Raw genomic sequence first — 54,536 nt, 5'->3', positions numbered from 1 at the left:
AGGCAAGCTCAGCCGCAGCGGCCACGAAAAAGAAGGAGACAAACCATACCTTGACCCCTCTATGACCCTATATCCATAATCAGAGGTGGCTCACTTCTCGATGGAAAACCCGGCTCAGTTCTGGGTGGAAATCAACAACGATTCGACCAAGCCCCACCCAGCCATGGGCGGCGGCGCACATCGGACAGTGTTCGCCAGACGTGTAGACCGTGGCCTTGGCGCGATCCTGAACGTCCATGTTGTTTGCCGCCCATCGGGCGATGGCGAACTCCGGGTGCTGGGTGTGGTCACCCCCGCCGATGCGGTTGTAATCCTCGAACAGCACCTCACCCTCAGACGACACAAGCACCGATCCGAAGGGCTCGTTGCCGCGGTCCAGCGCTTCGGATGCCAAGTCGACACAGCGCTGCAGGTACTTTCGATCCGTGTCATCGATCATGATACGCCTTTCCTTTCAACGGACCTGGTCTGGCTTTCGAATGATCGGGCGCAGCTCTCCTGTAACGGCCTGAGGACAAAAGACGGCCGCGGGACCATCACTCCAAGGCCTCGGAGATGGCGTCGAACACGACCAGCGGATCGACCGGTTCGCGTCCGACGGGCTTAGGTTGCGCCATATGCGTCGCGATGACGACGTTCCGCGTCGGGTTGATGTAGATGTTCTGCCCCTGGATGCCGATGGCGGCAAAGGCACCGTCGGCGATGGATGGCTCGGTCCAGCCCGGCCACCACATATACCCGTAATCGATCGTCTCGCCGCTTTTCAGCTTCTGCGGTTGGCCGGCGGTCTCTGTCCATCCGTCGGGCAGGATGGTGCTGCCGTCGATCACGCCGCCCTCCAGGAAGAACTGCCCGAAGCGGGCGAAATCGCGCAGGGTGGCGGACAGGCCGCTGCCACCGATCTCGACCCCGTTAGGGCTGTCCAGCCACCAGTTCGCGTCGGCCTCCATCCCGTAGGGCTGCCAGATCTTTTCCGCCAGATAGTCCGACAAAGGTATGCCGACCGCGCCATGGACAACCTCGCCCAGAACCTGCGTCTCGCCGGTGGAGTAGGTGTGGTGGGTGCCGGGTTCGTGCGCGCGGGGCAGGGCGGCCATCACCTCCATCGCGGCACCGGGGCGCTGTTCGATCTGCGCACGCAGCAGGTCGCGGCGGTCGGACTGGGGGTCGGTATAGGTCTCGTTCCAGTCGACGCCCGACGCCATCAGCAGGATGTCGCGGATGCTGACCCCGTCATAGGCGCTGCCAGCCAGTGCGGGGACGTAATCGACCACCATGTCGTCCACGCCGCCGATATGGCCATCGACGATCGCCGCGCCGACCAGGGTCGAGGTGATCGATTTGGCCACCGACATCGACATCCAGCGCGTGTCAGGCGTGTTGCCGCGCTGATAGGTCTCGTAGACGACCTTGCCGTCCTTCAGCACGATCATCCCGGTGACATTGTCCAGCGACAGAAAGTCGTAGAGGTCATAGGGTGCGTCATCGACCTGATAGGTCACCATTTCCGGCAGATCGACCAAGGCCTCCGGCAGGTCGCGGGGCGTGTCGCCGGCCGGGATGGTCCGGGTGGGGAACAGCCGGTCGATGTTGCGGAAGGTACCGACCGCCAGGTCCGGCGTCAGGTGGCCGTCATAGACGTCCTCGACCGTGCCGATGGGTTCGTCCGCGTGCGGATAGTCCTGCGCCTGCACCGTGCCGGGCAGGGCCAGGCACAGGCCCCCCAGGGTCAGCAGGAACCGCGTCCGGTAAAGCGGCCTCAGGGTCATGACATCCTCCCATCCGTTTCGATCCATGAAAGGGCAGTTTTGCAGCATGTGCAAGGCTGGTCACGTCCGAACGAGGGGCCGTCAGGTTGGCCGATCGGCGCTGGAACGGTTGCGGCGCGTGCTGGCGCGGGGGATCAGCCGAAACCCCAGGTCGACCGCATGGCCGCGGGGCGCATCTTGTCCGGCAAGGCGCGCGCGGATCAGGCGGATCGCCTGAGCGCCCATCGCCCGCCGATCGGTGGCGACCGAGGTGATGGGCGGTTCGGCCGCGGACATCATCTCGTGGTCGTTGAACCCGCAGATGCCAAGACGGGTGGGCACCGTGATGTTGCGTCGACGCGCCTCGAACAGGACGCCAAGCGCCAGATCGTCGTTGTTGCACAGGACCGCATCCGTCTGCGGCAGGCGCGCCATCAGGTCCGCGAACAGCCGGCACCCCAGGCTGACCGAGGACGGCTCGGGTGTGGTGACGACGGGATCGTCGCCCCCCAGCCCGGCGGCCTCTAGGCAGGCGCGGAACCCTGCCAGGCGGCGCTGGCTGCGCGGGTCCATCTGAGCACCCAGAAAGGCCGGCGCGCGGTATCCCTGCGCCAGCAGATGCTCGGCGGCGGCCCGCGCCCCGTCGAAATGCGACAGGCCGACGGCCAGGTCGATGGGATCGGGGCCGACCTCCATGATCTGCACGACCGGGCATTCCGCCCCGGCCAGCAGGGCGCGGGCGGCGGGGGATTGATCATGGCCCGCGACGATCAATCCGGCCGGGCGCTGTGACAGGAACACGCGGATCAGCTGCTCCTCGGTCAGGGGGGAATAGCGCGTGGTGCCCAGTTGCACGATCAGCGGGCTGCCCTGCAGACCTTCGTCGATGCCGCGCATCACGTCGGCGAACACGTTGTTGCTGACCGACGGGATGATGACCCCCACGATATCGGTGCGCCCCGATGCCAGCGCGCGCGCCGCAGGGTTCGGCACATAGCCCAGTTCGCGGATCGCCCGGTCTATCCGGTCGCGGGCCAGTGGCGACACCTTGGACGGGTCCCGCAGCGCGCGCGACACGGTGATAGGGCTGACATCGGCGGCCAGCGCCACATCAGACAGGGTGATCCGCGAGGTTTTGTTCATGACGCGCGCAGATTACGCCATCGCCGCGCAAAGAAAAGGGGCTTGACCGATGACAGCGCTGTCATCCATGATTGCGCTGTCATCGGGAGGAGACATCATGGACGCGCGGCCGATTCTGGTAATGGGCATCTGCGGCACGGGCAAGTCGACCGTGGCCCGTGGCATCGCCGACCGCATCGGCGGCAGCTTCATCGAGGCGGACCTGTATCACGACGAATCCAGCGTGGCGCGCATGCGGGCCGGGCTGCCTTTGACCGACGACATGCGGTGGGGCTGGCTGGACCGCCTGGCGGCGGCGACGCGTGCGACGCCCCATCGCGCCGTTCTGGCCTGCTCGGGGCTCAGCCAGGCGCATCGTGACCGGCTGCGGGCCGGGGCAGGGGCGATGGACATCGTGTTCCTGCACGGCGACCGCGACCTGATCGCGGCGCGCATGGCGGCACGGCGCGACCACTACATGCCCGCCAGCCTGATCGACAGCCAGCTGGCCGCGCTGCAGCCCCCCGATCCCGCCGCCGAAGGCGCGCTGTGGATCGACGTGGCGCTGCCGCCCGACCAGATCATCGACCGCGCGGTCGCGGCCCTGTCCGACCCGCGCCCAGTTTCAACCGGAGGAGAGACACCATGACCAAGATGACCCGTTTCCTGATGTCGGCCAGCGCCGCGATGGCCTTGGCCGCGCCCGCCATGGCCCAGGATCACAGCTTCCGTTTCCAGTCGTCCGACCCGTCGGGCAATCCGAACTTCGTCCTCCAGCAGGGCTGGGCCGCGGATGTCGCGGAAAAGTCCGGGGGCCGCATCGCCATCGACCTGCTGCCAGTCGAATCCATCGTCGCCCATAACGAAACCCAGGATGCGATCGCCACGGGCATCCTGGACGGTCACGTGACTGACCTGTCGTATTTCTCGGGACGCGATCCAGCCTTCGGCCTGATGGGCAACCCGGTCGGCGCCTGGTCCGACCCCGAGCAGATGCTGGATTTTGTCGAGAACGGCGGCGGAGCGGAGCTGCTGAACCAGATCATGAACCCCTATGGCCTGCAGTTCATCGGCGCCACCACGCCGGGCCTGGAGGCGCTGGTCAGCGCCGTGCCGCTGGACGGGGTCGATGATCTGGCCGGTGTCAAGATCCGCGCGCCCGAAGGGCTGGTCCAGTCGGTCTTTGCCGCCGCCGGCGCCGCACCGGTGAACCTGCCCGGCTCCGAGGTGTTCACCTCGCTGGACAAGAAGGTCATCGACGCAGCCGATTACAGCGTCTTTTCGACCAACCAGGCCCAGGGCCTGAACGAGGTCGCGCCCCATCCGGTCTATCCCGGCTTCCACTCCATGCCCCTGGTCGAGATCTCGATGAACAAGGAGAAATGGGATGCCCTGCCCGAGGACCTGCAGCAGGTCATGACGCAGTCGGTGCGCGATTTCGCCCGCGTCCAGGTCGCAGCCCTGGCCGAGGCCGACGCGGCCGCCGTGGCGGAGGCCGAGGCCGGCGGGACGATCACCGTCCACGACTGGTCCGACGAAGAGCGCACCAAGTTCCGCGGCATCGCGATGGGCGAATGGGAAAAGGTCGCCGGACAGTCGCCCGCGGCGCAGCAGGTCTATGACGCGCTGACCGCGTACCTGACCGAAAAGGGCCTGGTGCAGTAAGCGCCGCAGGATCGGGCGTTCGCGCCCGGTCCCTTCCAGGGAGGAGGACATGATGGACGCATCCGAAGCCATTCCGCGCGAGGAACACGAGGCCGTGCCCCAGTCGGGGCGCCTGGGTCGCGTGATCGACCGTCTGGCGATCATCCCGGCCCTGGGCCTGGTGGTCGCCATGCTGATCCTGATCCAGGAGGTCGTGCTGCGTTACGTGTTCGGCCGCCCGACGAACTGGGCGCACGAGACGACGGTGTTCCTGTGCGCGATCTCGTTCGTCTACGGGGGCTTGCTGTGCACCGCGCGCGACCGGCACATCCGGGTCGTCCTGGTCTATGACCTGCTGCCGCCAGCCGCGCGGCGCGTGGCCGACATCCTCATCTCGGCAATCTGCGGCCTGTCCTCGGGCGCCTTCGCCTGGGCGGCCTGGCAGATGGTCAAGCGGTCCGCCTGGCGCCCCGACGGCAGCTTTCACCTGGAGACCTCGGGTTCGGCCTGGAACCCGGCCTATCCGGGCGTGCTCAAGGTTCTGCTGATGGTGGCGCTGGCGATCATGGCCCTGCAATTCGCCATCCTGACCGTCAACTATGCCCGCGGGCACAAGGGAGCCCGCTGATGGAGATCTTCGGTTCGCTGCAATCCCTGGGGATCGAGGCCGGGACGGGCCTTCTCTTCGCGCTGCTGCTGCTTTTGCTGCTGACGGGCATCCCGCTGGCCTTCGTGACGCTGCTCGTCACGCTGATCTTTGCCCTGGGGTGGTTCGGCCCGAACGTCGTGCCGCTGATCACCAGCCGCGTCTATACCTTCGTGTCCAGCTTCGTCTTCGTTTCGGTGCCGATGTTCGTGCTGATGGCCGCGATCCTGGACCGCAGCGGCATCGCCCGCGACCTGTTCGAGGCGATGCGCCTGGTCGGCGGCCGCATCCGCGGCGGCGTGGCGGTCCAGACGATCTTCGTGGCCGTCATCCTGGCCGCCATGTCCGGCATCATCGGCGGAGAGGTCGTGCTGCTGGGCCTGATCGCGCTGCCCCAGATGCTGGCCCAGGGCTATGACCGCAAGCTGGCCATCGGCGTCGTCTGCGCGGGCGGCAGCCTGGGGACCATGGTGCCGCCCTCGATCGTGCTGATCATCTATGGCCTGACCGCCAATGTCTCGATCGGCGACCTGTTCACGGCCGCCTTCGTGCCGGGCTTCATGCTGGCGCTGCTCTATGTGGCCTATGTGCTGATCCGTGCCTGGCTGACGCCGGGCGACGTCCCCCCGGCCGTCACCGCCCGCGTCCCGCGGGACGAAAAGCTGCGCCTGCTCAAGGGCCTGTTCCTGCCGATCCTGGTCGTGATCATGGTGCTGGGCTCCATCTATGGCGGCATCGCATCCGTGACCGAGGCCAGCGCCGTGGGCGTGGCGGGCGTGCTGATCTCGACCGTGATCCGCGGCGAATTCACCTGGGGCCTTCTGCGCGGCGCGGCAATGCAGACGCTGCAGACGGTCGGCATGATCGTCTGGATCGGCATCGGCGCATCCGCCCTGGTGGGCGTCTTCAACCTGATGGGCGGCATCAACTTCGTGTCGGAACTGATCACCGGAATCAGCGACAACCCGACGATCATCATCCTGTTCATGATGGCGATCCTGTTCGTGCTGGGCATGTTCCTGGACTGGGTCGGCATCGCGCTGCTGACCATGCCGATCTTCGTGCCGATCATCGTCAGCCTGGGATACGACCCCGTCTGGTTCGGCGTGCTGTTCGCGATGAACATGCAGGTCAGCTTCCTGTCGCCGCCCTTCGGGCCCGCCGCCTTCTACCTGAAGTCGGTGACCCCGCCGGACATCTCGCTGGGAGAAATCTTCCGCGCCCTGCTGCCCTTCATAGGGTTGCAGATCCTGGCGGTGGGCCTGCTGATCCTGTTCCCGGCCCTCGCGATCTACTGATCGCCTGCCGTGGATCGGGGGGCATGCCGGATGCGGCGTGCCCCCTGTTCGTTCGGGGACAGGAATGTTGCACCGGCAGGCGGATTGACGGACAATCGGGATCCGTCACCCAAGGCTGACCCACCATGCACGACCCCGAACCCGTCCCCCGCCCGGACCTGTTCACGAACAAGGACCATGACGCCTGGCTGGAGCAGTTCCTGTTCCTGCGTTACACCCTGCACATGCCGGCCGAACGCATCGCCCAGATCGACTATGGCCTTGATCCCGACCATCCCGACGCCCCGATCGCAGGCCTGTTCTGGGGCAGTCAGATCGAGCGGGACTATCCCCGGCTGGACCTTCGCCACCTGTGGCAAAAGAAGCCCGGCCAGGTTTGAAGCCCTGCGGTGTCAGGCGCCGGATTGCCCGGCGGCCTGAGGCCCTGCCATGCTGGGCAGGAAGGACTGCGACCAACTACTTCCTTCGCAGGGCGCCCGCGCGTTCGGCCAGCGGCGCACCGGTCGCCGGGGTCAGGCTGGCATAAGCCGTGGGTGTCGCAGTGCGTCGGCCGTGGTGGCCGGGTCGGCTGCGGGCTGCTTGCCGCGGCGGTTGACTTTGTCCCCACCCGGCGGCATTTCCGTCCGTGATGGTTCCCGTGCCGGCCAAGGCCCCGGCAGGGTGAAAAGGGAACGTGGTGAGGTGTAGCCATCAGGCGCCGAATCCGCGACTGCCCCCGCAACTGTAAGCGGTAGCCGACCCCATGATGCCACTGGCGCCCCATGCGCCGGGAAGGCGGGGAAGGCCGCGATCCGCAAGTCAGGAGACCTGCCATCATGACCTGAACCAACCCGGGCGGGGTGCCCCGGAGAAAGACCGCATGCGCCGATCCACGGCCTTCGTCCGACGCGACCGCGAAGGTGGGTGGGACCCCGGTGACGCCGCTGCGCCTTTTTCAGCCCCGTCCTTCGTTTCATGAAGGACGACCATGACGACCAGAATCTTCCTGACGACCGCGGTGGCGCTGGGCCTGGGCCAGGCGGCCTTTGCCGCGCCGACCGACTATCCGCTGGTGATCGACAATTGCGGGTACCAAGTGACCATCCCCGTGCGTCCCGACAACGTCGTGTCGATCGGCCAGTCCACGACCGAGATCCTGTATGCGCTGGGCCAGGCGGACCGGATGGCCGGGACCGCGCTGTGGTTCACCCCGGTGCTGCCCGCCTTTGCGGAGGATGACGCCACGGTGGACCGCATCACCGACGACACGCCCAGCTTTGAATCGGTGGTGAACCGGCGCCCCGGCTTTGTGCCGACGATGTTCGCCTGGATGATCGGGGACCAAGGGGCGGTCGGCACGCGCCGACAGTTCGCCGATCTGGGCATTCCGGCCTATGTCATGCCCACGGACTGCCAAGGCAAGGACAACAGCGTGGGCGCCGACGGCACCCGCCTTGCGCCCTTCGACATAGCGACCCTGTGGGACGGCATCGACCAGATCGCGCGGGTCATGGACGCGCAGGACGCGGGCCGGGCGCTGATCGCCGACCTGCAGGCCCGAGAGGCGGCGGTCGTGGAGCGCGCGCGGGCGATGGACCTGCCGGATGCGTCCGCGGCGGTCTGGTTCTCCTCGGCCGATCTGGCGCTGGACCCCTACATGGCGGGCGGGATGGGCGTCCCGGCCTGGATGATGGACCGCCTTGGCCTGCGCAACGTCGTGACCTCGGACGAGGAATGGCCCGCCGTGGGGTGGGAGACGATCGCCCGTGCCGACCCCTCGGTGCTGGTGATCGCGCGCATGGACCGCCGCCGCTTTCCCGCCGACGATGTCGAGGCAAAGCTGCGCTTTCTGAAAACGGACCCGGTCACGCGCCGGATGACCGCCGTACGCCGGGATCGCATCGTCATCCTGGACGCCGAGGCGCTGCATCCCGGCATCCGCATGATCGACGGGCTGGAGGCCTTGGCGGCGGGCATGGACGGGCTGTCCGAATGACCGCCGATGTCGGGGTGCCGACCGTCCGCCGCCCCTTGTCCCCGGTCTGGCTGTGGGTGTCGCTGCTGATCGTGGCGGCCCCCCTGGCCGGCACCGCCCTGGGGGAAACGCCGATCCCCCTCTCGACGGTCTGGCAGGCGCTGGCCAACCAGATGCTGGGTGCGGGCTATCCGCTGGACCCGATCGATCAGGGTATCGTCTGGGCTTATCGCCTGCCGCGCGCGCTGGTGGCGGGGGCCTGCGGAGCGGGGCTGGCGATCTCGGGGCTGGTCCTGCAGACGCTGTTGCGCAACGCACTGGCCGACCCCTATCTGCTGGGCATCTCGGCGGGGGCGTCTACGGGGGCCGTGACGGTCGCGGTGGCGGGGATCGGCGCGGGGTTCGTGCCGATGTCGGCGGGCGCTTTGCTGGGCGCGATCGCGGCCTTTGCGCTGGTGGTGGGGTTGGCGCGCCTGTCGGGTGGCGGTCCGGGGGTGCGGGGGGCCGCGCAGATCGTGCTGGCAGGCATCGCCGGGTCGCAGCTGTTCAACGCCCTGACCAGCTTCATCATCGCGCGGTCGGCCAGCGCGGAACAGGCGCGCGGCATCATGTTCTGGCTGCTGGGCAACCTGTCGGGCGTCCGGTGGAACGATGTCGGCCTGTCGCTGGCCGCCGCAGTGACCGTCCTTGGCGCGGCCGCATGGCACATCCGCGCGCTGGACGCCTTTGCCTTCGGCACGGAATCGGCGGCGTCCCTGGGTGTGCCGGTCCGGCGCGTCCAGGCCGTGCTGATCCTGGCGACCGCCATGGCCACGGCGGTCATGGTGTCGGTCACCGGTGCGATCGGCTTTGTCGGGCTGGTCATCCCGCATGCCGCACGGTTCCTGGTGGGCACGCGCCACGCACGGCTGGTGCCGGTGTCGGCGCTGATCGGCATGGTCTTCCTGATCGCCGCGGACGTGATCGCGCGGATGCTGGTACCCGGCCAGACCCTGCCCATCGGCGTCGTGACCGCGCTGGTCGGCGCGCCGGCCTTTGCGGCGATCCTGATCCGCGGGCGGTCCGCGTCATGATGCTGACCGCGCGTGATCTGACCCGCCGCCTGCGCGGGCGCCCCCTGGTGGCCGGCGTCACCCTGGACATCCGCCCCGCAGAGATGCTGGGCCTGATCGGCCCGAACGGGTCGGGCAAGTCCACGCTGCTGCGGATGCTGGCCGGGCTGGTCCGCCCCGACGGCGGCCAGGTCACGCTGGACGGCAAGCCGCTGCGCGACATGCCCGCGCGCCAGGTCGCCCGCCACATCGCCCTGGTCGCCCAAAGCGCCGAGACGTCGGACCGCATCACGGTCCGCGACGCCGTGGCCTTGGGGCGCACCCCCTGGCTGGACGCCCTGCGGCCCTGGTCCCCGGCGGACGAGGCGCATGTGACGCAGGCGCTGGCGCGGGTCGACCTGGCACATCTGGCGGGGCGCGACTGGTCGACCCTGTCGGGGGGCGAACGCCAGCGCGCCCATATCGCCCGCGCACTGGCGCAGGCGCCACGGATCCTGCTGCTGGACGAGCCGACGAACCACCTGGACATCCGTCATCAGCTGGCGATCCTGGATCTGGTGGGCGGCCTGGGTCTGACCACGGTGATCGCCCTGCATGACCTGAACCAGGCGATGCGCTGCGACAGACTGGCGGTGATGCAGGCCGGTCGGTTGGTGGCCCTGGGCCCGTCAGACCGTATCCTGACCGCTGACCTGCTGGCGCGCGTCTTTCAGGTGCGGGCAAGCACGCTGACCGATCCGCAGGACGGCAGCCGCGTGATGCGGTTTCATCCGGTCGTCTGATGCAATGAGAGGGATTGGAGCGGGTGACGGGAATCGAACCCGTGTCTCTAGCTTGGAAGGCTAGGGTCTTACCATTACACAACACCCGCGCGGGGATCGGTATAGTCCGCCCGCGCGGCAGGTTCAAGCGGTCGCGTCACCGTCGTTGCGCAAAGAACCGCCGCAGCAGGTCGCGTGATTCAGGCGCGGCCAGGCCGTCATAGACCTCGGGGCGGTGATGGCACTGCGCGTGCCGGAACACCTGCGCGCCATGGGCGACGCCCCCCATGCGCGGGTCCGACGCCCCGTAATACAGCCGGGCGATCCGCGCGGCCGAGATGGCCGCCGCGCACATCGGGCAGGGCTCAAGCGTGACCCACAGGTCGTGACCAGGCAGGCGTTCGGACCCCAGGGCCGCGCAGGCCGCGCGGATGGCCAGGATCTCGGCATGGGCGGTCGGGTCGGACAGTTCGCGCGTGCGGTTGCCCGCGGCGGCCACCACGCGGCCCTGCGGGTCGGTCACGACGGCGCCCACCGGCACCTCTCCGCGCAGCGCGGCGTCACGGGCTTGGGACAGGGCAAGCGCCATATGGGTGGTGAAGGGGACCATGACCGTCTTGTCGCAATCCCCCGCGCGGCGCGCAAGCCGGGGAAAGAAACGCTTCCCACACGGCCCGCTTGGGCGTATGCACCCCTCTTTGCCCCGCAGCGATGCGAAGGAGACGCGCATGACCGACGATCAGATTCCCGACCGCAAGGCCCCCCAGGTCGGCCCCCGCACCGAAGCCGACCGCATCGCCAAGGTGATGGCGCGCGCCGGTGTCGCCAGCAGGCGCGAGGCCGAGCGGATGATCATCGAGGGCCGCGTCAGCGTGAACGGCAAGAAGATCGACAGTCCCGCCCTGGACGTTCTGCCCACCGACCGGATCACCGTCGACGGCAAGAAGCTGGAGGAGCCGCAGGAGACGCGGCTGTGGCTGTACTACAAGCCCCTGGGCCTGATCACGTCGGAAAACGACGAACTGGGCCGCCAGACCGTGTTCGACGCGCTGCCGCGCGACATGCCGCGGGTGATGACCGTGGGGCGTCTTGACCTGAACTCCGAGGGTCTGCTGCTGCTGACGAACGACGGAGAGCTGAAGCGGCGGCTGGAGCTGCCGGCGACGGGCTGGCTGCGCCGGTACCGGGTGCGGGTGAACGGCACGCCCTCGGACATGACCTTCGACCCGCTGCGTCGTGGCGTCACCATCGAGGGAGAGGACTTCGCCCCCATGGAGATCAAGCTGGACAGCCAGCAGGGTGCGAACGCCTGGATCAGCGTAGGCATCCGCGAGGGCAAGAACCGCGAGATCCGCCGCGCGATGGCCCATGTCGGTCTGCAGGTGAACCGCCTGATCCGCATCGGCTATGGTCCGTTCAAGCTGACCGGCATGGACAAGAACCAGGTGACCGAGGTCAAGCGCAAGGTCCTGCGCGACCAGCTGGGCGGCCTGCTGACCGGAGAGGTCGAGGACAAGCCGCGCGAGATGCGCCCCCGCGGGGCCGCCGGTGAACGCGCCGCCCGGTCCGATGGCGGCGATGCCGGCCCGCGCCGCTTCGGCCCCAAGCCGGGCTTTGACGGCAAGCCCGCCGGCCGCGGCTTTGGCGACCGTCCGCGCGATGGTCAGTCCGACCGCCCGGCCCGCAGCTGGGGTGCCAAGCCCGCGGGCACCGACGGCGCACGCCCGCGCTTTGGCGCCCGCGACGATTCGGCTGGCGGTTTCGGCGACCGCCCCCGGCCCGCAGGCGACAAGCCGCGCTGGAAGAAATCCGGCCCTGGCGAAGGGGGCGGCCGCACGTCCGGTCAGGGCGACGATGCCCGTCCCGCGCGCTTTGCGGGCAAGCCCGGAGAGGCGCGCAAGCCCTATGGCGCACCGCGCGGCGAGGGTGGCGAAGGCCGCAAGCCGTTCGGCGGTCCGCGCCCTGAGGGCAAGCCTTTCGGCAAGCCCCGCGCCGATGGCGACCGCAAGCCCTATGGCGCACCGCGCGGCGAAGGTGGCGAAGGCCGCAAGCCGTTCGGCAGCCCGCGCCCCGAGGGGAAGCCCTTCGGCAAGCCCCGCGCCGATGGCGACCGTAAGCCCTATGGCGCACCGCGTGGCGAAGGGGCCGAGGGCCGCAAGCCGTTCGGCGGTCCGCGCCCTGAGGCGAAGCCCTTCGGCAAGCCCCGCGCCGATGGCGACCGCAAGCCCTATGGCGCACCGCGTGGCGAAGGGGCGGAGGGTCGCAAGCCGTTCGGCGGTCCGCGTGGTGATGCGGGCGGCAAGTTTCAGGGCAAGCCGCGGCCGGGCGGGGCCAAGCCGTTCGGCGCTCCGCGCGGAGATCGCCCGCAGGGTGGTGGCCGCCCCGGCGGCAAGCCCCGCGGCTGACAGGCGACAGCACGCGTGACGAAAGGGCCGCCCCGTAGGGCGGCCCTTTTGCCAAGGTCGATCGACTATTTCGTCAGGATCAGCTTGCCCGCGCGGGTGATCCGCAACTGATAGACCTGCTCGTCCAGGACGATCAGCGCCTGGTTGCCGCCCTGCGTGAGGGCGGTGGCGTCATGCTGCGGCATCCGGGCCAGGATGGCGGTGCCGGGACGGGTGAAATCGGCGGGGCGCGTTGCGGTCATGGTCAGCCTCATGCTGGGACAGTGATGATGCCCCAATGCTGACAAATTCGTTCAGGTTTGTCAAAGTAAAATAGTCAGGATTCTTAACGATCAGATTTCGACCCGCTGACAGGTGGTCCGGACCGCCGCGAAGGCGGCCCGGACGGGCGATCACTGATCGGCAAGGCAATCGACGATGGTGTCGGCCATCTGGGTCAGCAGCACCTCGTACTGGCCCGCGCCGGGGGACAGCGTGCCGCCCTCGGGGCTCAGTTCGCTGCCGGTGCGGATGTCGCTGCCCTCGGTCACGGTGGTGATCAGGCCGGCATCATGGGCGTATTCCGGAAAGGCGCAGACGGCCCCTGACTCGGCGATCTGGGTGCGGATCTGGTCGATGCGCGCCGCGGACGGGGTCGAGGCGTCCCCAAGCGACACGGCGATCGCAGGCTGCAGACCAAAGTGATCTGTGAAATGGCCATAGGCGTCGTGGAACACGACGAACCGGTCCTGCGCATGCGGGGCAAGGCGTTCGCGCAACGTGTCGTCCAAAGCGGCGATGCGTTCGGCCGCCGCATCCGCATTGGCGCGATAGGTGGCGGCATTCTGGGGGTCCTGCTCGGACAGCGTCGCGACGATGGCGTCAAGCCAGGGCGCCGCGTTGGCGGGGTTCAGCCAGGCATGGGGATCGGTGCCGGCATGGACATGATCATGCCCCGCATGGTCCCCGTGGTCGTGGTCGTGGTCGTGGTCGGCATGATCACCGTGATCGTGACCGGCGTGATCCGCGTGGTCGTCATGCCTCGCATGGTCGCCATGGTCCGTGTCACCCTCTGACGCTGCACCGGCATAGTCGCGCAGGGCGACGCCCTCGACCTCCAGCAGGCGCAGCTGCGTGGCCCCCGACAGGGTGTCCGACGCCCGCGACAGCCAGGGCGTCAGCTCGGGTCCCATCCAGATCACCACATCGGCACCCTGCAGCGCCTGGGCGTCCGACGGGCGCATCTGGTAATGATGCGCGCTGGCCCCTTGGGGCAGCAGGACGCGCACCTCGGCCAGATCGCCCATGACCTCCTGGACCAGGGCGCCGGTGGGGACCAGGTCTGTGACGACCTGCGGGGCGGCCAGGGCAGGGGCGGCGGTCAGTGACAGGATGGCGGCAAGGGATGCAGGGCTGCGCATCGGGATCTCCTTTGCAGGGCGGGTTTGTTGCGATGGCAGGGTTCTGTGTGTTACAGGGTAACAAGTCAACCGCATTGTAATAAAGTAACGCATCGCTGCGTGAAGGACCCCCGTGCCAGACCACGACCACGACCATGTCATCGCCGCGACCTTTGCGCCGCATGACCACCGCGAATGCGCGCACCGTGCGCTGGACGAGGCTGCGGCCCGGCTGGCCGAGCAGGGCGCGCGCCTGACCCCCGTCCGCCGCCGCACGCTGGAGATCCTGCTGGAGAGCCACCGCGCGATGGGCGCCTATGAGGTGCTGGACCGCCTGGCGACCGAAGGGTTCGGCCGCCAGCCCCCCGTCGCCTATCGCGCGCTGGAGTTTCTGGTCACGCATGGGCTGGCCCACCGGCTGCAGCGGCTGAACGCCTTTGCGGCCTGCCTGCATCCGGGGCACGACCATCATCCGGCCTTCCTGATCTGCCGCAGTTGCGACAAGGTCGCAGAGGCCGCCGCCGCCCCGATCCGCGATGCGCTGACCGCGGTCGCGGCCCAGGGCGGGTTCCGCGTCGAACGCGCCACGATCGAGGCGCTGGGCCTCTGCGCCACCTGTGCCGCCGAAGGCGTCGCATGACCCCGCTGATCGAATCCCGCGCGCTGACGATCCACCGCCCCGGAACGACCGAACCGGTGCTGGCGCAGGTCGATTTCCGCATCCGCCCCGCCGAGATCGTGACCGTCGTCGGTCCGAACGGGTCGGGCAAGTCGTCGCTGATCCGGGCGCTGCTGGGGCACATGCCGCTGGCCTCCGGCGCGGTGACGCGGCGGCAGGGGCTGCGCATCGGCTATGTTCCGCAGCGGGTTCAGCTGGACACGGCCATTCCGATGACCGTGCGCCGGTTCCTGTCGCTGCCCGTGCGCGTATCCGACGTCCAGGCCGAGGATGCGCTGGTCCGCACCGGCGTTCCGGGCCTTGGTGCGCGGCAACTGACCCAGCTGTCGGGCGGCCAGTTCCAGCGGGTGCTGCTGGCGCGGGCCTTGCTGGCGGACCCGCATCTGCTGGTCCTGGACGAACCCACGCAGGGGCTGGATCAGCCGGGCATCGTGGCCTTCTATCAGCTGATCGAGGAGGTGCGCCGGCAGACCGGCGCGGCCGTGCTGATGGTCAGCCACGATCTGCTGGTGGTCATGCGGTCGTCGGACCGGGTGGTCTGCCTGAACGGGCATGTCTGCTGCGAGGGCACGCCCCAGCATGTCAGCACCGCCCCCGAATACCGCGCCCTGTTCGGCGCCGGGGCCGAGGGCACGCTGGCGCTGTACCAGCACCGCCACGACCACGACCACGACCTGACGCCGCATGTCCACGGGCCGGGATGCGGCCATGACCACGCCGACCGGGCGCAGGGGTGACCACCGATGCTTGACGATTTCTTCATGCGCGCCGTTCTGGCGGGGTTGGGGTTGGCCCTGGTGGCGGGACCGCTGGGCAGTTTCGTGGTCTGGCGGCGGATGGCCTATTTCGGCGATTCGACCGCCCATGCCGCCATCCTGGGCGTCGCGATGGCGCTGGCCTTCGAGGTGTCGATCTATGCCGGGACCCTTGCGGTTGCGGTGGCGATGGCCTGCCTGGTGTCGGCGCTGGTGACGCGAGGGCAGGCGATGGACACGATCCTGGGCGTGCTGTCGCATTCCGCGCTGGCCGTGGGCCTGGTCGCGATCAGCTTCGTGCCTGCCGCGCGGTCCGATCTGTCCAGCTATCTGTTCGGCGACATCCTGGCGGTGGGCCGTGCCGACCTGGTGCTGATCTGGACGGGGGCGGCGCTGGTTCTGGCGGTCCTGGCCCTGCGTTGGCAACGGCTTGTGACCAGCAGCCTGAACGAGGAGCTGGCCATGGCCGCGGGGATCGACCCGCGGGTCGAGCGCCTGGTCCTGTCGCTGGCGCTGGCCGTGGTGGTCGCGCTGGCGATTCGAGTGGTGGGCTCGCTCCTCATCTCGGCGATGCTGATCGTGCCGGCGGCGGCGGCCCGCACATGGGCCCGGACCCCCGAGCGGATGGCCGCCGGCGCCGCCCTGATCGCCGCCGCATCCGTCATCCTGGGGTTGTGGGCCAGTTTGCGACTCGACACGCCGGCGGGTCCCTCGATCGTGACCGCGGCGGCGATCTTTTTCGTCGTCTCACAGGCACTTCGCCGGGCATAGTGCCGAATTGTCACAGTTTTTCCGGGGGTTTGCGGGGGCCGGAACCAAGTGCCGAAACAGGTGTTGGCCAATATGCAACAGTGGTTGCAAGCCCACGGGGGAATCAATTCAATGCTGCTTTTCAACTGTTCGGGTTTGTGTAACTGTCGCCTCGATGTTGCCAGAAATGGCAGCCGTCAATCGAAACGGAGCATGATCATGACCAAATTCGCTACTTTCGCGGCCGCTCTCGGCCTGACCGCAACCTCGGCTCTGGCCGGTGGCTATGTCGCCCCCGTCGTGGAAGTCGAGCCCGTCATCGTTGAGGAGCAGCCCGCTTCCTCGAACGCTGGCCTGGTCGTCCCCGCCCTGCTGCTGCTGGGCGTCATCGCCGCAGTCGCTTCGGACGACGACGACAGCTGATATCGGATCGGATCGTTCGCACGGTCCGAGCCACAAGGGGCTGGCCTTTGGCCAGCCCCTTTTTCGTTGCCCGCCATGGCACCCGCGCATGAAAAAACCGGCCCCGCAAAGGGCCGGTCTTTCAGTTCCGGTGTTGCCTGTCAGGGACGCAGCGTCTGGATGGTCACATAGCCCAGGCCCGGCCCGATCCATTGGCGCGATACGGGGAACTGCCCGTTCTGGACCAGATAGTTGTTCTGGAAGGTCGCACCATGCCCTTCGCAGGTCTCCAGGATCACGCCGGGGTTGGGGCCGGGCGCAGTGGTGCAGGAAAACTGCAGCGGCCGTTCCAACCCGTCGCCTGACAGATAGCGCATGACGCGCGTGCCGCTGCCGGACTGGCCCGCCCGGATCAGCGCCTCGGTCCCCGGTTCCGCCACCGACAGGTCGCGGCCCAGACCGCGCGTGCCGATCAGCATGCCGCCGCGCAGGATCACCGCCTGTTCGTCGGGGGTCATGTAGGTGCGCATGGCGCCGTTCGTCCCCGTCAGCGCCAGGACCTGCGTGCGGGCAGGGCTTTCGAAGGTCGCCTGGATCAGCGGGCCGGGATTGACGCGCAGCGCCTCGGCCGCGGCCTGCTGGGGGTTGCGGGCGGGTTGCGCCGGCTGGGTCGCCCCGCGGGCCGTGATGGCCTGGGTCGCGGTCTGGGCCAGAACCGACAGCGGGCTGGCCCCGGCCTCGTCCGCGCCGGTATTGCCGCAGGCCGACAGGGCGGCCAAGGCCACCCCGGCCAGGATTGCGCGCGTCTGCATCGCTCTGCTCATCGCCAGAACCTCCCCCAGCCTTCGTAAAGATCGACGGTGTGGCTTTCGCGAACACGGTCGTACAGGCGTCCGTTGACATTGACCCGCGATCCGCCGTCGCGCGACAGCGAGCGGATGTTGGTCGACACGCGGTCGCGGCTGGCCTGGCCCGTGGCCCAGCCAAGCGGGATCGACAGGGTCACGCCCTTGTCGAAGCTGCCCTCGCCGAACTCCTCTGCCGACAGGTCGGTCTTGGTGGCATAGGCGCCGATCTGCCAGCCGTTCGCGAACTCGCGCGCCAGGGTCACGGTCGCACCGACGTCCCCCGCCAGGTACTGGCCGACATCCAGCTGGGCGGTGAAGCCTTGCGTGAACTCATAGTATGCCGAAACGTGGCCGGTCGTGACCTCATAGTCGCGAAAGTCGAACAACTGGTCGAAGTCGCGCTTGCGGACGCGGTTGATCTCGGCGCCAAAGCCCAGGGGCGAATTGGCGGGCTTCCACAGCGCCTCGGCCGAGACGCCGCCATAGGCGCGTTCCAGCAGGCCCACGGTCACGCGGGTATAGATCGCGTCCGACGGCTTGGCGTACCAAGCCAGCGTCAGTTCCGGGATCACCGGGCTGGAATTGCCCGTGTACATCCGCGTGTCGGACCGCACCCGCGGCACGCCCTGCGGCGTGGTTTCCAGGGCGGGGTTCGATTCATACTCGTCGGGGCTGTAATATTCGCCCCGCTGGCCCGGAATGCCCGGACCGCGCTGGCCGATGTCGCCGAAGGCGCGCTGGCGCAGGGCGCCGGTGGCGATCAGGCCGGGCATCAGCTCATAGCTGGCACGCGCCTCGGCGCCGACCTCGTGGGTCAGTCCGTCCTCGGCGCTGAAGATGCCCAGGTCCAGATAGGGCTTCACCGACCAGCGGAACCGCGGATAGAGGCCCTGGCTGGCCACCAGCCCCGGCACGCCCGGTGCGGCGTCCGACAGGGTGGATGCGGCGGCGATCTGCCCGGCCTCGGTGTTCTCCAGCCGCTCGACATCGCTGCGGCGCAGGGTCACCGACGAGGTCGGCATCCCGTCGCTGGTCGAGGTGATCACGAGGGTCTCGACCGACGGGGGCAGGGCGCGGGTCATCAGGCGCGCGGTGCGGCCCACGGCCTCGGCCTGGTTGATATAGCGCTGATTGCGCAGGCGGACCTCGGCGCGGGTCGGCGCCAGGGCCATGCTTTCCAACAGCATCCCCTCGTCCGCCATGCCGTCGCCCAGGGCCTTCTGGATGGCGGGCTGGGCGGTCGGGTCCTGCGACCAGCTGCCCGACCAGCCGTCGGGGTCCTGCGCGGGCGCCGGCCGCGGACGCACCGGGGCCGGCGCGCTTTCCAGGCCCGACGGATAGGTGGCGTCGCGCGGGTTCAGCGCGATGGTGAACTGCGCGCCGATCGTCTCTCCGCCGATGGTATAGAGCCCGGCCTCGTAGTTGCGTCCAAAGCGATAGTTGGCGGCAAGGTTGATGTTGCTGCCCGGCTCGTCGCCCTGCTGGTATTCGTTGCCGTCGCTGTAGCGGGCGCGATAGATGTCGTTGGAGTATTCCGCGACCAGGTTCAGGCGGTCGTTGACCTGCCAGCTGACCGAGGCGAAGGGCTTGGCCCCGCCGGTGAACCAGTCCTCGACATTGGGCGTCCCGCCCTCGTCGCCGACGTCGATGATGCGCGGCTTGCCCGCCAGCGTGCCCCAGCCCAGGCCGACCGATGCGCGCACCGTCGGCGTCACGTTGCGCGTCGCCACGATGTATTCGCCCGAATAGACGCCGGTGCCCAGGAAATCCTGGAGGCCGACGGCCACCGCGGGGCGCCAGCCGTCCTCGTCCACGATCTGATAGCGCAGGTCCAGCGAGCGGTCCGAGATGAACCCCTCCTGCCGGTAATCGTTGATCCCGTCGACGCGGCCATAGCGCAGGACCGTCGTCAGCCCCGGTAGCGCCTGGAAGAAGACGTTGCCGCGTCGGGCATAGTCGGACAGCGACAGCGTCGCGCCCAGGCTGCCGTCGGGCATCGTCTCGGCCGTGGGCGTGTCGATGCCGCCGGGCAGGCCATAGGTCGACATGTTGCGCCCCAGCATCGGGTCGGCGGTCGCGACGCCGACGCCCGACCCCACGATCAGGGCCAGGGGCAGGGTGGTGGCCATCAGCTGGCGGGTCAGTCGCGAGCGGCGCATCGGCGGCTTCCTTTCGGCGGCAGGATCAGGGCGGGCAGGGCAGGATCGTCAGGCGCAGTGGCAGGCTTTGCGGCACGGATCGACACACGAATGCGTGAGCCGTGCGCGCGCGTCAACCGGCGGCGGCCGGTGCGGCCTCGGCTGTGGCGGGTGCGGCCGGGGCGGCGGGCTGTGCACAGCCGAGCTGGGTCTGACCGTTCACGGTCAGGCGTGCGGTCAGCGGATAGGTCTCGTCGACCATGCTGTCCTTGCATTTCGCCGCCCGCAGGTTCAGCACGAAGGGCCGCCCGCCCAGCACCCCGATGTATTCGACGCCCTGGCTGAAGACCAGGCGGTTCACCGGGATCTGGCGCCCGGCCTGGTTGTCGGCCGTGCGATAGACGGCCGTGTCGCCGCTGACCTGGACGTTCCAGGCCGGTTCGTTCCCGCCCGCGACAAAGGCGGTGGTGCGATAGGTCACCGGTTCCGCGGTTGGCACGACGCGCCCGACCGTGCCCGTCTCGATCGGCTGTTCCAGCGGAGAGACGGCGGGCGGGCGCGGGCCGGTCGGCTCTTCGGGCTGGGCTGCGGCGTCGTCCAGGCCGACCCCGCGTCGCAGGTCGGTCATCACCTGGGTGTCGCAGGCGACCAGCGGCAGGGTCATCAGGGCAAGGATGGCAAGGCGGGGGAACATGGGGCTTTGGCCTTCTGGTTCAGGGCGGATTTGTCGCGGGATCACTGTCTGCCAAGCGTTAGCAACCGCAGCCACGGGGGGCAAGCGTCACGCCCCCGTCCCGGCATGTCGCCGCCGCATGGATCGGCCGCACCGGACGGTTCACCTTGTTGATAAATGATGATTATTGGTGCGAAACCGGCTGCATCGAGGGTTATTCGTTGAATATCATACGGGAACCGGCATAGGTTTCGGTGATGTTCTCTCTGGTGGCACCCACATGACGGGATCGGCACAGCACGCCCGGGGCCCCGCCGCGCGGCCCGAACCGGCGCGATTTTCCTGGGACGACGGGCCGATGGCGCGTGCGACCGGAAACTTTGACTGGCAGACCACGCCCCTGGGGTCGATCTCGGAATGGTCGGTGGCGCTGACGACCGCGGTGCGGATGATGTTGGCGCAGCGGCACGCGTCCTGCATGTTCTGGGGCCCCGAGCTGATCATGCTGTACAACGACGCCTATGCGCCCGTCCTGGGCCGCAAGGAGGCGCGGGCCCTGGGTCAGCCCTTCCAGCAGATCTGGGCGGATGTCTGGGACGACGTCAAGCCGCTGGTCGACCAGACGCTGTCAGGCCGCGGCACCTATTCCGAGGAGATGCGCCTTGTCATGACCCGCAACGGGTTCGACGAGGAGACGTTCTGGACCTTCAGCTACAGCCCGCTTTACGACGACGACGGCAGCGTGGCGGGTCTGATGAACATCACCGTGGACATGACTGCGCTGGTGCTGGCACGCCGCAACCAGCAGGTCATGCAGGAAGAGCTGCTGCACCGGATCAAGAACATCCTGTCGGTGACCTCGACCGTGGTGTCCTCCAGCCTGCGCAACGCGACCAGCATCCAGGAGGCCCGCGACACGGTCGGCGCGCGCATCATGGCGCTGGCCAAGGCACAGGGCCTGTTCACGGGCCTGGGCGAAAGCGCCGACATCACCGAGGTGATGGCCCGATCCATCGGCGCCCATCTGGTCGGGAACGACCGGATCCGCCTGTCCGGCCCGCCCGTGCCGCTGAGCAGCCAGCAGGCAGTCGGCCTGTCGCTGGCCCTGTACGAATTGGCGACGAATGCGGCAAAATACGGCGCGCTGGCCAGCCCGCTGGGCATGGTCGACCTGACCTGGTCGGTCATGGGCGACGACTTCGCGCTGGACTGGCAGGAGACCGGTGGTCAGGTCGTGGCAGCGCCCACGCGCGAAGGGTTCGGGTCGCGCCTGGTGAACATGATCGTCCCGGCCTATTTCAACGGCGAGGGGCAGGCCGAATTCCTGCCCCAGGGCCTGCATTACACGCTGCGCGGGCAGCTGACCCCCTAACAGTTCGGGACGTTCACGGCCAAGCCGCCAAGCGACGTCTCCTTGTACTTCTCGGACATGTCGCGGCCGGTCTGGCGCATCGTCTCGATGGCGGCGTCCAGGGGCACGATGTGGCTGCCGTCGCCGCGCAGCGCCAGGCTGGCGGCCGCCACGGCCTTGATCGCGCCCAGCCCGTTCCGCTCGATGCAGGGCACCTGGACCAGGCCACGCACCGGGTCGCAGGTCATGCCCAGGTGATGCTCCAGCGCGATCTCGGCGGCGTTCTCGACCTGCTGGGGGGTGCCGCCCAGGACGGCGGCCAGGCCCGCGGCGGCCATCGCGGCGGCGGATCCGACCTCGGCCTGGCAGCCGCATTCCGCGCCCGAGATCGAGGCGTTGTGCTTGATCAGCCCGCCCACCGCCGCCGCCGTCAGCAGGAAATCGGGCAGCAGCCGTTCGGACGCGCCCGGCACATGGTCCAGCCAATAGCGGATCACCGCGGGCACCGTGCCGGCGGCGCCGTTCGTGGGTGCGGTGACGACCTGACCGCCGGCGGCGTTCTCCTCGTTCACGGCCATCGCATAGGCCGACATCCAGTCGTTGATCACATGGGGCGCGGTCATGTTCAGGCCGCGTTCCTCGACCAGCTTGGCGTGGATCGCGCGCGCGCGCCGACGCACGTGCAGCCCGCCGGGCAGGACGCCGTCCGTCGACAGGCCGCGGTCCATGCAGTCGCGCATCGCGGTCCAGATGCGGTCCAGCCCCGCCAGCATGTCGGGACGGGACCGAAAGCACAGCTCGTTGGCCTCCTTCATGCGGGCGATCGACTTGCCCGAGGCCTGGGCCATCTCCAGCATCTCGGCCGCGCTGGCAAAGGGATAGGGCACGCTGGACGTGGCATCGCTGCGCACCGCGCCCGCCTTGTCGGCCAGCTCGTGGTCGGTCATCACGAAGCCGCCGCCGATCGAGTAGTAGATCTGGTGATAGATCACGTCGCCCTGCGCGTCGGTCGCCGACAGGGTCATGCCGTTGGCATGGCCGGGCAGGGTGTGGTCGTAATCGAACCGCAGGTCGCGTTCGGGGTCGAAGACCAGCGGGCCCAGCCCCTGCGGTTCCAACAGGCGGGTCTCTCGGTTGCGGGCCAGCGCGGCCTCGGCCGCCTCCATGTCCATGCTGGCGGGGGTGAAGCCCGCAAGACCCAGGATCGTCGCGCGGTCGGTTGCGTGCCCCCTGCCGGTGAAGGCCAGGCTGCCATGCAGGCTGGCGCGCAGCCCATGCGCCCGGAACGGCTGCACCCGCAGGGAATCGAGGAACCGCTGGCCGGCCACCATCGGCCCCATCGTGTGCGAGGAGGAGGGCCCCACCCCCAGCTTGAACAGATCGAACACCGACAGAAACATGGCACCCCCTTGCATTTCCGCGCCCATCCAAGCACGACGCAGGCCCCGCCGCCACCACCGTCCACGTCGCTTCCGGTTCCGGTTGCGACATCGGCCCGCTTGCAGCCTTGGCGCGCGGTCTGCTTAAGATGATTGCAACATGCCCGGTTTGCAGGCAACCGGGACGCGCCTGCGATTTGGGCAGGCCAGCCGCCCCCTGCCGTTCTTGCGGGCGGTCTGCCCCGGGGTGAAGGAACAGAACATGCGATTGCCCGACCCGATCATGCTTGGTGACACACCCCTTGGCCCGCCGGTCTTCCTGGCGCCGATGGCCGGGATCACCGATGTCCCCTGCCGCCGCGCGGTCGCGCGGTTCGGCGCGGGCCTGATGGTGTCCGAGATGGTCGCCTCGACCGAGATGGTGACGCCGCGCCCGTCGACACGTGCCGCCGTGCGCGCCAAGGCGCTGACCGAAGGTGCGCTGCCCGTCAGCGTCCAGATCGCGGGCCGCGAAGCCGCACCGATGGCCGAGACCGCGCGCATCGTGGCCGGCATGGGGGCGCGTGTCATCGACATCAACATGGGCTGTCCCGCCAAGAAGGTCACCGGCGGGCTGTCCGGCGCGGCGCTGATGCGCGACCTGGATCATGCGATGACGCTGGTCGATGCGGTCGTGGGGGCGGTCGACGTGCCCGTCACGCTGAAGATGCGGCTGGGCTGGGACGACGACTGCCTGAACGCGGCCGATCTGGCGGCGCGGGCGCGCGATGCGGGGGTCGCGATGCTGACCGTGCATGGCCGCACGCGGGCGCAGTTCTACAAGGGGCAGGCCGACTGGTCCGCGATCCGCGCGGTGGCCGACCTGCCGGCGCGCCCGCCGCTGGTGGCCAATGGCGACGTCGTCGATGCCGCCAGCGCCCGTGCGGCCCTGGAGGCGTCGGGGGCGGATGCGGTGATGGTCGGTCGCGGCGCGCAGGGGCGGCCCTGGATCCTGGCGCAGATCGCGCATGACCTGTGGGGCACGCCCGCGCCCGACGTGCCGCAGGGCGCGGCGCTGGCCGATCTGGTGGCCGAGCATTACGAGGACATCCTGGACTTCTATGGCACCGATCTGGGCCTGCGCGTCGCGCGCAAGCATCTGGGCTGGTATGCCGATGCGAACGGCGCCCCGTTGCGCGACCAGATGATGCGGGCCGACACGCCCCGCGCGACGCTGGACCTGATCGCCCGCGCCTTCGGCGAAGCCGCAGGGGTGGCCGCATGACGCCTCGGCCGCGCGATTTCCGTGAGGCGGCCCCCGGACCGGGCTGGGCGGCGCTGCCGCTGCCCGCGCTGATCCTGGACGCCGACGGACGCGTGGCCGCGATGAACGACGCCGCCGAGATCTGGTTGAACCTGTCGCGCAACTCGACCCTGGGCCGCGCGCTGGACGGGGACGAGATGTCGATGCGCCTGCGCCTGCAGCCCGGCCTGGGGCCGCTGCTGGCCCGCGTGCGTGCCAGCGAGGAGGCGCTGTACCAGGCCAGCGTCCAGTTCGAGATCGGCGACCGGACCGGCAACCACCAGGCGCGGCGGGCGGCCGTGCATGCGGGGCCCGCGGACGGGGCCGGCGGGTCGGTGTCGCTGCTGATCGTGCCGCAGGACGATGATGGCGCGCACCAGGCCCGCCATGTCCGCAGCGCCGCCCGCAGCGCCATCGGCATGGCCGAGATGCTGGCCCACGAGATCAAGAACCCCCTGGCGGGCATCCGCGGCGCGGCCCAGCTGATGGCCATGAACGCCACCCCCGAGGACCGGGAGATGGCCGAGATGATCGTCGCGGAATCGCGCCGCATCGTGGCGCTTCTGGACCAGGTCGAACGGTTCGGCGACACCTCGGCCCCGCGCTTGTCGGCGCTGAACGTGCATGACGTGCTGGAACAGGTGCGCCGGTCGGCCAAGGCGGGCTTTGCGCGCGACGTGCAGATCGTGACCGATTACGACCCCTCGCTGCCTGCGGCGCTGGCCGATGCGGACCAGTTGGTGCAGGTCTGCCTGAACCTGGTCAAGAACGCGTCCGAGGCGCTGGACGGCAAGGCCGGCGGCGCGATCCGCCTGCGCACCCATTACGACCACACGCTGCGCCGTCCCCCCGACGAGACCGATCCCACGGGCCGCCCGCTGCCCCTGCAGATCGAGATCGAGGACAACGGCCCCGGTTTCCCCCCGGCCATCGCCGACCAGGTGTTCGAGCCCTTCGTCTCGGGCCGCGAGAACGGCACCGGGCTGGGCCTGGCGCTGGTCAGCAAGATCATCACCGACCACGGCGCGCTGATCCGGGTGGACAGCCGCCCCGGTCGCACCGTGTTCCGCATCTCCCTGCCCAAGGCATAAGGACCTGAACCCATGGACGGCACCGTTCTGATTGCTGACGACGATCGCACCATCCGCACGGTGCTGACGCAGGCGCTGACCCGCGCGGGATGCCGCGTCCACGCCACGGGCAGCCTGGCGCAGCTGCTGAAATGGGTCGAGGAGGGGCGCGGCGACCTGGTCATTACCGACGTGATGATGCCCGACGGCAACGGCATCGACCGCATCCCCGCCATCCGCGAGGCGCGGCCAGACCTGCCGGTGATCGTGATCTCGGCCCAGAACACCATCGTCACCGCGATCCGCGCGACCGAGGCCGAGGCGTTCGAATACCTGCCCAAGCCCTTCGATCTTCCGGACCTGATGTCCAAGGCGAACCAGGCCCTGTCGCGCCGCCCGCGCAAGTCAGACCCGATCCCCGAACCGCTGCCCGCCCCGCGCGAGGCGGCGGACCCGGCCATGCCGCTGATCGGTCACGCACCATCGATGCAGGCGCTGTTCCGCATGGTCGCGCGGGTGCTGAACGCCGACCTGCCGGTGATCATCGCCGGAGAGGCGGGGGTGGGCAAGACCACCATCGCCCGCAGCTTTCACGAGCTGTCGGACCGGCGCGACCGGGGGCTTGCGGTCCTGACCTCGTCCGACGCGACCGAGGAGGCGATCGCGCGCGCCGCCGACAAGGCCCGCGGCGGCACGATCATCATCGAGAACCCGGCCGGGTTCGACACAGGCGCGCAGGCCCGCCTGATCGGCCTCATCGAGACGATGGAGGCCGGCCCCGACCGCGCCCATGCGCCCCGCATCGTGGCGACCACCGGGTCCGATCCGCAGGCCGACGTGGCGGCGGGCCGGTTGCGGTCGGACCTGTATTACCGCCTGGCGGGCGTCACCGTCAGCGTGCCGCCCCTGCGCGCGCGGGTGGACGACATCCTGCCGCTGGCGGCGCATCTGCTGGCCCGTGCCGCCGCACAGGGCCTGCCGGAGCGGATGCTGTCGGACGATGCGGCCGCCATGCTGCGCGCCCATCCGTTCCCGGGCAACGTCCGCGAGCTGGAGAACATGATGCGCCGCCTGGCCCTGACCGCCAGCGGCCCCGCCATCAGCACCGCCGAGATGCGCGAGGCGCTGTCCCAGCAGTCGGGCCACCGCGCCCCCGCGGCGGCGCCGGTATCGGCCCTTGCCCCCGCGCGCGAACCCGCGGGCGTCGTCAGCCTGCCCCAGGTCGGATCGCGCTTGTCGGATTCGGTCGAGGCGCATCTGCAGCGCTATTTCGACCTGCATGGCGACGCGCTGCCGCCGCCGGGCCTCTATGACCGCATCCTGCGCGAGGTGGAACGCCCGCTGCTGCAGGTGGCGCTGGATGCGACCGGGGGAAACCAGCTGCGTTGTGCCGATCTGCTGGGGATCAACCGCAATACGTTGCGCAAGAAACTGACCGAGTTGAATATCGAGGTGACACGGAGGCGCAAACTGATGTAAAACCGCCACAGGGACCAGCGCGAAGGACACGCGCGCCCGCAACAAAAGCCGCGAAAGACGGCAAGTGGGGGATATGGCAGGTTTGGCATCGGGGCTCAGCTGGGACAGGTTGGCCCGTATCCGATTGCCCCGACCGTGGCGCGGGGCGCTGACCTGGGGCATCGTGCTGTCGGGCGTGGCACTGGCCGTGGCGACGCTGGCGGTGATGGGGCCGTTCGGTCGGGGCATGCAGGGCGCGACCCTGCGGGTGGTCCTGCTGGCGGACCTGGCCTTTCTGATCGTGCTGATCGGGTTCATCGTCGCGCGCATGGCGCGGCTGATCTCGGCCCGGCGCAGCACGGCGCCCGCATCGCGCCTGCATGCACGGCTGGTCGCGATCTTTGGCGGGCTGGCGCTGGTGCCCACAGTGCTGGTCGCGCTGTTCGCGGGATTTCTGGTCAACATCGGGCTGGAGGGCTGGTTCTCCGACCGCGTGCAGCAGGTCGTGACCACGTCCCAGGCCGCGGCCGAGGCCTATCACGCGGAACATCGCGGCGATCTGACCGAGGATGCGCGCGCGCTGGCCAGCATCCTGACCCGTGCGGGGCGCGCCAATCCCCTGATCGAGGACGGAGAGATGCGCGAGCTGCTGGTGCAGGGCCAGGGCCTGATCCAGCGCGGACTGCGCGAAGCCTATATCATCAACGGCGCCGGAGAGATCCGCGCCCGGGGCGAGCGGAGCTATCTGTTCTGGTACGAGGCGCCGGGTGCCGACCAGCTGGACCGCGCGCAGGCCGACGGCATCGCCCTGATCGAGGATTGGGCGAATGACGAGTTCCGGGCGCTTGTCGCGCTGCCGCCGCTGGCCGACCGATACCTGTACGTGACACGCGACGTGGATGGCGACCTGTTGGGGCTGGTGGACGACACGCGAGCGACCGCGGGCGATTACCGCCAGCTGGAGGCGATGCGCAGCCAGGTCCTGTTGGAGTTTTCGCTGGTCTATCTGGGCTTTGCGCTGCTGCTGGTGGCGGCGGCGATCTGGCTGGGGCTGTGGTTCGCGTCCCGCCTGTCGCGGCCAATCGGCCTTCTGGCGCAGGCGACCGACCGCGTGGGGCGCGGCGATCTGGACGTGCAGGTTCCCGAGGTCCGCACCGGGGACGAGATCCAGACCCTGGGCCAGGCCTTCAACCGCATGACCCGCCAGCTGAAGACGCAGCGCGAGGAGCTGGTCGAGAGCTATCGCCTGTCCGATGACCAGCGGCGGCTGTTCGACAACGTGCTGACTTCGGTCACGTCGGGGGTCATCGGGCTGGACGCGGCCGGAGAGATCGACTTCGTCAACCGCTCGGCCAGCCGGCTTCTGGGGCTGGATGCGAAACGCGACATCGATGCCCTGCTGTCCGAGGTGGTGCCGGAATTCGCGCCGCTGTTCGCGCGCCTGTCCGCCTCGGTCGCCGAGACGATCCAAGACGAGGTCCGCCTGATGCGCGAGGGCCGGGTAGAGAGCCTCTTGGTCCGCATGGCCGTGCGCCGCGGCGCGGACGGCGCGCTGGAGGGATACGTGGTGGCCTTCGACGACGTGACCGAGCTGGTCAGCGCGCAGCGCATGGCCGCCTGGGGCGACGTCGCCCGCCGCGTGGCCCATGAGATCAAGAACCCGCTGACGCCCATCCAGCTGTCCGCCGAACGCCTGCGCCGCAAGTTCGGCCCGCTGGCGGCCGAGGGCGACCGCGCCGCGCTGGACCAATACACCGAGGTGATCATCCGCCAGACGAACGACCTGCGCCGGATCGTGGACGAGTTTAGCCGCTTTGCCCGGATGCCCGAACCCGACCGGGCCGAGACCGACCTGGCCGCGCTGCTGCGCCAGGTGCTGCTGTTGCAGCAGGATGCCCTGCACGCGACCATCATCCGCGACATCCCGGAGGAGCCGGTGATCGTCGACTGCGACGCGGGGATGATGCGCCAGGCGCTGACCAACCTGTTGAAAAACGCCGGAGAGGCCATTGACGAACAGGCTGCGACGGCGATCCCCGGCTGGACGCCGAAGATCGCCGTCGCGCTGGAGGTGCAGCCCGAATCCGTCTGCATCCGCATCACCGATACCGGGCCGGGCCTGCCCGCCGACCGGTCGCGGCTGTTCGAACCCTATGTGACGCTGAAAAGCCACGGCACCGGGCTGGGCCTGCCCATCGTCAAGAAGATCGTCGAGGAACATGGCGGCAGCCTGTCCCTGACCGATGCGCCCGATCCGCCGGGCGCCATGGCCGAGATCCGGCTGCCCCGCGAACGCCATCCCGTGCGGGGGCCCAAGACCAAGAGCAGACAAGAAAAAGACGAGGCGACACCATGAACGACATCCTGATCGTCGATGATGAACGCGACATCCGCGAACTGATCGCCGACATCCTGCGCGACGAAGGCTTTGACACCCGCATGGCCGCGAATTCGGACGAGGCCGTGGCGGCCCTGAACGACCGCGAGCCGTCGCTGATGATCCTGGACATATGGCTGAAGGACAGCCGCATGGACGGGATCGACATCCTGAAACAGGTCAAGCGCAACAATCCCGACGTGCCGGTCATCATCATCTCGGGGCATGGCAACATCGAGATCGCGGTCGCCGCGATCAAGCAGGGGGCGTACGATTTCATCGAGAAGCCCTTCAACATCGACCAGCTGATGGTCGTCATCAACCGCGCGATGGAGACCGCCCGCCTGCGCCGCGAAAACAGCAGCCTGCGGCGCGGCGGCGACCGCGTGGCCGACATGCTGGGCCAGTCCGCGGCCTTCAAGCGGCTGCGCGACGCGCTGGACAAGGTGGCGCGGTCCAACGGCCGGGTGATGCTGGCGGGCGAACCCGGCACCGGCAAGGAGAGCGCCGCGCGCTATATCCACGCGCACAGCCCGCGCGCGTCGGCGCCCTTCGTCACCGTCCCCTGTGCCACGATCGAGCCCGAGCGCATGGAGGAGGTGCTGTTCGGCCGCGAATCCCCCGAACGCGGGATCGAGCTGGGCCTCTTGGAGCAGGCGCATGGCGGCATCATCTATTTCGACGAGGTGGGCGACATGCCCATGGGCACCCAGCCCAAGATCCTGCGGGTGCTGACCGAACAGCAGTTCGTGCGCGCGGGCGGCGCGGACAAGGTACGGGTCGACCTGCGGGTGCTGTCGTCGACGAACCGCGACCTGGTGGCGGAAATCGCCGCCGGCCGGTTCCGGCAGGAGCTGTTCGACCGGCTGAACGTGGTGCCCATCGCGGTGCCGTCGCTGGCCGACCGGCGCGACGACATCGCGGCCCTGGCGCGCCATTTCATCGAGCAGTTCCACAAGAACCAGGGCCTGACGCCGCGCGATCTGCCCGAGGAGACCGTGGCCGCGCTGCAGTCGATGCGCTGGCCCGGCAACATCCGCCAGCTGCGCAACGTGATCGAACGCGTGCTGATCCTGGCGGAAAGCCACGGGCCGATCCTGCCGTCCGAGCTGGAGCCCCAGGGGGCCACGCCGGACAACAGCGACACGCTGAGCCTGGGGCCGTCGGTCACCGCGATGGCGCTGCGCGAGGCGCGCGAGCTGTTCGAGCGTGAATACCTGGTCGCCCAGATCAACCGGTTCGGCGGCAACATCAGCCGCACCGCGCAGTTCGTCGGCATGGAGCGCAGCGCGCTGCACCGCAAGCTGAAGTCGCTTGGGGTCGTCGGCGGGATGCGCGGCGAGGACGAGTTGATGATGGGCAAATAGCCTGCCGCTTGCGCGGACCGCGCGCCCGGCTTAGGCAAGGGGGCGCGGGACAGGAAGGGTGACGCATGAAGATCATCATCTGCGGGGCAGGGCAGGTCGGCTGGCAGATCGCGCGCCACCTGTCGGGCGAGCGCAACGATGTCACCGTCATCGACAACAATCCCGACCTGGTGCGCCGGGCCACGGAATCGCTGGACGTGCAGGGGGTGACGGGTTTTGCCAGCCATCCCGACATCCTGGACAGCGCCGGCGCGCGCGACGCCGACCTGATCATCGCCGCGACCCATTCGGACGAGGTGAACATGGTCACCTGCCAGGTCGCGCATTCGATCTTCCAGGTGCCGCGCAAGATCGCCCGCCTGCGGTCGGGCGCCTATCTGGACGCGATCTATTCCGATCTGTACCGCACCGAGCACCTGCCCATCGACGTGGTCATCAGTCCCGAACGCGAGGTCGCGCTGGCTGCCCTGCAGCGCCTGTCGGCCCCGTCGACCTTCGACGTCGAGACCTTCATGGACGGCAAGATCCAGCTGCTGGGGATCGACCTGGAACCGGACTGTCCGGCGCTGAACACGCCGCTGCGCCAGCTGACCGAGCTGTTCTCCAGCCTGCGTGCTATCGTGGCGGGGGTACGCCGCAAGGGGCGGCTGTTCGCGCCCGAACCGGGCGATCAGCTGTTCGCCGAGGACCAGATCTATGTCTTCTGTCACATCGATGACGTGGCGCGCACGCTGGACATCTTTGGCAAGCCCGCCCGCAAGCAGGAGCGCGTGACCATCATCGGGGCGGGCAACGTGGGCCTGGCCGTGGCGCAGGCGCTGGAGGCGCGGCCGGACCGCATCCGCGCCAAGCTGATCGAACGCGACCGGGGGCGCGCCGAATTCGCGGCCGACCGTCTGGAACGGACCATCGTGCTGAACGGCGACGGCCTGTCCGCCGAGATCCTGGACGAGGCTGCCGTTCCCCAGGCCGACGCCGTCCTGGCGGTCACGGACGACGACAAGACCAACATCCTGGCCTCGGTGCGCGCCAAGCAGGCGGGGGCGAAAATGGCCATTGCGCTGATCAACGACCCCACGCTGGTGCCGCTGATGGGGGCGCTGGACATCGACGCCTATATCAACCCGCGATCGACGACCGTGTCCACGATCCTGCGCCACATCCGCCACGGGCGCGTGCGCGACATCTATTCCGTCGGCGACGCCGAGGCCGAGGTGATGGAGGCGCAGGTTTTGTCCACCAGCCCCATGGCGGGCCGCGCGATCCGCGACATCGACTTCCCCGAAGGCGCGCTGCTGGGTGCGGTGCGCAAGGGCGACCGGGTGGTTAAGCCGCTGGCCGACACCCGCATCGACGAGGGCGACATCGTGCTTATCTTTGCCCTGACCAAGGACGTCCCCGAAGTCGAGCGCCTGTTGCAGGTCTCGATCGACTTCTTCTGAGGGTCGGGGGATGACGGGCTTTCTTCTGCGGATGCCGCTGCTGGTTCTGCTGGTCGGGCTGGCGGCGGTGCTGATGCTGGCGCCCGCGGGCTTTGCCTCGGTCACGGGATACGCCGCAATCGCGCGCAACTTCTTCTATGCGGCGCTGCTGACGCTGACCTTCTGCGGGCTGATCGGGCTTGCGGCGCAGGCCAACCCCCGCGGCCAGACCGCGCGAGAGATGCTGCTGCTGATGCTGGGGGTCTATGGGCTGCTGCCGCTGCTTCTGGCCGTGCCCTTTGCGGAAAGCCAGCCCGACACGGGGTTCTTCAACGCCTGGTGGGAGATGGTGTCGTCGCTGACCACCACCGGGGCGTCGCTCTATTCGGCCGACCTGCTGCCGCTGCCGCTGCATCTGTGGCGGTCGATGGTGGGCTGGATGGGGGGCTTTTTCGTGCTGGTGGCGGCGGTCGCGATCCTGGCGCCGCTGCGCGTCGGCGGGTTCGAGATCATGTCGAACCCCTATGGCCGCGAGGAATACCGCGAGCACCTGCCGCCGTCGGACCAGCCGCGCCGCCCGGTCCTGCACCTGTCCGATCCCAGCTTCGACACGCAGCTGGCGGATCCCGCCAGCCGGCTGGGCCGCGCCGCGCTGCAGGTGGGCCCGCTCTATCTGGGCTTCACGCTGGTGCTGTGGGTGGGGCTGCTGATGCTGGGCGATCCGTCCTTCGTGGCGCTGACGCGGGCGATGGGGACGCTGTCGACGTCGGGCATCTCTCCGGTGATCGGGCCGTCGGGCGAGGCTTCGGGCATTCCCGGAGAGATGCTGGTCTTTATCTTCCTGATCCCCGCCCTGTCACGGCGCTTCTGGCCCGGGGGCGCGGAACTGCGCGCGACCGAGCGGCTGATCGAGGACCCCGAACTGCGCATGGCGCTGGGCCTGGTCCTGGGGGTCGGCGTGATGCTGTTCCTGCGCCATTTCCTGGGCGCGATCGAGGTCGACCGCGCGGCGCCCCCCGATCCGACCGGCATGGCCGAGGTCGGGCGCGCCCTGTCGGCCATGTGGGGCAGCATGTTTAGCGCGCTGAGCTATCTGACCACGACCGGCTGGACCTCTGTCGCCTGGGCGGGGGCGCGGTCCTGGTCGGGGCTGGACGCGCCGGGGTTGGTCCTGGCGGGGCTGGCACTGATGGGGGGTGGGATCGCCACGACCGCGGGGGGCGTCAAGCTGCTGCGCGTCTATGCGCTGGCCACCCACGGCCAGCGCGAGATGGAGCGGATCATCCACCCCCATTCCGTGTCCGGCGGCGGGCGAATCGCCCGCAGGTTGCGTCGCGAAGGCGCCTATCTGGCCTTCATCTTCTTTATGCTGTTCGCGATTTCGATCGCGCTGGTGGTCAGCCTGGTGTCCATCCACGCCATCGAGTTCGAGACCGCGACCATCCTGTCCATCGCCGCGCTGACCAATGCCGGCCCGCTGGCCAGCGCCATTCCCCTGACGCCCGCCTTCGAAGGTACCGCCGGCATCGCCTCCGCGCCGTGGGAGGGTTGGTCGGGCCTGCCCGATTTCACCAAGGCGGTGCTGGCCTGCGCGATGGTCCTGGGCCGGATCGAGACGCTGGCGGTGCTGGCGCTGTTCTCTCCGGAGTTCTGGCGCCGCTAGGTGTGGCCCAAATGTTGCCTTCGCGTTTTCGCGAAATCCGCCATGCTTGCATGGGGTGGGGCATCGGCTTAGATGTTGAACGGACAGGGACAGTGAAAAACGGACGATAAACAAATGGCTGGCGACAAGCAGAACCTGCAGGATGCGTTCCTGAACCATGTCCGCAAGGCCAAGGTGCCCGTCACCATCTTTTTGATCAACGGTGTCAAGCTGCAAGGCGTCATCACCTGGTTCGACAACTTCTGCGTCCTGCTGCGCCGCGACGGACAGTCGCAACTGGTCTACAAGCATGCGATCAGCACGATCATGCCGGGCCAGCCCATCACCCTGTACGAAGGCGAGGATTGATTGGCCGAACTGACGGAAACCGCAGCCAAGCCGACACGCGCCTATGTGATCCACCCCGATCTGGGCCGCGCCCGTACCCAACGGCGCGAGCCCGAGCATGCGTTGGCCGAGGCCGTGTCGCTGGCCCTGGCCCTGCCGGGCATCGAGATGGTCGGATCCGAGGTCGCCAACCTGCGCGAGCCCAATGCCGGCAAGCTGTTCGGCAAGGGCAAGCTGGCCGAGATCAAGGAGCGCCTTGAGGCGCTTGAGGTCGAACTGGTGCTGATCGACGGGCCGGTGACCCCTGTCCAGCAGCGCAACCTGGAGAAGGATTGGGGCGTCAAGCTTCTGGACCGGACCGGGCTGATCCTGGAGATCTTCGCCGACCGTGCCCGCACCCGCGAGGGCGTCCTGCAGGTCGAGCTGGCGGCGCTGTCCTATCAGCGCACGCGGCTGGTTCGTGCCTGGACCCACCTGGAGCGTCAGCGCGGCGGGTTGGGCTTCGTGGGCGGTCCCGGCGAGACGCAGATTGAGGCCGACCGTCGCGCCATCGACGACCAGATGACGCGCCTGCGCCGGCAGCTGGACCGCGTGGTCAAGACCCGCAGCCTGCACCGCGCATCGCGTGCGAAGGTGCCCTATCCGATCGTCGCGCTGGTGGGATACACCAACGCCGGGAAATCGACGCTGTTCAACCGGCTGACCGGGGCAGACGTGTTCGTCAAGGACATGCTGTTCGCGACGCTGGATCCCACCATGCGGGCGATCCGCCTGCCTGACGCGCAGGGCGCGAATTCGGGGCGCAAGGTGATCCTGTCGGACACGGTGGGCTTCATAAGCGATCTGCCGACCGAGCTGGTCGCGGCCTTCCGCGCCACGCTGGAGGAGGTGCTGGAGGCCGACCTGATCCTGCATGTGCGCGACATCAGCCACCCCGAGACCGAGGAGCAGGCCCATGACGTGGCCGCGATCCTGGACAGTCTGGGCGTGGACGAGGACGTGGCCGCGATCGAGGTCTGGAACAAGATCGACGCCCTGGGCGACGACACCCGGGCGGCCCTGCGCCGCACCGATGCCCGCACCGAGGGCGTGCAGGCGGTCAGCGCCCTGTCGGGCGAGGGGCTGGACGACCTGATCGCCGCCATCGACCGTCAGCTGGGCGAGGTTCTGGACGAGCCGCGCGTGGAGGGGCAGGTGGTGCTGGATTTTGCCGATGGGCGCAGCCGTGCCTGGCTGCACGAGGCCGGCGTGGTCGAGCGCGAGGAGGCAGGCGAGGACGGGCTGCATCTGGATCTGCGCTGGACCGCGCGGCAGAAAGGCGCGTTCGAGGCGTTCACCGGCACGGCCACCGAGGCCGACAAGGATGACGAAGCCGAAGAGCCGCGCAGCGGCGGGTGGCACCCGGCGGACTGAGCCCGTTGCGTCCCGCGACGGAAGGGCGGGGGGCCAGCCCCCCGCACCCCCCACCCGGACGGGGCTGCGCCCCTCCCGGACCCTCCCCCAGATCAGGCAGGCATTTCGTGTGACCAGGGCGGGTTTGCGCCGGGGCGCGAGACGGTGACGGCGGCAGCCTGCGCGCCGAGCGTCAGCGCCGCGTGGATCTGGGCGGGGGTGATCGCCGCGATGGCGTCCTTGGTCAGCAGGCCCTGGCGGTCCAGCGAGGCCAGCACGCCCGCGTTGAACGTGTCGCCCGCGCCGATCGTGTCGGCCACGGTGGCGCGCACGGCGGGGGCGTGGACTGTCTCTCCGGCCCAGATCGCCTTGGCGCCGGCCTCTCCTCCGGTCTGCAGGACCAGCTTGGGGCCGGTGGCCAGCACCGCGCGGGCGGCGTCTTCGGGCGACAGGTCGGGGTGCAGCCATTCCAGGTCGTCGGCCGACAGCTTGACGATATCGGCCATGGGCAACAGCCGGGCCAGCCGCGCACGATAGGCTCCCGCATCGGTGATGAAGAACGGCCGGATGTTGGGATCGATCATCACGGGCAGGCGGTCGTGATGCTGCGCGATCAACGCCTCGATGGTGCCGCCGCAGGGGTCGGGCACCAGGCTGATGCCGCCGGCGAAGAGCGCGGTCACGGTATCAGGCAGCGGCCCGATATCCTCGGGCAGCAGCATCCGCCCGGCGGAGCCCTCGTCGTAGAAGGAGTAGCGCGCCTCGCCGTTCGTCAGCGTCACCAGCGCCAGCGTGGTCAGCCGGTCGGTGCGGGGGCACAGGTCGGTGTTCACCCCGGCCTCGGCCAGCGGCCGCAGGATCTGGTCGCCGAAGGGGTCGCGGCTGATCGGCCACAGATAGCCCGTGTCCTGGCCAAGCCGCCCAAGCGCGATGGCGGTATTGTAGACCGCGCCGCCGGCCAGCGGGCGGAAGGTGCCGTCGGACGGCACCATGTCGATCAGCGATTCGCCTGCGCACAGGATCATGGTCGGTCCCCCTTGGTTCGGCCCTATTGGGTCAGATACAGGATGGCTGCTAACGCTACCAGTGCCACGGCGACGGCCCCGGCGATTTTCCATGCCGAATACGGGCGTTCGCCCATGACCTTGCCGGTCTGGCCATTGACCACGAAACGGTAGCTTGCGCCGTTGTAGCGATAGGCCGCAGCCCAGATCGGCAGCAGGACGTGCTTGAAGGTCTCGTTCACAAAGCGGCTGTCGACGTGATCGACGCGCTGTTCCGCGCCGCCGATGCTGCGGCAGGCGTCCTGGTGGATGACCTGCGCCATCTGCTGGCGTGCGGCCCCGTGACCGTCCGCCAGGGGGACGGTGTACCCCTCGGCCTCGAACCCCGACAGGAAGCGGGGGTCGTATTCCGCCACGGCCGACAGATCCCAGGGCTTCATCGCCTCGGAGAAGCGCGGCGGCAGCGCGGTCGATGCGGGGATCAGCACGTCGTTGAACTGGCGCGCGACCTGACCCGACACCGGGGTCCAGCGGATGCGGCGTTCCTGGCGGCTGACCGTCTGCGTCCGGCCGTTCACTGTCTGGGTGCTTTGCACCATGACGTAATACGCATCGCCCCGCTGGCCGCGATAGCGCGACGTCGTGTCGGCGTCGAAGGTCCAGAAGGGGGAATAGATCCCGCTCAGCCGCCGATCCTTGCGCGCATAGGCCGTCAGGCCGGACGGGGCGAACCACAGGCTGCCCAGCCACGCCTTCATCGCAGCGCGGGCCTGCGCCTCGGTCAGGGTAAAGGGCATCACCCCCTGCGGTTTGATGCGGCGCGTGGGGCCGGTGTCAGTGACGACCGGCGTTGCGCAGAAGGGGCAGGCGCTGGCGTGATGGTCGGCGTCCAGATCGACCTGTGCCCCGCAGTTCGGACAGGACAGGGTGCGGACGGTCTGCACGATGTCCGCGGCACCCTGAGACAGATCCAGCCCCTCGGCCAGGGGGATCTCGCGAAGCGCGGGGCCCGTCGCCCGCGGGCCCTCGGACCATTGCAGGGCGGGGTCGGCGCTGCTGTCATCGGCCTTGCGCCCCGGCGCACGGGCGGGGCCGGGGCCGATGGTTTGCCGGTGGCCGCACCAATCGCAGACAAGCTCCTGCTGGCCGGGGCGAAAGGTCAGGCTGGCCCCGCATTGTCCGCAGGGAAAGCGGTGTTCGGCCGGGATCATCCGGTCCTCAGCGCGGCAGGGGCGGCGGCGTCGCACCAAGGATGGTGGCCAAGGCCGGGACCTGACCGGCCTCCAGCCAGCCATCCTGCCCTTCGGTCCAGACCAGCGTGGCAGGGGTCAGGCGCCCCTCGGCCACAAGCCGCAGCAGGTCGGATTGCGCAAAGGGCCCCGCGGCCGCGCCGTCGATGGCCACATGCCAGCGTGGTGCCGTGCCGCCGGGCAGGGGCGGCGGGGCCGCAGGCGGCGCTGCGGGCTGCGGGGCGGCCGAGGGCATGGCGCCCCAGGGTCCGCGCATCGTGGCGCCCATGGCGGCCCCCATCGCGGCGCCCAGGCCGGCACCGGCGCCCCCCTCGTTCCGCGCGGCCGCCAGCATGGCCTCGGACGCGGCATACTGGCCGAAACGATCCAGATCGCCGATGATCCCCATGCTGGTGCGCTTGTCCAGCATCGCCTCGACCTCGGCGGGCAGGCTGATGTTCTCGATGTAGAATTCCGGCAGGACCAGGCCATAGGCCTCGATCACCGGGGCGATGGCCTTGGCGACCAGCGCACCCAGCTGGTCGGTGTTTGCGGCCATGTCCAGAACGGGAATGTTCGACGCGGCGATGGCGCGGGAAAACTCCTGCACGATCACGTTGCGGATCTGGAAAGTGATCTCGTCGCGGGTGAAGTCGCCATCGGTGCCGACGATCTCGGACATGAACCGGGCGGGGTCGCCCACGCGCATCGAATAGGTGCCGAAGGCCCGCAGGCGGACCGGGCCGAATTCGGGGTCACGGGCGATGATGGGGTTGCGGGTGCCCCATTTCAGATCGTTGAAGCGGGTCGTGCTGACGAAATAGACCTCGGACTTGAAGGGGCTGCGAAAGCCGTGGTCCCAGTGCTGCAGGCGCGTCAGCACCGGCAGGTTGTTCGTCTCCAGCAGGTACAGGCCGGGGCCGAACACGTCGGCCAGCTGGCCCTCATGGACAAAGACAGCGGCCTGACCCTCGCGGACGGTCAGCTTGGCGCCATACTTGATCGCGCGCCCGACCGTGTCAAAGCGCCAGACCATCGTGTCGCGGTCGTCGGCCGTCCATTCGATGATCTCGATGAATTCGCCGCCCAGGATGTCGAAGATGGACATAGGTGCCTCCCGCTGACCTCGCCCCTTTCTAGGGGCGGGCCGGGGACGGGATCAAGCGTTCTCGCCCAGCAGCTCGGTCGCGATGCGGCGGACGATGGGCGCGGCCTCCGCCTCGGACATGCCGGGACGCAGGCGGGGATCATAGAGGATCCGCAGCAGCAGCTCGTCATGACGCGTCAGCAGCGCGAACTCCTCGTCGTCGTTGAAGATCGACGGACGCGCGCCGGGGCTGTCATTGGCCAGCCCCATTCCCTGCGCCAGCTCCTCGTGGATGCAGGACGTGCGCAGCAGCGGCGGCAGTTCGGCCCGGATCACCGCCACGGCGCGGGCATAGTCGGCGGCCGCCCCCTGCGAATAGGCGAAGACCGCGCAGCTGATCGCGGCGGGCAGGTCGGTCATGATCGACACGTCCTGCGCCGGGATGCCCGGCACAAGCTGGGCCAGGCGCGGGCCGATGGCCCGGCGCTCATCCTCGGTCAGGACCAAGATGGTGAAGTTGCCGCCCTCGGCCGTCAGCGATACGGGATGGCGCGTGGCGTCCGACAGGAGGCCCGCGAAATCCGCGACCTCCGACCGCCAGGCGGGGCGGGCGGCCATGTCGGTCGAGGCGCCGAATTCCAGCTGCATCCGCACCGGACCCTGCCAGCGGCGCAGGGGCGCAGCGCGGGACTGCGACACCAGCCCGCCGTCGGTCTGGCTGTATTCGTCGCGCAGCGCGATGTCGATGAAGTTGCGGGTCAGGATCTCGGCGTCGATCGGCGCGTCCAGCGGGGTCCGGTCGCGGCGCAGGCGACCCTGCGCCACCAGCCGCCGTTCCGCCGCGGCATAATAGTCACGCTGCGACTGGCTGGCTTGGCTGGGCGAGGCAGAGGCCTGGCGCGCGACGGCATTCGCGGCGCGGTTGCGTTCGGCCCGCGCGCGGCGCAACTCGGCTTGGCTTTGCGCGGCCGAGGTGGCCTCGGGGCGTGCCTGCGGGCGCGGAGAGCCGGGCGTGTCCGTGAACGGGTCTGGGGCGCAGCCGCCCAGCAGCAGCGCCAATCCCAGGGCGGGGGCAGCCAGGCGCCGCATCAGCGCCGCCCGCCGGGGCCGGTGACGGCCGCAGGCTGCCGCGAGGATGCCGCCGCCAGCGCATCGCGCAGTTCGGCCTCCATCCGCACCAGTTCGGTCTCGGCCGAGGCGCGCCGCGAGCGACCTTCGTCGGCGATGCGCAGGCTGTCCTCGATCGTGGCGATCAGCTGGGCGTTGGCGGTCTGTACCGCCTTGATGTCAAAGACGCCGCGTTCCGTCTCGGCCCGGATCTGGGCGTTCGCCTGACGCAGGTTGTCGGCGTTGCGCGTCAGCAGCTCGTTGGTCAGGTCGTTGGCCTCCTTGACCGCGCGGGCGGCCTCGGCGCTGCGCTGGATGGTGACGGCCTGGGCCAGCTGTGTCTCCCACAGGGGCACCGTGTTCACCAGGGTCGAGTTGATCTTGGTGACCAGCGACTTGTCGTTTTCCTGCACCAGCCGGATGGAGGGCAGCGACTGCATCGTCACCTGGCGCGTCAGCTTCAGGTCGTGGACGCGGCGTTCCAGGTCGTCGCGCAGGGTGCGCAGGTCGCGCAGCTCCTGCGCCTCGATCACCTGGTCGGGCTGCGCCTTTGCGGCCAGTTCGGCCTCCTTGGCGGGGATCGTCTCTCGATCCAGCTCGGCCAGCTTTTCGGTGCCGGCGGCGATGTACAGGGCCAGCTCGTCATAGAAGGTCAGCGTGCGGTCATACAGGATGTCCAGCGACTTGATGTCCTTGAGCAGCTTCTGCTCGTGCCCCTCCAGCTCGGCCGTGATGCGGTCGATCTGGGTCTGGACCTGTTCGTAATTCGCCACGAACTTGGCAAAGGGCGCCGACCGGCCCAAAAGCTTTTCCCACCAACTGCGGCTGCGGCGCATGTCCAGCTCGCTGGTCGAGAATCCGCGGATCGTGGTCACGACCTCGCGCAGGCTGTCGCCGGCCGGGCCGACCTCTTTGGCCTTGACATCGGCCAGCATGGACTGGCTGATCTGCTGCAGATCGGCCTGAGCACGGGTGCCGAAGCGGAGGATGGAATTGCTGTCCTTCAGGTCGATCTCGGCCATGCGGGCGCGGATATGGGCCTGGACGGCGGGGTCGGCATCGGACAGGGACTGCGCCGCAGGAGCAGGCTCGGGCAGCGGGGCCGAGGCGATCGCCTCGATCTGGGCCTGGGCAGCTTCGGCGCGGCGTTTCGTCTCGTCACTCATCGGCATGTCCCCTTGTCGGCCATCCGCCCGTCGGGCGGTTCCGTTGTCGCAGCATATGACTAATTTCCGCGGCTTCAACGACGGCCAGACCGGAAAGTTTCGTCACATGGCAGGGCGGACACAGCGGGTGGTGCGGATGGGCCACAAGCGCGGCCCATCCGGGGGTGTCAGGCCGCGGCCTTGCGCCCGTAGAAGCTGTCACCCTTGGCGGCCATGTCGCGCAGCATCTGCGGCGCCTTGAAGCGGGCACCATGCGCGGCCTCCAGCCGGTCGCAGATCTCGACCGCCTTCTGCGCGCCCAGGATGTCCAGCCAGCCGAAGGGACCGCCCGACCAGGGCGCAAAGCCCCAGCCCAGGATGGCGCCCACATCGCCTTCGCGGATGTCCTCCAGCACGCCGTCCTCCAGCGCACGCACGGCCTCCAGGCTCTGGGCGAACATCAGGCGGTGCTGGATCTCGTGCAGGTCGGGCTGATCGGCGCTGCGCGGGTACTGCGCGTCCAGACCCTCCCACAGGCCCTGCCGCTTGCCGTCCTCATAGGCATAGAAGCCCGCGCCGCCCTTGCGGCCCATCCTGCCCTGGTCGGCCATCCAGAACAGCACGTCGTCGACTGCGCCGTCGGGATAGGCGTCGCCCATCGCGGCCTTGGTCGCCTTGGCAATCTTGACGCCCAGGTCGATCGAGGTCTCGTCGACCAGCTGCAGCGGACCCAGGGGCATGCCCATCATCTTGGCGGCGTTTTCCACCAGCGTGGGGTTCACGCCCTCGGCCACCATGCGGATGCCTTCGTTGATATAGGGGATGATGCAGCGGTTGGCATAGAAGAACCGTTCGTCATTCACGACGATGGGGGTCTTGCGGATCTGGCGCACGAAATCCAGCGCCTTTGCGACCGCCACGGGACCGGTTTCGCGGCCCTTGATGATCTCGACCAGCAGCATCTTATCGACCGGGCTGAAGAAGTGGATGCCGATGAACTGTTCGGGGCGCGCGCTGGCACGCGCCAGATCGCTGATCGGCAGGGTCGAGGTGTTGGTGGCAAAGATCGCGTCCTGCGGGATCACGGCCTCGGCCTTCTTCGTCACCTCGGCCTTGACCGACGGGTCCTCGAAGACCGCCTCGACGATCAGATCGCAGCCCTGCAGGGCGGCGTAATCCGTGGTGGCGGTGATGCGGTCCAGCACCTGGGCCTTCTTCTCCTCGGTCGCCTTCTTGCGGCTGATGGCCTTGTCCAGAAGGCCCGTGGAATAGGCCTTGCCGCGGTCGGCGCTGTCCTGGGCCGCGTCGATCAGCACGACCTCGATCCCGGCCATGGCGCTGACATAGGCAATGCCCGCGCCCATCATGCCCGCGCCCAGGATGCCCACCTTGCGGACGGTCTGGTCCGGGGCCTCGGGGCGGTTCGCGCCCTTCTCCAGCGCTTCCTTGTTGATGAACAGGCTGCGGATCATCGCGGTAGACGAAGGGTTCATCAGCACGTTGGTGAACCAGCGCGCCTCGATCTTCAGCGCCTGGTCAAACGGCACCATCGACCCCTCATAGACCGCCGACAGCAGCGCCTTGGCCGCCGGATAGACGCCCATCGTCTTCCCATGCACCATCGCGGAGGCGCCCACGAAGGTCATGAAACCCGCCGGGTGGAACGGCTCTCCGCCCGGCATCTTGTAGCCCTTGGCATCCCACGGCTTGACCAGGTCGGCCTCCTTGGCCTCCAGCACCCAGGCCTTTGCGGCGGCCAGCGGGTCCTCGACGACCTCGTCGATCAGCCCGGCCGATTTCGCCTTTTTGGGGTCCGACAGCTTGCCTTCCAGCAGGAAGGGTGCGGCCATCATGGCGCCCAGCTTGCGCGTCAGGCGGGTGGTGCCGCCGGCGCCGGGAAAGATGCCGACCATGATCTCGGGCAGGCCGATCTTGGCCTTGGCATTGTCGGCTGCAAAGATGCGATGCGTCGCCAGCGGCAACTCCAGCCCGATGCCAAGCGCGGTGCCGGGCAGGGCGCTGGCGATCGGCTTGCCGCCCTTCTTGGTCTTGGGGTCCATGCCGGCCAGCTCGATCTTGCGCAGCAGGTGGTGCAGCGTCATCACGCCGTCGAACACGCCCTGCGCGCCGTTCGCGTCCTTCATGCCCGCGATGACTTTCAGGTCCATCCCGGCGGCAAAGTCCTTCTTGCCGCTGGTGATGACGATGCCCTTGACGGCATCGTCGGCCAGCGCGTCGTCGATCAGCCCGTTCAGGGCGGTCGCGCCGTCCATCGACAGCACGTTCATCGATTTGCCCGGCACGTCCCAGGTGATCACCGCGACGCCGTCGGCGCCTTTTTCCATCGTGAAATCGGTCATGTCCGGGCTCCTCACACGCGTTCGATGATGGTGGCCGCGCCCATGCCGGACGCGATGCACAGGGTCGCCAGACCCATGGTCTTGTCCTGCCGCTCAAGCTCGTCCAGCAGGGTGCCGATGATGATCGCGCCGGTCGCGCCCAAGGGGTGGCCCATGGCGATGGCGCCGCCGTTCACGTTGACCTTGGAATGGTCCACGTCGAAGGCCTGCATGAAGCGCAGCACCACGGATGCGAAGGCTTCGTTCACCTCGAACAGGTCGATGTCGCCGATGGACAGGCCGCTGTCCTTCAGGATCTTCTCGGTCACGGGAACCGGGCCGGTCAGCATGATCGTGGGGTCGGTGCCGATCTTGGCGGTGGCGCGGATGCGCGCGCGGGGCTTCAGGCCATGGGCCTGCCCGAATTCCGCATTGCCGATCAGCACGGCGGCGGCGCCGTCGACGATGCCGCTGCTGTTGCCGGCGTGGTGGATGTGATCGACATGGGTCAGGTGCGGGTATTTCAGCATCGCGACCTTGTCGAAGCCGGGCATCATCTCGCCCATCTCCTTGAAGGCCGGGCGCAGCTTGGCCAGATCGTCCGCCGTGGTGCCGGGGCGCATGTATTCGTCGCGGTCCAGGATGGTCAGGCCGTTCTGGTCCAGCACCGGGACGATGGATTTGGCAAAGCGGTTGTCGGCCCAGGCCTGCGCCGCGCGGCGCTGGCTTTCCAGCGCCAGCGCATCGGCATCCGCGCGGCTGAAGCCGTATTCGGTCGCGATGATGTCGGCGCTGATCCCCTGCGGTACAAAGTACGACCGCATGGCCAGTCCCGGATCGACCGCGATGGCCGCCCCGTCGCTGCCCATGGCAACGCGGCCCATCATCTCTACCCCGCCGGCGATATAGGCCTGGCCCGCGCCGCCCTTGATCTGGTTGGCGGCCAGGTTCACGGCCTCCATGCCAGACGCGCAGAAGCGGTTGATCGACAGGCCGGGAATGCTCTGGTCCAGGTCCGATGCCAGCACGGCGCTGCGCGCCAGGCAGCCGCCCTGTTCCTTGACCTGGGTCACATTGCCCCAGATCACGTCCTCGACCGCGTGGCCTTCTAGCCCGTTGCGGTCCTTGACGGCGTTCAACAGGCGCGCCGACAGCGCCAGCGAGGTGACCTCGTGCAGGCTGCCATCGGGGCGGCCCTTGCCGCGCGGCGTGCGGGCGGCGTCATAGATGAATGCGTCGGTCATGTGTCCTCCTTGGGCGCCCGGTCGGATGGGTTGCCGGGCATCAGATCATAGGGGTGTTTCCAGCCGGGCAGGGCGGCGATGCCGTCCAGCCAGCGATCGATATGGGGCCAATCCCTGCGGTCGAATCCGAAGGGCTCGGGATAGTATAGGTAACCGCACAGCGCGAAATCGGCGATGGTCGGGCCGCCGGGTGCGACCCAGTCGCGGTCCGCCAGATGCGCGTCCAGCACATGATAGGCCCCTTTCAGCCGCCCCTGCAGGTACTCCGCGGCCCCTGCCGGCCGCTTGTCCGCGGGCAGGAAGTTCAACAGGAACCGCGCCGGTCCCGCCTGGCCCGAGACCTTGTGGTTGTCGAACATCAGCCAGCGCAGCGTCTCGTTGCGGTCGCTGCCCATGAACCTGCCGGTGCGTTCCGCGACGTGCAGCTGGATGACGGCCGATTGGGTCAGGGTCACATCGCCCTCACGGAACACCGGGACCTCGCCCATCGGGTTCAGCGTCCGAAATGCGGGGCTGCGCCCCTCTCCGTTGAAGAAATCGACATAGACGGGCTGCCAGTCATAACCCGCCACTTGCATCGTCAGGGCCGGTTTGTAGGCGTTTCCGGATTCGCCAAAGCACCAGAGTTGCGCGGTCATCTTTCCTCCTCGACGCCGGGGGGCTGCGCGCCCCCCGGACCCCCCATGGGGTATTTGGACAAAGAAGAAGCGGCGTTAACCACTTCTTCAACTGAGCGGCATTAGTCTGGTCCTGCGGTACAGACTGGGGAGCCGATGACCGCCAAAGGAGAAGTCGCCCCGGCCTGTGGGCCGACAACGCCTGACCCGACAACAATCGGGAGAGGTCGGGGCGCATCCTGCTTCTTCTTTGCAAAAATACCCAATGCGACCTCTCCGCCCTTGATGTCGGATCAGAAGGCTTCTGCCTCCAGCTCCATCACCGTGGCTGCTCCGGACTGGATGCGGGCCAGATGCGTGGCGGTCATCGGCAGCTGCCGTTTCATGTAGTAGCGGCCGGTTGCCAGCTTGGTCTTGTGGAACGCCGGGTCGGCGGTGCCTGTATCCAGCGCCGCCTGTGCGGCGACCGCCATCCGGGCCCACATGTAACCAAGGGTCACGTGACCAAACAGATGCATGAAGTCGTAGCTGCCCGACAACGCATCGTTCGGGTTCTTCATGCCGCGTTCCATGAAGAACATGGACGCCGCCTGCAGGTCCTTGGACGCGGCCTTCAGCGGTTCGATGAAGTCGGCCGCCAGTGCCTGATTGCCGGACTGTTCCTTGCAGAACGATTTGACCATGTCGAAGAAGGCCATCACATGCTTGCCGCCATCCTGGGCCAGCTTGCGGCCGACCAGGTCCAGCGCCTGCACGCCATTCGCACCTTCGTAGATCATGGTGATGCGGGCATCGCGGACGAACTGGCTCATGCCCCATTCCTCGACATAGCCGTGGCCACCGAAGACCTGCTGGGCCAGCACTGTCGCCTCGAAGCCCTTGTCGGTCAGGAAGCCCTTGATGACCGGGGTCATCAGCGACACCAGCCCCTCGGCGTCCTTGTCGCCGGCCAGGTGGCCGCGGTCGATCAGATGCGCGCCCCACAGCGCGAGCGCGCGGGCCCCCTCGATGAAGCTCTTCTGGTCCAGCAGGCTGCGGCGGATGTCGGGATGCACGATCAGCGGATCGGCGGCGCCCTGCGGATTCTGCGCGCCGGTCACCGCACGGCCCTGCAGGCGGTCCTTGGCATAGGCCAGAGCGTTCTGATAGGCGGGTACCGCCGCGGCATAGCCCTGCAGGCCCACGCCCAGACGCGCCTCGTTCATCATGGTGAACATGGCGCGCATGCCCTTGTGCAGATCGCCCAGCAGCCAGCCTTTCGCGCCGTCATAGTTCATCACGCAGGTCGCGTTGCCGTGGATGCCCATCTTGTGCTCCAGCGCGCCCACCGACACGCCGTTGCGATCGCCCAGAGAGCCGTCCGCGTTCACCAGGAACTTCGGGACGATGAACAGGCTGATGCCCTTGGTGCCCTCGCCGCCGCCGGGCGCCTTGGCCAGGACCAGGTGGACGACGTTCTCGGCCATGTCGTGATCGCCGGCCGAGATGAAGATCTTCTGGCCCGTGATCAGGTAGCTTCCGTCCTCCTGGGGTTCGGCCTTGGTGCGCAAGAGGCCCAGATCGGTGCCGCAATGCGGTTCCGTCAGGTTCATCGTGCCGGTCCAGTCGCAGCTGACCATCTTGGGCAGATAGGTCTGCTTCTGGTCGTCGGTGCCGTGGGCGTGGATCGCGGAATAGGCGCCGTGGGTCAGGCCCTGGTACATGTTGAAGGCCATGTTGGCCGACACGAACATCTCTCCGGTGGCCACGCCCATGGTGTAGGGCATGCCCTGGCCACCGTATTCGGGGTCGCAGTCCAGCGCGGTCCAGCCGCCCTCCTTGACCTGCTCGAACGCCTCGCGGAAGCCCTTGGGCGTGCGGACGACGCCATTCTCCAGAACGCAGCCCTCCTGGTCGCCGGACAGGTTCAGGGGCGCCAGCACCTCGGCGGACAGCTTGCCGGCGGCTTCCAGCACGGCCTCGGTAAAGTCGGGGGCCAACTCGTCATGGCCGGGCAGGTCGGATTGCGACAGCTTCAGAACGTCGTGCAGGACGAACTGCAGGTCGCGGATCGGGGGCGTGTACGAAGGCATGTCGGGATCCTTTACGGCTGTTCTGTGGGGGCTGCGGAAAGCCGGCCCTCGGCATCCGAGATCTGCTGGCGAAGGTCGGCGATCGCCTCGCTCAGTTCGGCATATTGCCGTTCCATGTCCGCCAGGCGGTCGCGGCCGACATCGATCGTGGCCGCGATCTGCGCGCGGTTCGTGCCGCCGGGTTCGTACAGCTGCAGCAGCTGGCGGATCTGTTCCAGGCTGAACCCGAAGCGCTTGCCGCGCAGGATCAGGATCAGCCGGGCCCGGTCGCGCCGGTCATACAACCGGTGCTGGCCGCGGCGCTGGGGAAAGATCAGCTCTCGTGCCTCGTAGAACCGCAGCGTGCGCGGGGTCACGTCAAAGGCGTCGCACATCTGGCGGATGGTCATCAGATCTTCGGACATGGGTGCGGCTCCTCCTCAAACCGGCTTTCCGTCCTTCCCTGAACATAGGCCCAAGTTGACGCGAACGTAAGCAGGACGCGGCGTCACAAGGGCGCGTGCCGCCGCGTCAGCCCATCTTGGCCAGTTCGGCCACGGTGGTCTGGCGCAGCTGGTCCAGGTCCGCCCGCGCCGCCGTCAGGTCGGCGATCTGACCGTCCAGCACGGCCAGCTGGCGGTCGGCCATGTCGATCCAGACCTGGTACTGCTCGCGAGAGCCCTTCTTGTCATAGATCTGCAGCCATTGGCGGATCTCCTCCAGGCTGAAGCCGAAGCGCCGCCCGCGCAGGATCAGGGTCATGCGCGCGACCTCGCGCGGGCCATAGAACCGGGCGCGGCCTTCCTTTCGGGGCTGCAGCAGTTCGATGTATTCGTAATAGCGCAGCGTGCGGGGCGTCACCTCGAACCGTGCGCACATGTCCTTGAAGCTGATGCGGTCTTCGGTCACCCGGCACCTCCCTGGAAGATTTCCCTTGGCGTCAACCTAAGCGCAGCCGCATCCTTTCTCAACCGAATCGCGCGCCGGGGCTTGATCCGGGTCCCGACCGGACGCTACCCCTCGCGCAAAGAAGGACGCCCCATGACCGATCCCGACGATCACGCCCGCATCGCCCAGCAGTTCATCGAGGCGATCCCCCATGCGCGCGCCCTGGGCATGCGGGTCGAGGAGATAGGCGCGGGCCGCGCCACGATCAGCATGCCCTGGGCCGAACACCTGGTCGGCGATCCGCGCACCGGGGTGATCCACGGGGGTGTCGTCTCGGCGCTGATGGACACCTGCTGCGGGGCGGCGGTGATGGCGCATCCGACGAACCCGCGATCGACCGCGACGATCGACCTGCGCATCGACTACATGCGGGCCGCGACGCCGGGGCAGCGCATCACCGCGCGGGCCGAATGCTATCACATGACCCGCAGCGTGGCCTTCCTGCGCGCCGTGGCCCTGGACGAGGACGAGGCCAATCCCGTCGCCGCCGCCACCGGCGCCTTCACGGCGGAGCGGTGATCATGGGCGACCGCAACGAACCCCTGCACCAGATCAAGTCGCGCCGCGATTCGGCCCTGGCGGCGATGGTCACCGGCGTGCCCTACATGACCTGGCTGGGCATCCGCTTCGACCGGCGCGGGGACGAACTGACCGCGATCCTGCCCTATGACGACAAGCTGATCGGCAACCCGATGCTGCCTGCGATCCATGGCGGGGTCACCGCGGCCTTCCTGGAGGTCACGGCGATCATCGAGCTGGGCTGGGCCGCGATGTGGGAGGATCTGGAATCAGGCCGCATCGCCCCCGACGCGGCCGTTCCAGACAGCCTGCCGCGGCTGCCCAAGACCATTGATTTCACCGTCGACTACCTGCGCTCGGGCCTGCCGCGCGACGCCTATGCCCGCGCCCGCGTCGTGCGATCGGGACGGCGCTATGCGTCCGTCCATGTCGAGGCGTGGCAGGACAACCGCGCCCGCCTGATCGCCCAGGCCACCGGTCACTTCCTGATGCCGCAGCCTTGAGCCTGCTGACCCACCGCCGGGTGCTGCAGATCGCGGTGCCCATCGTGCTGTCCAACCTGACGGTGCCGTTGCTGGGGCTGGTCGACACCGGTGTGGTGGGTCAGCTGGGCCAGCCGCAGGCCATCGGCGCGGTGGGGATCGGCGCGATCATCCTGACCTCGATCTATTGGGTGTTCGGGTTCCTGCGCATGGGCACGTCCGGTCTGGTGGCGCAGGCCCATGGCGCGGGCGACCAGCCCGAGGTCGGCGCCCACCTGCTGCGCGCGCTGGCCATCGCCGCCGCAGCCGGGCTGGTCTTCATCGCGCTGCAGGCGCCGATCTTCTGGGCGGCCTTCCGGCTGGCCCCGGCCTCGGATGCGGTCGAGGCGCTGGCCCGCGACTATCTGGCGATCCGCATCTGGGGGGCGCCTGCGACCATCGGATTGTATGCGATCACCGGCTGGCTGATCGCGGTCGAACGCACCCGTGCGGTGCTGGCGCTGCAGCTGTTGCAGAACGGGCTGAACGTCGCGCTGGATGTGTGGTTCGTGCTGGGCCTGGGGCTGGGCGTGGCGGGCGTCGCCTGGGCCACGCTGGTCGCGGAGCTGTCCGGCGTGGCGCTGGGCCTGTGGCTGGCGCGGCACGTGCTGGGACAGGCGCGCCGCGCGGCGGGGCTGTGGGCGCGCGACCGGCTGACGCGGCTGGCGCGGGTGAACGGCGACATCATGATCCGGTCGGTCCTGCTGCAGGGCTGCATGACCAGCTTCCTGTTCCTGGGGGCGGGGCAGGGCGACGTGCCCTTGGCCGCGAACCAGGTGCTGCTGCAGTTCGTGGCGCTGACCGCCTATGCGCTGGACGGGTTCGCCTTTGCCGCCGAAAGCCTGGTGGGACAGGCCGTGGGCGCGCGTCGGCCGGACCGGGTGCGGCGGGCGTCGCTGCTGACCTCGGCCTGGGGGCTGGGGGGTGCGGTCGTGATGGGGCTGGTCTTCATCGTCGCGGGGGGCGCGATCATCGATCTGCTGACCACCTCGGACGCGGTGCGGCAGGCGGCGCGGATCTATCTGCCTTGGCTGGCGCTGGCGCCCCTGATCGGGGTGGCGGGCTGGATGCTGGACGGCATCTTCATCGGGGCCACGCTGACGCGGGACATGCGCAATGCGATGATCCGGTCGGTGGCGGTCTTCGCGGCCTGCGTGCTGATCCTGCCGCCCTTCTGGGGCAACCACGGCCTGTGGGCCGCGCTGATGGCGCTGAACCTGGCCCGCGCGGTGACGATGCTGCGCCGCTATCCCAATGCCGAGGCCGCGGCCGCCTAGCCTGCCATGCGGCGCAGCAGGCGGTCGCGCAGCACGATCTGGTGGAACAGCGTCATGGCGATATGGCCCAGGATCAGCACGCCCATCACCCAGGCCAGCTCTCCGTGAAAGTTCGACCCGATGTCGGTGGCAGCCTTGACGACCTGGTCCGGGGCGCGCGGCGCGAAGATCTGGAACCCGAAGGGCGCAAAGCCCCGTACCCCGCCCCAGGCCCGCAGCAGCGCCGCCGAGGGAACCGCCAGCATCAGCGCATAAAGCGCGACATGCCCCAGCCTTGCCGCATAGCCCAGCAGGTCCGCCCGGCGGGGCGGGCGACGATCACGGTTCAGGGCGGCCCAGACCACGCGCAGGACGATCAGCACGAACAGGATGGTTCCGACCTGGGTGTGGTTGGCGGTCAGTGCGACGGCCAGAGGCGCCTCGTCGCCCAGCAGGCTTTCGGACAGCATGCCGCCGAACTGCCACGCCATCAGGGCGGCGATTCCCCAGTGAAGCGTCCGGGTCACGGCTCCATAGCGGTCCTGATTGTCCCAAAGCATGTTCCGGCATCCTGTCGTTGATAGGGCAGACCCTTTCATCCCACGGTTCGGCAGGAACGTGATGGCAAAAATGCCGGGTCACCAAAGCTTGACCCCGGCTGCCTTGCGCACGTGCAGGAATGGATCAGGGGGGCGCGATGCCCCCCTGATCCGGCCTGCTGACGATGGCGGCTCAGGTCTCGTCGATGACCTGGCGGCGGGCCTCGTCCATCAGGCGGGCCATCTGCGCGCGGATCGTTTCGGCATCGGCGACGCCTGTCAGGTCGGCCTCGACCTTGCAGAAGACGTCCTCCTCTCCGGGCTCGGCGAAATCGGCGCTGACGACGGTCATGGCATAGGCGCGGGCGTCGTCGCCGGTCTTGCCCATCTGTCCGGCCGCCCATTCGCCCAGCAGGCGGTTCCGGCGCGCCTCGGCCTTGAAGCGCAGGTCGGCGTCATGGGCGAACTTGGATTCGTAGGCGCGCTCTCGATCGTTGAACGTGGTCATCGGGCCCTCCTGTGCGGCGTCTGGGACAAGATATGCCCATCGGCATGCCTTGTCGCAAGGCTCGTATTGCCCCCGACCGGCAATCCGGGGTAAGCGGCATCTTCAGGGACATGCGAAAGGACGGTGGGCCCATGGCACCGCGGCGCAAGAAAGTTTACGAAGGCAAGGCCAAGATCCTCTACGAGGGCACGGAACCCGGCACGCTGATCCAGTACTTCAAGGATGACGCGACCGCCTTCAACGCGCAGAAGCGCGCCACCATCGAAGGCAAGGGCGTGCTGAACAACCGCCTGTCCGAGTTCTTCATGAACGGGCTGACGAATATCGGCGTCCCGAACCACTTCATCCGCCGCATCAACATGCGCGAGCAGCTGATCCGCCAGGTCGAGATCATCCCGCTGGAAGTGATCGTGCGCAATTTCGCGGCCGGGTCGCTGTCCAAGCGCCTTGGGCTGGAGGAGGGCACGGCCCTGCCGCGGCCCATCGTCGAATACAGCTACAAGAACGACGAACTGGGCGACCCGATGGTGTCCGAGGAATACATCATCGCCTTCGGCTGGGCGACCCAGCAGGACCTGGACGACATCGTCAGCCTAGCGCTGCGGGTGAACGACTTCCTGTCGGGGGTGTTCTACGGCGCCGGCATCAAGCTGATCGATTTCAAGATCGAGGTCGGACGGGTCTGGGACAACGATTTCATGCGCCTGATCGTGGCCGACGAGATCAGCCCCGACAGCTGCCGGCTGTGGGACGTCAAGACCGGGCAGAAGCTGGACAAGGACGTGTTCCGCCGCGACCTGGGCAACCTGACCGACGCCTATACCGAGGTGGCGCGCCGGCTGGGCCTGATGCCCGCCAACACGACCAGCCTGAAACCGACCGCGATCAACTGAGAGGGACTGCCGCCATGAAAGCACGTGTCACCATCATGCTGAAGGACGGCGTCCTGGACCCCCAGGGCGAGGCGATCCGCCATGCCCTGGGCGGGCTTGGCCACCAGGACGTCACGGGCGTCCGCCAAGGCAAGCTGATCGAGCTGGACCTGGCCGCCACCGACGCCGAGGCAGCCCGCGCCGAGGTCGCCAGGATGTGCGAGGGCCTGCTGGCCAACACCGTGATCGAGAAATACTCGATCGAGATTGCGTAAGCGTTCGGCTGACGCTGCGGCAGCCTGCCCTTATCGGCAGGTTGCCCCCTGCACCCCGTTGCAAAACGCGCGCGTTTGACGCCCAATGTGCGGATGATGAACCAGACCCCGACCCCTCACAGCGCCGCCCCGGTCATTTCGATCAACGGGTTGCACAAGTCCTATGGTCCGCTTGACGTCCTCAAGGGCGTGTCCATGACCGCCCCGCGCGGCCATGTGGTCAGCCTGATCGGGTCGTCCGGGTCGGGCAAGTCCACGCTGCTGCGCTGCTGCAACCTGCTGGAGAACAGCCAGGCCGGAGAGATCCTGTTCGAGGGCGAGCCGGTCCGCTGGAAGGGCCAGGGGCAGGGCCGCCATCCCGCCGACCGCGCCCAGGTCACGCGGATGCGCACCAACCTGTCCATGGTGTTCCAGCAGTTCAACCTGTGGGCCCACATGACGATCCTGCAGAACGTGATGGAGGCCCCGGTCACCGTGCTGGGCGAGGATCGCGCCGCCGTCGAGGCCCGCGCCCGCGACCTTCTGGCCAAGGTCGGCATCGGCGACAAGGCGGACGCCTGGCCCGCGCAGCTGTCGGGCGGCCAGCAGCAGCGTGCCGCCATCGCCCGCGCGCTGTGCATGCAGCCCAAGGCGCTGCTGTTCGACGAACCCACCAGCGCGCTGGACCCCGAACTGCAGCAGGAGGTCGTCCGCGTCATCAAGGATCTGGCCGGAGAGCATCGCACGATGATCCTGGTCACCCATGACATGCGGCTGGCCGCCGATGTCAGCGATCACGTCGTGTTCCTGCATCAGGGCGTGGTCTGCGAAGAAGGCCCGCCGGATCGCCTGTTCGGGAACCCGCAGACCGACCGTCTGCGCCAGTTCCTGTCCGCGACCATGGCGACATAAGAAACCAACAGGAGAGACCCCGAATGAAATCCCTGACGATCGCGGCCGCCGCGCTGATGCTGACCGCGGGCCTGGCCCAGGCCCAGACCATCCGCATGGGCACCGAAGGCGCCTATGCCCCCTACAACTTCATCGACGATGCCACCGGCGAGGTCACCGGCTTCGAGATCGAGCTGGGCAACGAGCTGTGCAAGCGCGCCGAGCTGGATTGCACCTGGGTGCGCAACGATTGGGATTCGATCATCCCGAACCTGGTCTCGTCGAACTACGACACGATCATGGCCGGCATGAACATCAACGCCGAACGCCAGGCGGTCATAGCGTTCACGCAGCCCTATACCCCGCCGACGCCGTCGGCCTATGCGGCGCTGGCGGCCGATGTCGACGTCGAGGGCGGCATCGTCGCGGCCCAGACCAGCACCATCCAGGCGGGCTATGTTGCCGAGAGCGGCGCGACGCTGATCGAGTTCCCGAACCCCGACCAGGCCGTCGCCGCCGTCCGCAACGGCGAGGCCGACGCGATCCTGGCCGACCGCGACTTCCTGGCCCCCATCGTCGAGGAATCCGGCGGAGAGCTGGTCTGGGTCGAGGGCATGGACCGCGTCGCCCTGGGCGAAGGCATCGGCATGGGCCTGCGCCAGTCCGACACCGAGCTGCTGGAGAAGTTCGACGCGCAGATCACCGCGATGAAGGAAGACGGCAGCCTGAACGACATGATCAAGAAGTGGTTCGGCGACGACGCGCTGCTGTTCGAATGATCTGACCCGCCGCCGCGGACCCGTGCCGCGGCGGCCCTTCGGGAAGTCCCATGTTCGCATATTGCACCGATCCGTCCCTGCTGCAGGGGCTTGCCTGGCTGTCGTGCTACCTGACATCGGGCACGCATCTGCTGTTCTATGCCAGCTTCGGGACGGTGCTTCTGCTGTTGGCGATCACCGCGCCCATCGCGCTGCTGTTCGGCTTTGGCGGTGCCATGGCCAGCCGCTCGCGCATCGCGCCGCTGCGGTGGTTCGGGGGGATCTACACCTCGATGGTGCGGGGCG

General features: G+C 68.5%; 55 protein-coding genes, 1 tRNA gene and 1 riboswitch (2 of these 57 only partly in view). Of the genes, 32 read left to right on the top strand and 24 right to left on the bottom strand.

The window, feature by feature from the left end; all coding sequences use genetic code 11:
* A protein-coding gene (istB, locus tag EOJ32_RS14685; RefSeq protein ID WP_127897961.1) for an IS21-like element helper ATPase IstB crosses the window boundary here: on the top strand, positions 1–65 show its 3' end. 730 nt of this gene lie to the left of the window's left edge; the window shows 65 of its 795 coding nt (coding positions 731–795); the start codon falls outside the window, past its left edge; it ends in the stop codon at positions 63–65.
* Between the two features lie 14 nt (positions 66–79).
* Here istB and EOJ32_RS14680 read toward each other — a convergent pair whose 3' ends face one another.
* The 3 genes from EOJ32_RS14680 to EOJ32_RS14670 all read right to left on the bottom strand — a co-directional run bounded on the left by EOJ32_RS14680 (position 80) and on the right by EOJ32_RS14670 (position 2,891).
* Positions 80–439, bottom strand: coding sequence for a nucleoside deaminase (locus EOJ32_RS14680; RefSeq protein WP_127899067.1), 360 nt, complete (start codon positions 437–439; stop codon positions 80–82).
* Between the two features lie 97 nt (positions 440–536).
* Entirely contained in the window at positions 537–1,769 is a 1,233-nt protein-coding gene (locus tag EOJ32_RS14675) for a serine hydrolase (RefSeq protein ID WP_127899066.1), read from the bottom strand.
* An 81-nt stretch (positions 1,770–1,850) separates the two neighbouring features.
* Positions 1,851–2,891 carry a LacI family DNA-binding transcriptional regulator gene (locus EOJ32_RS14670; protein WP_127899065.1) on the bottom strand — a complete coding sequence of 347 codons (1,041 nt, stop codon included), beginning with the start codon at positions 2,889–2,891 and terminating at the stop codon, positions 1,851–1,853.
* A gap of 97 nt (positions 2,892–2,988) precedes the next feature.
* Here EOJ32_RS14670 and EOJ32_RS14665 point away from each other — a divergent pair, with 97 nt between their 5' ends.
* From EOJ32_RS14665 to EOJ32_RS14630, 8 genes are all read left to right on the top strand, one after another.
* Positions 2,989–3,519 carry a gluconokinase gene (locus EOJ32_RS14665; RefSeq protein WP_204245741.1) on the top strand — a complete coding sequence of 177 codons (531 nt, stop codon included), beginning with the start codon at positions 2,989–2,991 and terminating at the stop codon, positions 3,517–3,519.
* Positions 3,516–4,535, top strand: a complete 1,020-nt coding sequence (locus EOJ32_RS14660) for a TRAP transporter substrate-binding protein (protein ID WP_127899064.1) — start codon at positions 3,516–3,518, stop codon at positions 4,533–4,535. Before EOJ32_RS14665 ends, EOJ32_RS14660 begins: the two co-directional genes overlap by 4 nt.
* A gap of 49 nt (positions 4,536–4,584) precedes the next feature.
* Positions 4,585–5,142: a TRAP transporter small permease subunit gene (locus EOJ32_RS14655; protein ID WP_045982565.1), complete on the top strand. Its 558-nt coding sequence runs from the start codon at positions 4,585–4,587 to the stop codon at positions 5,140–5,142.
* A complete protein-coding gene (locus EOJ32_RS14650; protein WP_045982566.1) occupies positions 5,142–6,458 on the top strand; it encodes a TRAP transporter large permease subunit in 1,317 nt (438 codons plus the stop codon). Before EOJ32_RS14655 ends, EOJ32_RS14650 begins: the two co-directional genes overlap by 1 nt.
* Before the next feature lie 125 nt (positions 6,459–6,583).
* Positions 6,584–6,838, top strand: a complete 255-nt coding sequence (locus tag EOJ32_RS14645) for a hypothetical protein (protein ID WP_127899063.1) — start codon at positions 6,584–6,586, stop codon at positions 6,836–6,838.
* A 232-nt stretch (positions 6,839–7,070) separates the two neighbouring features.
* A riboswitch (cobalamin riboswitch) is annotated at positions 7,071–7,288 on the top strand.
* A 137-nt stretch (positions 7,289–7,425) separates the two neighbouring features.
* Positions 7,426–8,433, top strand: coding sequence for an ABC transporter substrate-binding protein (locus EOJ32_RS14640; protein WP_127899062.1), 1,008 nt, complete (start codon positions 7,426–7,428; stop codon positions 8,431–8,433).
* A complete protein-coding gene (locus tag EOJ32_RS14635; RefSeq protein ID WP_127899061.1) occupies positions 8,430–9,485 on the top strand; it encodes an iron ABC transporter permease in 1,056 nt (351 codons plus the stop codon). Before EOJ32_RS14640 ends, EOJ32_RS14635 begins: the two co-directional genes overlap by 4 nt.
* On the top strand, positions 9,482–10,246 hold the full coding sequence (locus EOJ32_RS14630; RefSeq protein WP_127899060.1) for an ABC transporter ATP-binding protein: 765 nt from the start codon (positions 9,482–9,484) through the stop codon (positions 10,244–10,246). The genes EOJ32_RS14635 and EOJ32_RS14630 overlap by 4 nt, the downstream gene beginning before the upstream one ends.
* 15 nt (positions 10,247–10,261) lie before the next feature.
* On the opposite strand, the gene EOJ32_RS14625 is transcribed toward EOJ32_RS14630, so the two are convergent.
* Positions 10,262–10,335: transfer RNA gene (locus EOJ32_RS14625), tRNA-Gly, on the bottom strand.
* Between the two features lie 47 nt (positions 10,336–10,382).
* On the bottom strand, positions 10,383–10,835 hold the full coding sequence (locus EOJ32_RS14620; RefSeq protein ID WP_042246386.1) for a nucleoside deaminase: 453 nt from the start codon (positions 10,833–10,835) through the stop codon (positions 10,383–10,385).
* A gap of 118 nt (positions 10,836–10,953) precedes the next feature.
* Between EOJ32_RS14620 and EOJ32_RS14615 the strand changes: the two genes are divergently transcribed.
* Positions 10,954–12,630: a pseudouridine synthase gene (locus EOJ32_RS14615; RefSeq protein ID WP_127899059.1), complete on the top strand. Its 1,677-nt coding sequence runs from the start codon at positions 10,954–10,956 to the stop codon at positions 12,628–12,630.
* A 65-nt stretch (positions 12,631–12,695) separates the two neighbouring features.
* Here EOJ32_RS14615 and hemP read toward each other — a convergent pair whose 3' ends face one another.
* Both hemP and EOJ32_RS14605 read right to left on the bottom strand, forming a co-directional pair.
* A complete protein-coding gene (gene hemP / locus EOJ32_RS14610; RefSeq protein ID WP_064503568.1) occupies positions 12,696–12,872 on the bottom strand; it encodes a hemin uptake protein HemP in 177 nt (58 codons plus the stop codon).
* Positions 12,873–13,022: 150 nt separating this feature from the next.
* Positions 13,023–14,030, bottom strand: a complete 1,008-nt coding sequence (locus EOJ32_RS14605) for a zinc ABC transporter substrate-binding protein (RefSeq protein WP_127899058.1) — start codon at positions 14,028–14,030, stop codon at positions 13,023–13,025.
* 112 nt (positions 14,031–14,142) lie between these two features.
* On the opposite strand from EOJ32_RS14605, the gene EOJ32_RS14600 reads away from it, so the two are divergent.
* The 4 genes from EOJ32_RS14600 to EOJ32_RS14585 all read left to right on the top strand — a co-directional run bounded on the left by EOJ32_RS14600 (position 14,143) and on the right by EOJ32_RS14585 (position 16,616).
* Positions 14,143–14,649, top strand: a complete 507-nt coding sequence (locus tag EOJ32_RS14600; protein WP_369799443.1) for a Fur family transcriptional regulator — start codon at positions 14,143–14,145, stop codon at positions 14,647–14,649.
* On the top strand, positions 14,646–15,425 hold the full coding sequence (locus tag EOJ32_RS20695; protein WP_127899057.1) for a metal ABC transporter ATP-binding protein: 780 nt from the start codon (positions 14,646–14,648) through the stop codon (positions 15,423–15,425). Before EOJ32_RS14600 ends, EOJ32_RS20695 begins: the two co-directional genes overlap by 4 nt.
* A gap of 6 nt (positions 15,426–15,431) precedes the next feature.
* Positions 15,432–16,214 carry a metal ABC transporter permease gene (locus EOJ32_RS14590; protein WP_045982018.1) on the top strand — a complete coding sequence of 261 codons (783 nt, stop codon included), beginning with the start codon at positions 15,432–15,434 and terminating at the stop codon, positions 16,212–16,214.
* A gap of 198 nt (positions 16,215–16,412) precedes the next feature.
* Positions 16,413–16,616, top strand: coding sequence for a hypothetical protein (locus EOJ32_RS14585; RefSeq protein ID WP_369799442.1), 204 nt, complete (start codon positions 16,413–16,415; stop codon positions 16,614–16,616).
* A gap of 140 nt (positions 16,617–16,756) precedes the next feature.
* On the opposite strand, the gene EOJ32_RS14580 is transcribed toward EOJ32_RS14585, so the two are convergent.
* From EOJ32_RS14580 to EOJ32_RS14570, 3 genes are all read right to left on the bottom strand, one after another.
* The gene (locus EOJ32_RS14580; protein ID WP_240542446.1) at positions 16,757–17,407 is read right to left on the bottom strand and encodes a YjbF family lipoprotein; all 651 of its coding nucleotides are present in this window, start codon (positions 17,405–17,407) and stop codon (positions 16,757–16,759) included.
* Between the two features lie 8 nt (positions 17,408–17,415).
* Complete coding sequence (locus EOJ32_RS14575) at positions 17,416–19,602, bottom strand: YjbH domain-containing protein (protein ID WP_127899055.1); 2,187 nt, start codon at positions 19,600–19,602, stop codon at positions 17,416–17,418.
* Positions 19,603–19,714: 112 nt separating this feature from the next.
* Positions 19,715–20,275, bottom strand: a complete 561-nt coding sequence (locus EOJ32_RS14570) for a hypothetical protein (RefSeq protein WP_127899054.1) — start codon at positions 20,273–20,275, stop codon at positions 19,715–19,717.
* A gap of 259 nt (positions 20,276–20,534) precedes the next feature.
* On the opposite strand from EOJ32_RS14570, the gene EOJ32_RS14565 reads away from it, so the two are divergent.
* Entirely contained in the window at positions 20,535–21,626 is a 1,092-nt protein-coding gene (locus EOJ32_RS14565; RefSeq protein ID WP_205963155.1) for a sensor histidine kinase, read from the top strand.
* Here EOJ32_RS14565 and EOJ32_RS14560 read toward each other — a convergent pair.
* A complete protein-coding gene (locus EOJ32_RS14560; protein WP_127899053.1) occupies positions 21,623–23,005 on the bottom strand; it encodes an L-serine ammonia-lyase in 1,383 nt (460 codons plus the stop codon). The two genes, EOJ32_RS14565 and EOJ32_RS14560, sit on opposite strands and share 4 nt — an antisense overlap.
* A gap of 241 nt (positions 23,006–23,246) precedes the next feature.
* On the opposite strand from EOJ32_RS14560, the gene dusB reads away from it, so the two are divergent.
* The 9 genes from dusB to hflX all read left to right on the top strand — a co-directional run bounded on the left by dusB (position 23,247) and on the right by hflX (position 35,362).
* Positions 23,247–24,248 (top strand): tRNA dihydrouridine synthase DusB, encoded by a 1,002-nt coding sequence (gene dusB / locus EOJ32_RS14555; RefSeq protein ID WP_127899052.1) that lies wholly within the window; start codon positions 23,247–23,249, stop codon positions 24,246–24,248.
* Positions 24,245–25,357: a nitrogen regulation protein NR(II) gene (locus EOJ32_RS14550; protein ID WP_127899051.1), complete on the top strand. Its 1,113-nt coding sequence runs from the start codon at positions 24,245–24,247 to the stop codon at positions 25,355–25,357. Before dusB ends, EOJ32_RS14550 begins: the two co-directional genes overlap by 4 nt.
* A 12-nt stretch (positions 25,358–25,369) precedes the next feature.
* Entirely contained in the window at positions 25,370–26,815 is a 1,446-nt protein-coding gene (locus EOJ32_RS14545; RefSeq protein WP_127899050.1) for a sigma-54 dependent transcriptional regulator, read from the top strand.
* A gap of 73 nt (positions 26,816–26,888) precedes the next feature.
* Positions 26,889–29,150: a PAS domain-containing sensor histidine kinase gene (locus EOJ32_RS14540; protein WP_127899049.1), complete on the top strand. Its 2,262-nt coding sequence runs from the start codon at positions 26,889–26,891 to the stop codon at positions 29,148–29,150.
* Positions 29,147–30,538: a sigma-54 dependent transcriptional regulator gene (locus tag EOJ32_RS14535; protein WP_127899048.1), complete on the top strand. Its 1,392-nt coding sequence runs from the start codon at positions 29,147–29,149 to the stop codon at positions 30,536–30,538. The genes EOJ32_RS14540 and EOJ32_RS14535 overlap by 4 nt, the downstream gene beginning before the upstream one ends.
* Before the next feature lie 65 nt (positions 30,539–30,603).
* A complete protein-coding gene (gene trkA, locus EOJ32_RS14530; protein ID WP_045982009.1) occupies positions 30,604–31,980 on the top strand; it encodes a Trk system potassium transporter TrkA in 1,377 nt (458 codons plus the stop codon).
* Positions 31,981–31,990: 10 nt separating this feature from the next.
* Complete coding sequence (locus EOJ32_RS14525; RefSeq protein ID WP_045982008.1) at positions 31,991–33,622, top strand: TrkH family potassium uptake protein; 1,632 nt, start codon at positions 31,991–31,993, stop codon at positions 33,620–33,622.
* Between the two features lie 114 nt (positions 33,623–33,736).
* Positions 33,737–33,970 carry an RNA chaperone Hfq gene (gene hfq / locus EOJ32_RS14520; protein ID WP_042250201.1) on the top strand — a complete coding sequence of 78 codons (234 nt, stop codon included), beginning with the start codon at positions 33,737–33,739 and terminating at the stop codon, positions 33,968–33,970.
* Positions 33,971–35,362 carry a GTPase HflX gene (gene hflX / locus EOJ32_RS14515; protein ID WP_127899047.1) on the top strand — a complete coding sequence of 464 codons (1,392 nt, stop codon included), beginning with the start codon at positions 33,971–33,973 and terminating at the stop codon, positions 35,360–35,362. It begins immediately after the preceding gene.
* A gap of 92 nt (positions 35,363–35,454) precedes the next feature.
* On the opposite strand, the gene EOJ32_RS14510 is transcribed toward hflX, so the two are convergent.
* The 11 genes from EOJ32_RS14510 to EOJ32_RS14460 form a co-directional block, all read right to left on the bottom strand.
* Positions 35,455–36,366: a carbohydrate kinase gene (locus tag EOJ32_RS14510; RefSeq protein WP_127899046.1), complete on the bottom strand. Its 912-nt coding sequence runs from the start codon at positions 36,364–36,366 to the stop codon at positions 35,455–35,457.
* A gap of 23 nt (positions 36,367–36,389) precedes the next feature.
* Positions 36,390–37,556: a zinc ribbon domain-containing protein gene (locus tag EOJ32_RS14505; RefSeq protein WP_127899045.1), complete on the bottom strand. Its 1,167-nt coding sequence runs from the start codon at positions 37,554–37,556 to the stop codon at positions 36,390–36,392.
* A gap of 7 nt (positions 37,557–37,563) precedes the next feature.
* Positions 37,564–38,682: an SPFH domain-containing protein gene (locus EOJ32_RS14500; protein ID WP_127899044.1), complete on the bottom strand. Its 1,119-nt coding sequence runs from the start codon at positions 38,680–38,682 to the stop codon at positions 37,564–37,566.
* 51 nt (positions 38,683–38,733) lie between these two features.
* Positions 38,734–39,750, bottom strand: a complete 1,017-nt coding sequence (locus tag EOJ32_RS14495; protein ID WP_127899043.1) for a DUF2927 domain-containing protein — start codon at positions 39,748–39,750, stop codon at positions 38,734–38,736.
* Positions 39,750–40,934, bottom strand: a complete 1,185-nt coding sequence (locus EOJ32_RS14490) for a toxic anion resistance protein (protein WP_127899042.1) — start codon at positions 40,932–40,934, stop codon at positions 39,750–39,752. The genes EOJ32_RS14495 and EOJ32_RS14490 overlap by 1 nt, the downstream gene beginning before the upstream one ends.
* 167 nt (positions 40,935–41,101) lie before the next feature.
* Positions 41,102–43,273, bottom strand: coding sequence for a 3-hydroxyacyl-CoA dehydrogenase NAD-binding domain-containing protein (locus EOJ32_RS14485; RefSeq protein ID WP_127899041.1), 2,172 nt, complete (start codon positions 43,271–43,273; stop codon positions 41,102–41,104).
* An 11-nt stretch (positions 43,274–43,284) separates the two neighbouring features.
* On the bottom strand, positions 43,285–44,496 hold the full coding sequence (locus tag EOJ32_RS14480) for an acetyl-CoA C-acetyltransferase (protein ID WP_127899040.1): 1,212 nt from the start codon (positions 44,494–44,496) through the stop codon (positions 43,285–43,287).
* Entirely contained in the window at positions 44,493–45,134 is a 642-nt protein-coding gene (locus tag EOJ32_RS14475; protein ID WP_127899039.1) for a glutathione S-transferase family protein, read from the bottom strand. Before EOJ32_RS14475 ends, EOJ32_RS14480 begins: the two co-directional genes overlap by 4 nt.
* Positions 45,135–45,406: 272 nt before the next feature.
* On the bottom strand, positions 45,407–47,185 hold the full coding sequence (locus EOJ32_RS14470; RefSeq protein ID WP_127899038.1) for an acyl-CoA dehydrogenase C-terminal domain-containing protein: 1,779 nt from the start codon (positions 47,183–47,185) through the stop codon (positions 45,407–45,409).
* An 11-nt stretch (positions 47,186–47,196) separates the two neighbouring features.
* Entirely contained in the window at positions 47,197–47,589 is a 393-nt protein-coding gene (locus tag EOJ32_RS14465) for a MerR family DNA-binding transcriptional regulator (RefSeq protein ID WP_045981991.1), read from the bottom strand.
* Between the two features lie 106 nt (positions 47,590–47,695).
* Complete coding sequence (locus EOJ32_RS14460; protein WP_206692757.1) at positions 47,696–48,043, bottom strand: MerR family DNA-binding transcriptional regulator; 348 nt, start codon at positions 48,041–48,043, stop codon at positions 47,696–47,698.
* Positions 48,044–48,205: 162 nt separating this feature from the next.
* Here EOJ32_RS14460 and EOJ32_RS14455 point away from each other — a divergent pair, with 162 nt between their 5' ends.
* From EOJ32_RS14455 to EOJ32_RS14445, 3 genes are read left to right on the top strand one after another with little or no spacing between them, the layout of a single operon-like run.
* Entirely contained in the window at positions 48,206–48,631 is a 426-nt protein-coding gene (locus EOJ32_RS14455; protein WP_045981990.1) for a PaaI family thioesterase, read from the top strand.
* 2 nt (positions 48,632–48,633) lie between these two features.
* Complete coding sequence (locus EOJ32_RS14450) at positions 48,634–49,134, top strand: PaaI family thioesterase (RefSeq protein ID WP_042247551.1); 501 nt, start codon at positions 48,634–48,636, stop codon at positions 49,132–49,134.
* Complete coding sequence (locus EOJ32_RS14445; RefSeq protein ID WP_127899037.1) at positions 49,131–50,429, top strand: MATE family efflux transporter; 1,299 nt, start codon at positions 49,131–49,133, stop codon at positions 50,427–50,429. The genes EOJ32_RS14450 and EOJ32_RS14445 overlap by 4 nt, the downstream gene beginning before the upstream one ends.
* Here the strand turns inward: EOJ32_RS14445 and EOJ32_RS14440 are convergent.
* Together EOJ32_RS14440 and EOJ32_RS14435 are read right to left on the bottom strand one after the other, a co-directional pair.
* Positions 50,426–50,968, bottom strand: coding sequence for a cytochrome b (locus tag EOJ32_RS14440; protein WP_127899036.1), 543 nt, complete (start codon positions 50,966–50,968; stop codon positions 50,426–50,428). The genes EOJ32_RS14445 and EOJ32_RS14440 overlap by 4 nt on opposite strands.
* A gap of 172 nt (positions 50,969–51,140) precedes the next feature.
* Positions 51,141–51,455, bottom strand: a complete 315-nt coding sequence (locus EOJ32_RS14435; protein ID WP_127899035.1) for a DUF1476 domain-containing protein — start codon at positions 51,453–51,455, stop codon at positions 51,141–51,143.
* Between the two features lie 131 nt (positions 51,456–51,586).
* On the opposite strand from EOJ32_RS14435, the gene purC reads away from it, so the two are divergent.
* The 5 genes from purC to EOJ32_RS14410 form a co-directional block, all read left to right on the top strand.
* Positions 51,587–52,348 carry a phosphoribosylaminoimidazolesuccinocarboxamide synthase gene (purC, locus tag EOJ32_RS14430; RefSeq protein WP_045981986.1) on the top strand — a complete coding sequence of 254 codons (762 nt, stop codon included), beginning with the start codon at positions 51,587–51,589 and terminating at the stop codon, positions 52,346–52,348.
* A 14-nt stretch (positions 52,349–52,362) separates the two neighbouring features.
* Entirely contained in the window at positions 52,363–52,602 is a 240-nt protein-coding gene (purS, locus tag EOJ32_RS14425; RefSeq protein ID WP_045981985.1) for a phosphoribosylformylglycinamidine synthase subunit PurS, read from the top strand.
* A 93-nt stretch (positions 52,603–52,695) separates the two neighbouring features.
* Positions 52,696–53,493, top strand: a complete 798-nt coding sequence (locus EOJ32_RS14420; protein WP_127899034.1) for an ABC transporter ATP-binding protein — start codon at positions 52,696–52,698, stop codon at positions 53,491–53,493.
* A gap of 23 nt (positions 53,494–53,516) precedes the next feature.
* Entirely contained in the window at positions 53,517–54,251 is a 735-nt protein-coding gene (locus EOJ32_RS14415) for a transporter substrate-binding domain-containing protein (RefSeq protein WP_045981983.1), read from the top strand.
* 50 nt (positions 54,252–54,301) lie between these two features.
* Positions 54,302–54,536, top strand: partial view of an ABC transporter permease gene (locus tag EOJ32_RS14410; RefSeq protein WP_127899033.1) — the 5' end (the start) only. Its footprint extends 647 nt past the window's final position; 235 of the gene's 882 nt are visible here — the first part of the coding sequence; its start codon is at positions 54,302–54,304; its stop codon lies off the right edge, out of view.

Origin of the sequence: Paracoccus sp. Arc7-R13, from assembly GCF_004010775.1 — a bacterium.
Lineage (GTDB): Bacteria > Pseudomonadota > Alphaproteobacteria > Rhodobacterales > Rhodobacteraceae > Paracoccus > Paracoccus marcusii.
This window is presented reverse-complemented; position numbering and strand designations above follow the sequence as displayed.

Excerpts from the sequence above, each read along its gene's own strand:
- EOJ32_RS14680 (WP_127899067.1), bottom strand. The coding sequence starts at position 439 with ATGATCGATGACACGGATCGAAAGTACCTGCAGCGCTGTGTCGACTTG.
- EOJ32_RS14675 (WP_127899066.1), bottom strand. The coding sequence starts at position 1,769 with ATGACCCTGAGGCCGCTTTACCGGACGCGGTTCCTGCTGACCCTGGGG.
- EOJ32_RS14670 (WP_127899065.1), bottom strand. The coding sequence starts at position 2,891 with ATGAACAAAACCTCGCGGATCACCCTGTCTGATGTGGCGCTGGCCGCC.
- EOJ32_RS14665 (WP_204245741.1), top strand. The coding sequence starts at position 2,989 with ATGGACGCGCGGCCGATTCTGGTAATGGGCATCTGCGGCACGGGCAAG.
- EOJ32_RS14660 (WP_127899064.1), top strand. The coding sequence starts at position 3,516 with ATGACCAAGATGACCCGTTTCCTGATGTCGGCCAGCGCCGCGATGGCC.
- EOJ32_RS14655 (WP_045982565.1), top strand. The coding sequence starts at position 4,585 with ATGATGGACGCATCCGAAGCCATTCCGCGCGAGGAACACGAGGCCGTG.
- EOJ32_RS14650 (WP_045982566.1), top strand. The coding sequence starts at position 5,142 with ATGGAGATCTTCGGTTCGCTGCAATCCCTGGGGATCGAGGCCGGGACG.
- EOJ32_RS14645 (WP_127899063.1), top strand. The coding sequence starts at position 6,584 with ATGCACGACCCCGAACCCGTCCCCCGCCCGGACCTGTTCACGAACAAG.
- EOJ32_RS14640 (WP_127899062.1), top strand. The coding sequence starts at position 7,426 with ATGACGACCAGAATCTTCCTGACGACCGCGGTGGCGCTGGGCCTGGGC.
- EOJ32_RS14635 (WP_127899061.1), top strand. The coding sequence starts at position 8,430 with ATGACCGCCGATGTCGGGGTGCCGACCGTCCGCCGCCCCTTGTCCCCG.
- EOJ32_RS14630 (WP_127899060.1), top strand. The coding sequence starts at position 9,482 with ATGATGCTGACCGCGCGTGATCTGACCCGCCGCCTGCGCGGGCGCCCC.
- EOJ32_RS14620 (WP_042246386.1), bottom strand. The coding sequence starts at position 10,835 with ATGGTCCCCTTCACCACCCATATGGCGCTTGCCCTGTCCCAAGCCCGT.
- EOJ32_RS14615 (WP_127899059.1), top strand. The coding sequence starts at position 10,954 with ATGACCGACGATCAGATTCCCGACCGCAAGGCCCCCCAGGTCGGCCCC.
- hemP (WP_064503568.1), bottom strand. The coding sequence starts at position 12,872 with ATGACCGCAACGCGCCCCGCCGATTTCACCCGTCCCGGCACCGCCATC.
- EOJ32_RS14605 (WP_127899058.1), bottom strand. The coding sequence starts at position 14,030 with ATGCGCAGCCCTGCATCCCTTGCCGCCATCCTGTCACTGACCGCCGCC.
- EOJ32_RS20695 (WP_127899057.1), top strand. The coding sequence starts at position 14,646 with ATGACCCCGCTGATCGAATCCCGCGCGCTGACGATCCACCGCCCCGGA.
- EOJ32_RS14590 (WP_045982018.1), top strand. The coding sequence starts at position 15,432 with ATGCTTGACGATTTCTTCATGCGCGCCGTTCTGGCGGGGTTGGGGTTG.
- EOJ32_RS14585 (WP_369799442.1), top strand. The coding sequence starts at position 16,413 with ATGACCAAATTCGCTACTTTCGCGGCCGCTCTCGGCCTGACCGCAACC.
- EOJ32_RS14580 (WP_240542446.1), bottom strand. The coding sequence starts at position 17,407 with ATGCAGACGCGCGCAATCCTGGCCGGGGTGGCCTTGGCCGCCCTGTCG.
- EOJ32_RS14575 (WP_127899055.1), bottom strand. The coding sequence starts at position 19,602 with ATGCGCCGCTCGCGACTGACCCGCCAGCTGATGGCCACCACCCTGCCC.
- EOJ32_RS14570 (WP_127899054.1), bottom strand. The coding sequence starts at position 20,275 with ATGTTCCCCCGCCTTGCCATCCTTGCCCTGATGACCCTGCCGCTGGTC.
- EOJ32_RS14565 (WP_205963155.1), top strand. The coding sequence starts at position 20,535 with ATGACGGGATCGGCACAGCACGCCCGGGGCCCCGCCGCGCGGCCCGAA.
- EOJ32_RS14560 (WP_127899053.1), bottom strand. The coding sequence starts at position 23,005 with ATGTTTCTGTCGGTGTTCGATCTGTTCAAGCTGGGGGTGGGGCCCTCC.
- dusB (WP_127899052.1), top strand. The coding sequence starts at position 23,247 with ATGCGATTGCCCGACCCGATCATGCTTGGTGACACACCCCTTGGCCCG.
- EOJ32_RS14550 (WP_127899051.1), top strand. The coding sequence starts at position 24,245 with ATGACGCCTCGGCCGCGCGATTTCCGTGAGGCGGCCCCCGGACCGGGC.
- EOJ32_RS14545 (WP_127899050.1), top strand. The coding sequence starts at position 25,370 with ATGGACGGCACCGTTCTGATTGCTGACGACGATCGCACCATCCGCACG.
- EOJ32_RS14540 (WP_127899049.1), top strand. The coding sequence starts at position 26,889 with ATGGCAGGTTTGGCATCGGGGCTCAGCTGGGACAGGTTGGCCCGTATC.
- EOJ32_RS14535 (WP_127899048.1), top strand. The coding sequence starts at position 29,147 with ATGAACGACATCCTGATCGTCGATGATGAACGCGACATCCGCGAACTG.
- trkA (WP_045982009.1), top strand. The coding sequence starts at position 30,604 with ATGAAGATCATCATCTGCGGGGCAGGGCAGGTCGGCTGGCAGATCGCG.
- EOJ32_RS14525 (WP_045982008.1), top strand. The coding sequence starts at position 31,991 with ATGACGGGCTTTCTTCTGCGGATGCCGCTGCTGGTTCTGCTGGTCGGG.
- hfq (WP_042250201.1), top strand. The coding sequence starts at position 33,737 with ATGGCTGGCGACAAGCAGAACCTGCAGGATGCGTTCCTGAACCATGTC.
- EOJ32_RS14510 (WP_127899046.1), bottom strand. The coding sequence starts at position 36,366 with ATGATCCTGTGCGCAGGCGAATCGCTGATCGACATGGTGCCGTCCGAC.
- EOJ32_RS14505 (WP_127899045.1), bottom strand. The coding sequence starts at position 37,556 with ATGATCCCGGCCGAACACCGCTTTCCCTGCGGACAATGCGGGGCCAGC.
- EOJ32_RS14500 (WP_127899044.1), bottom strand. The coding sequence starts at position 38,682 with ATGTCCATCTTCGACATCCTGGGCGGCGAATTCATCGAGATCATCGAA.
- EOJ32_RS14495 (WP_127899043.1), bottom strand. The coding sequence starts at position 39,750 with ATGCGGCGCCTGGCTGCCCCCGCCCTGGGATTGGCGCTGCTGCTGGGC.
- EOJ32_RS14490 (WP_127899042.1), bottom strand. The coding sequence starts at position 40,934 with ATGAGTGACGAGACGAAACGCCGCGCCGAAGCTGCCCAGGCCCAGATC.
- EOJ32_RS14485 (WP_127899041.1), bottom strand. The coding sequence starts at position 43,273 with ATGACCGATTTCACGATGGAAAAAGGCGCCGACGGCGTCGCGGTGATC.
- EOJ32_RS14480 (WP_127899040.1), bottom strand. The coding sequence starts at position 44,496 with ATGACCGACGCATTCATCTATGACGCCGCCCGCACGCCGCGCGGCAAG.
- EOJ32_RS14475 (WP_127899039.1), bottom strand. The coding sequence starts at position 45,134 with ATGACCGCGCAACTCTGGTGCTTTGGCGAATCCGGAAACGCCTACAAA.
- EOJ32_RS14470 (WP_127899038.1), bottom strand. The coding sequence starts at position 47,185 with ATGCCTTCGTACACGCCCCCGATCCGCGACCTGCAGTTCGTCCTGCAC.
- EOJ32_RS14465 (WP_045981991.1), bottom strand. The coding sequence starts at position 47,589 with ATGTCCGAAGATCTGATGACCATCCGCCAGATGTGCGACGCCTTTGAC.
- EOJ32_RS14460 (WP_206692757.1), bottom strand. The coding sequence starts at position 48,043 with ATGTGCGCACGGTTCGAGGTGACGCCCCGCACGCTGCGCTATTACGAA.
- EOJ32_RS14455 (WP_045981990.1), top strand. The coding sequence starts at position 48,206 with ATGACCGATCCCGACGATCACGCCCGCATCGCCCAGCAGTTCATCGAG.
- EOJ32_RS14450 (WP_042247551.1), top strand. The coding sequence starts at position 48,634 with ATGGGCGACCGCAACGAACCCCTGCACCAGATCAAGTCGCGCCGCGAT.
- EOJ32_RS14440 (WP_127899036.1), bottom strand. The coding sequence starts at position 50,968 with ATGCTTTGGGACAATCAGGACCGCTATGGAGCCGTGACCCGGACGCTT.
- EOJ32_RS14435 (WP_127899035.1), bottom strand. The coding sequence starts at position 51,455 with ATGACCACGTTCAACGATCGAGAGCGCGCCTACGAATCCAAGTTCGCC.
- purC (WP_045981986.1), top strand. The coding sequence starts at position 51,587 with ATGGCACCGCGGCGCAAGAAAGTTTACGAAGGCAAGGCCAAGATCCTC.
- purS (WP_045981985.1), top strand. The coding sequence starts at position 52,363 with ATGAAAGCACGTGTCACCATCATGCTGAAGGACGGCGTCCTGGACCCC.
- EOJ32_RS14420 (WP_127899034.1), top strand. The coding sequence starts at position 52,696 with ATGATGAACCAGACCCCGACCCCTCACAGCGCCGCCCCGGTCATTTCG.
- EOJ32_RS14415 (WP_045981983.1), top strand. The coding sequence starts at position 53,517 with ATGAAATCCCTGACGATCGCGGCCGCCGCGCTGATGCTGACCGCGGGC.